52 protein-coding genes and 1 pseudogene (2 of these 53 cut by a window edge) are annotated in these 56942 nt (G+C 62.1%); 22 read left to right on the top strand and 31 right to left on the bottom strand.

Annotated elements, in window-relative coordinates; genetic code table 11:
- The 5 genes from AC1DXU_RS19180 to AC1DXU_RS19200 all read right to left on the bottom strand — a co-directional run.
- On the bottom strand, nucleotides 1-2093 hold the 5' portion of the coding sequence (locus AC1DXU_RS19180) for a glycosyltransferase (protein WP_477371490.1). Its footprint begins 37 nt before the window's first position; only the first 2093 of its 2130 coding nucleotides appear in the window; its start codon is at nucleotides 2091-2093; the stop codon falls past the left edge of the window.
- A 20-nt stretch (nucleotides 2094-2113) separates the two neighbouring features.
- Nucleotides 2114-2764: a bifunctional DNA primase/polymerase gene (locus AC1DXU_RS19185; protein WP_477311282.1), complete on the bottom strand. Its 651-nt coding sequence runs from the start codon at nucleotides 2762-2764 to the stop codon at nucleotides 2114-2116.
- 86 nt (nucleotides 2765-2850) lie between these two features.
- Complete coding sequence (locus tag AC1DXU_RS19190; RefSeq protein ID WP_477371492.1) at nucleotides 2851-4161, bottom strand: glucoamylase family protein; 1311 nt, start codon at nucleotides 4159-4161, stop codon at nucleotides 2851-2853.
- 81 nt (nucleotides 4162-4242) lie between these two features.
- The gene (locus tag AC1DXU_RS19195) at nucleotides 4243-4989 is read right to left on the bottom strand and encodes an SDR family NAD(P)-dependent oxidoreductase (protein WP_477311286.1); all 747 of its coding nucleotides are present in this window, start codon (nucleotides 4987-4989) and stop codon (nucleotides 4243-4245) included.
- Nucleotides 4990-5178: 189 nt separating this feature from the next.
- Nucleotides 5179-6102, bottom strand: a complete 924-nt coding sequence (locus tag AC1DXU_RS19200) for a TIR domain-containing protein (RefSeq protein ID WP_477311288.1) — start codon at nucleotides 6100-6102, stop codon at nucleotides 5179-5181.
- Nucleotides 6103-6449: 347 nt separating this feature from the next.
- On the opposite strand from AC1DXU_RS19200, the gene AC1DXU_RS19205 reads away from it, so the two are divergent.
- Nucleotides 6450-7715 (top strand): O-antigen ligase family protein, encoded by a 1266-nt coding sequence (locus AC1DXU_RS19205; protein ID WP_477311290.1) that lies wholly within the window; start codon nucleotides 6450-6452, stop codon nucleotides 7713-7715.
- Between the two features lie 67 nt (nucleotides 7716-7782).
- Here the strand turns inward: AC1DXU_RS19205 and AC1DXU_RS19210 are convergent, their stop codons facing one another.
- The 3 genes from AC1DXU_RS19210 to AC1DXU_RS19220 form a co-directional block, all read right to left on the bottom strand.
- On the bottom strand, nucleotides 7783-8874 hold the full coding sequence (locus AC1DXU_RS19210; RefSeq protein ID WP_477371494.1) for an acyltransferase family protein: 1092 nt from the start codon (nucleotides 8872-8874) through the stop codon (nucleotides 7783-7785).
- Between the two features lie 169 nt (nucleotides 8875-9043).
- A complete protein-coding gene (locus tag AC1DXU_RS19215) occupies nucleotides 9044-10321 on the bottom strand; it encodes a polysaccharide biosynthesis/export family protein (RefSeq protein ID WP_477371495.1) in 1278 nt (425 codons plus the stop codon).
- A gap of 95 nt (nucleotides 10322-10416) precedes the next feature.
- Nucleotides 10417-11094 (bottom strand): sugar transferase, encoded by a 678-nt coding sequence (locus AC1DXU_RS19220; protein WP_477311296.1) that lies wholly within the window; start codon nucleotides 11092-11094, stop codon nucleotides 10417-10419.
- Between the two features lie 532 nt (nucleotides 11095-11626).
- Between AC1DXU_RS19220 and AC1DXU_RS19225 the strand changes: the two genes are divergently transcribed.
- Nucleotides 11627-11974, top strand: a complete 348-nt coding sequence (locus tag AC1DXU_RS19225) for an exopolysaccharide production repressor protein (RefSeq protein WP_477241164.1) — start codon at nucleotides 11627-11629, stop codon at nucleotides 11972-11974.
- 25 nt (nucleotides 11975-11999) lie between these two features.
- Here the strand turns inward: AC1DXU_RS19225 and AC1DXU_RS19230 are convergent, their stop codons facing one another.
- The 6 genes from AC1DXU_RS19230 to AC1DXU_RS19255 all read right to left on the bottom strand — a co-directional run bounded on the left by AC1DXU_RS19230 (nucleotide 12000) and on the right by AC1DXU_RS19255 (nucleotide 17738).
- Nucleotides 12000-13844, bottom strand: coding sequence for an ABC transporter ATP-binding protein (locus AC1DXU_RS19230; RefSeq protein ID WP_477371497.1), 1845 nt, complete (start codon nucleotides 13842-13844; stop codon nucleotides 12000-12002).
- Between the two features lie 7 nt (nucleotides 13845-13851).
- On the bottom strand, nucleotides 13852-14838 hold the full coding sequence (locus AC1DXU_RS19235; RefSeq protein WP_477371499.1) for a phosphoenolpyruvate carboxykinase (ATP): 987 nt from the start codon (nucleotides 14836-14838) through the stop codon (nucleotides 13852-13854).
- Nucleotides 14835-16751, bottom strand: a complete 1917-nt coding sequence (locus AC1DXU_RS19240; RefSeq protein WP_477371501.1) for a lasso peptide isopeptide bond-forming cyclase — start codon at nucleotides 16749-16751, stop codon at nucleotides 14835-14837. Before AC1DXU_RS19240 ends, AC1DXU_RS19235 begins: the two co-directional genes overlap by 4 nt.
- A gap of 3 nt (nucleotides 16752-16754) precedes the next feature.
- The gene (locus AC1DXU_RS19245; protein WP_477371503.1) at nucleotides 16755-17171 is read right to left on the bottom strand and encodes a lasso peptide biosynthesis B2 protein; all 417 of its coding nucleotides are present in this window, start codon (nucleotides 17169-17171) and stop codon (nucleotides 16755-16757) included.
- Nucleotides 17155-17454, bottom strand: coding sequence for a PqqD family protein (locus AC1DXU_RS19250; protein WP_477371504.1), 300 nt, complete (start codon nucleotides 17452-17454; stop codon nucleotides 17155-17157). The genes AC1DXU_RS19245 and AC1DXU_RS19250 overlap by 17 nt, the downstream gene beginning before the upstream one ends.
- 131 nt (nucleotides 17455-17585) lie before the next feature.
- Nucleotides 17586-17738, bottom strand: a complete 153-nt coding sequence (locus tag AC1DXU_RS19255; RefSeq protein WP_477241176.1) for a lasso peptide — start codon at nucleotides 17736-17738, stop codon at nucleotides 17586-17588.
- A 520-nt stretch (nucleotides 17739-18258) separates the two neighbouring features.
- On the opposite strand from AC1DXU_RS19255, the gene AC1DXU_RS19260 reads away from it, so the two are divergent.
- The 9 genes from AC1DXU_RS19260 (at nucleotide 18259) to AC1DXU_RS19300 (ending at nucleotide 28868) form a co-directional block, all read left to right on the top strand.
- Entirely contained in the window at nucleotides 18259-19386 is a 1128-nt protein-coding gene (locus tag AC1DXU_RS19260; protein WP_477371506.1) for a nucleotidyltransferase family protein, read from the top strand.
- A 65-nt stretch (nucleotides 19387-19451) separates the two neighbouring features.
- Nucleotides 19452-20474, top strand: a complete 1023-nt coding sequence (locus AC1DXU_RS19265; protein ID WP_477371616.1) for a glycosyltransferase family 2 protein — start codon at nucleotides 19452-19454, stop codon at nucleotides 20472-20474.
- A 127-nt stretch (nucleotides 20475-20601) separates the two neighbouring features.
- Nucleotides 20602-21003 (top strand): hypothetical protein, encoded by a 402-nt coding sequence (locus AC1DXU_RS19270; protein WP_477371508.1) that lies wholly within the window; start codon nucleotides 20602-20604, stop codon nucleotides 21001-21003.
- Nucleotides 21004-21157: 154 nt separating this feature from the next.
- A complete protein-coding gene (gene exoK / locus AC1DXU_RS19275) occupies nucleotides 21158-22027 on the top strand; it encodes an endo-1,3-1,4-beta-glycanase ExoK (protein ID WP_477371618.1) in 870 nt (289 codons plus the stop codon).
- Nucleotides 22028-22087: 60 nt separating this feature from the next.
- Nucleotides 22088-23419, top strand: a complete 1332-nt coding sequence (locus tag AC1DXU_RS19280; RefSeq protein ID WP_477371510.1) for a UDP-glucose dehydrogenase family protein — start codon at nucleotides 22088-22090, stop codon at nucleotides 23417-23419.
- Nucleotides 23420-23452: 33 nt separating this feature from the next.
- Nucleotides 23453-24532, top strand: coding sequence for a glycosyltransferase (locus AC1DXU_RS19285; RefSeq protein ID WP_477371512.1), 1080 nt, complete (start codon nucleotides 23453-23455; stop codon nucleotides 24530-24532).
- Nucleotides 24533-24776: 244 nt separating this feature from the next.
- Nucleotides 24777-26018: a glycosyltransferase gene (locus AC1DXU_RS19290; RefSeq protein ID WP_477371514.1), complete on the top strand. Its 1242-nt coding sequence runs from the start codon at nucleotides 24777-24779 to the stop codon at nucleotides 26016-26018.
- Nucleotides 26019-26238: 220 nt separating this feature from the next.
- Complete coding sequence (locus tag AC1DXU_RS19295) at nucleotides 26239-27408, top strand: glycosyltransferase (RefSeq protein ID WP_477371516.1); 1170 nt, start codon at nucleotides 26239-26241, stop codon at nucleotides 27406-27408.
- Nucleotides 27405-28868: a lipopolysaccharide biosynthesis protein gene (locus tag AC1DXU_RS19300; protein ID WP_477371518.1), complete on the top strand. Its 1464-nt coding sequence runs from the start codon at nucleotides 27405-27407 to the stop codon at nucleotides 28866-28868. Before AC1DXU_RS19295 ends, AC1DXU_RS19300 begins: the two co-directional genes overlap by 4 nt.
- A 225-nt stretch (nucleotides 28869-29093) precedes the next feature.
- Here the strand turns inward: AC1DXU_RS19300 and AC1DXU_RS19305 are convergent.
- The 5 genes and pseudogenes from AC1DXU_RS19305 to AC1DXU_RS19325 all read right to left on the bottom strand — a co-directional run.
- Nucleotides 29094-30143: pseudogene (locus tag AC1DXU_RS19305) on the bottom strand (polysaccharide pyruvyl transferase family protein); the annotation flags it as partial.
- A gap of 322 nt (nucleotides 30144-30465) precedes the next feature.
- Nucleotides 30466-31260: a family 16 glycosylhydrolase gene (locus tag AC1DXU_RS19310; protein WP_477371520.1), complete on the bottom strand. Its 795-nt coding sequence runs from the start codon at nucleotides 31258-31260 to the stop codon at nucleotides 30466-30468.
- Nucleotides 31257-31433 (bottom strand): hypothetical protein, encoded by a 177-nt coding sequence (locus AC1DXU_RS19315; RefSeq protein ID WP_477371522.1) that lies wholly within the window; start codon nucleotides 31431-31433, stop codon nucleotides 31257-31259. Before AC1DXU_RS19315 ends, AC1DXU_RS19310 begins: the two co-directional genes overlap by 4 nt.
- Nucleotides 31434-31545: 112 nt before the next feature.
- Nucleotides 31546-32835 carry a glycosyltransferase family 4 protein gene (locus AC1DXU_RS19320; RefSeq protein ID WP_477371524.1) on the bottom strand — a complete coding sequence of 430 codons (1290 nt, stop codon included), beginning with the start codon at nucleotides 32833-32835 and terminating at the stop codon, nucleotides 31546-31548.
- Between the two features lie 164 nt (nucleotides 32836-32999).
- Nucleotides 33000-33149, bottom strand: a complete 150-nt coding sequence (locus AC1DXU_RS19325) for a hypothetical protein (RefSeq protein ID WP_477371526.1) — start codon at nucleotides 33147-33149, stop codon at nucleotides 33000-33002.
- Between the two features lie 170 nt (nucleotides 33150-33319).
- On the opposite strand from AC1DXU_RS19325, the gene AC1DXU_RS19330 reads away from it, so the two are divergent.
- The 6 genes from AC1DXU_RS19330 (at nucleotide 33320) to AC1DXU_RS19355 (ending at nucleotide 40898) form a co-directional block, all read left to right on the top strand.
- Nucleotides 33320-34492: a glycosyltransferase family protein gene (locus AC1DXU_RS19330; RefSeq protein ID WP_477371528.1), complete on the top strand. Its 1173-nt coding sequence runs from the start codon at nucleotides 33320-33322 to the stop codon at nucleotides 34490-34492.
- 13 nt (nucleotides 34493-34505) lie between these two features.
- Entirely contained in the window at nucleotides 34506-35486 is a 981-nt protein-coding gene (locus AC1DXU_RS19335; protein WP_477371530.1) for a glycosyltransferase family 2 protein, read from the top strand.
- Nucleotides 35486-36430 carry a glycosyltransferase family 2 protein gene (locus AC1DXU_RS19340; protein ID WP_477371532.1) on the top strand — a complete coding sequence of 315 codons (945 nt, stop codon included), beginning with the start codon at nucleotides 35486-35488 and terminating at the stop codon, nucleotides 36428-36430. The genes AC1DXU_RS19335 and AC1DXU_RS19340 overlap by 1 nt, the downstream gene beginning before the upstream one ends.
- Nucleotides 36420-37370 (top strand): glycosyltransferase family 2 protein, encoded by a 951-nt coding sequence (locus AC1DXU_RS19345; RefSeq protein WP_477371533.1) that lies wholly within the window; start codon nucleotides 36420-36422, stop codon nucleotides 37368-37370. The genes AC1DXU_RS19340 and AC1DXU_RS19345 overlap by 11 nt, the downstream gene beginning before the upstream one ends.
- A gap of 76 nt (nucleotides 37371-37446) precedes the next feature.
- Nucleotides 37447-38343: a UTP--glucose-1-phosphate uridylyltransferase GalU gene (gene galU / locus AC1DXU_RS19350; RefSeq protein WP_477371535.1), complete on the top strand. Its 897-nt coding sequence runs from the start codon at nucleotides 37447-37449 to the stop codon at nucleotides 38341-38343.
- A gap of 176 nt (nucleotides 38344-38519) precedes the next feature.
- The gene (locus tag AC1DXU_RS19355; protein WP_477371537.1) at nucleotides 38520-40898 is read left to right on the top strand and encodes a polysaccharide biosynthesis tyrosine autokinase; all 2379 of its coding nucleotides are present in this window, start codon (nucleotides 38520-38522) and stop codon (nucleotides 40896-40898) included.
- A gap of 57 nt (nucleotides 40899-40955) precedes the next feature.
- On the opposite strand, the gene AC1DXU_RS19360 is transcribed toward AC1DXU_RS19355, so the two are convergent.
- Together AC1DXU_RS19360 and AC1DXU_RS19365 are read right to left on the bottom strand one after the other, a co-directional pair.
- A complete protein-coding gene (locus tag AC1DXU_RS19360; RefSeq protein ID WP_477371539.1) occupies nucleotides 40956-41657 on the bottom strand; it encodes a metallophosphoesterase family protein in 702 nt (233 codons plus the stop codon).
- Between the two features lie 219 nt (nucleotides 41658-41876).
- On the bottom strand, nucleotides 41877-43784 hold the full coding sequence (locus AC1DXU_RS19365; protein WP_477371540.1) for a propionyl-CoA synthetase: 1908 nt from the start codon (nucleotides 43782-43784) through the stop codon (nucleotides 41877-41879).
- A 143-nt stretch (nucleotides 43785-43927) separates the two neighbouring features.
- On the opposite strand from AC1DXU_RS19365, the gene AC1DXU_RS19370 reads away from it, so the two are divergent.
- The 5 genes from AC1DXU_RS19370 (at nucleotide 43928) to AC1DXU_RS19390 (ending at nucleotide 47921) form a co-directional block, all read left to right on the top strand.
- Nucleotides 43928-44749 (top strand): DUF2259 domain-containing protein, encoded by an 822-nt coding sequence (locus tag AC1DXU_RS19370; RefSeq protein ID WP_477371542.1) that lies wholly within the window; start codon nucleotides 43928-43930, stop codon nucleotides 44747-44749.
- A 14-nt stretch (nucleotides 44750-44763) separates the two neighbouring features.
- Nucleotides 44764-45591: a DUF2259 domain-containing protein gene (locus tag AC1DXU_RS19375; protein ID WP_477371544.1), complete on the top strand. Its 828-nt coding sequence runs from the start codon at nucleotides 44764-44766 to the stop codon at nucleotides 45589-45591.
- A gap of 619 nt (nucleotides 45592-46210) precedes the next feature.
- The gene (locus AC1DXU_RS19380) at nucleotides 46211-46498 is read left to right on the top strand and encodes a PqqD family protein (protein WP_477371546.1); all 288 of its coding nucleotides are present in this window, start codon (nucleotides 46211-46213) and stop codon (nucleotides 46496-46498) included.
- On the top strand, nucleotides 46498-46932 hold the full coding sequence (locus AC1DXU_RS19385) for a lasso peptide biosynthesis B2 protein (RefSeq protein ID WP_477371548.1): 435 nt from the start codon (nucleotides 46498-46500) through the stop codon (nucleotides 46930-46932). The genes AC1DXU_RS19380 and AC1DXU_RS19385 overlap by 1 nt, the downstream gene beginning before the upstream one ends.
- Entirely contained in the window at nucleotides 46929-47921 is a 993-nt protein-coding gene (locus tag AC1DXU_RS19390; RefSeq protein ID WP_477371550.1) for a serine kinase, read from the top strand. Before AC1DXU_RS19385 ends, AC1DXU_RS19390 begins: the two co-directional genes overlap by 4 nt.
- Before the next feature lie 38 nt (nucleotides 47922-47959).
- Here the strand turns inward: AC1DXU_RS19390 and AC1DXU_RS19395 are convergent, their stop codons facing one another.
- From AC1DXU_RS19395 to AC1DXU_RS19440, 10 genes are all read right to left on the bottom strand, one after another.
- Nucleotides 47960-48913 carry a formyltransferase family protein gene (locus AC1DXU_RS19395; protein WP_477371551.1) on the bottom strand — a complete coding sequence of 318 codons (954 nt, stop codon included), beginning with the start codon at nucleotides 48911-48913 and terminating at the stop codon, nucleotides 47960-47962.
- Nucleotides 48910-49932: a nucleotidyltransferase family protein gene (locus tag AC1DXU_RS19400; protein ID WP_477371553.1), complete on the bottom strand. Its 1023-nt coding sequence runs from the start codon at nucleotides 49930-49932 to the stop codon at nucleotides 48910-48912. The genes AC1DXU_RS19395 and AC1DXU_RS19400 overlap by 4 nt, the downstream gene beginning before the upstream one ends.
- A gap of 267 nt (nucleotides 49933-50199) precedes the next feature.
- Nucleotides 50200-51186 carry a dihydroxyacetone kinase subunit DhaK gene (gene dhaK / locus AC1DXU_RS19405; RefSeq protein WP_477371555.1) on the bottom strand — a complete coding sequence of 329 codons (987 nt, stop codon included), beginning with the start codon at nucleotides 51184-51186 and terminating at the stop codon, nucleotides 50200-50202.
- A gap of 33 nt (nucleotides 51187-51219) precedes the next feature.
- Complete coding sequence (locus tag AC1DXU_RS19410; RefSeq protein WP_477371556.1) at nucleotides 51220-51645, bottom strand: hypothetical protein; 426 nt, start codon at nucleotides 51643-51645, stop codon at nucleotides 51220-51222.
- Between the two features lie 8 nt (nucleotides 51646-51653).
- Entirely contained in the window at nucleotides 51654-53240 is a 1587-nt protein-coding gene (gene ptsP / locus AC1DXU_RS19415; RefSeq protein ID WP_477371558.1) for a phosphoenolpyruvate--protein phosphotransferase, read from the bottom strand.
- Nucleotides 53224-53526 carry an HPr family phosphocarrier protein gene (locus AC1DXU_RS19420; RefSeq protein WP_477311362.1) on the bottom strand — a complete coding sequence of 101 codons (303 nt, stop codon included), beginning with the start codon at nucleotides 53524-53526 and terminating at the stop codon, nucleotides 53224-53226. Before AC1DXU_RS19420 ends, ptsP begins: the two co-directional genes overlap by 17 nt.
- A 22-nt stretch (nucleotides 53527-53548) precedes the next feature.
- Entirely contained in the window at nucleotides 53549-53938 is a 390-nt protein-coding gene (gene dhaM, locus AC1DXU_RS19425; RefSeq protein WP_023738108.1) for a dihydroxyacetone kinase phosphoryl donor subunit DhaM, read from the bottom strand.
- The gene (gene dhaL, locus AC1DXU_RS19430; protein WP_477371560.1) at nucleotides 53935-54534 is read right to left on the bottom strand and encodes a dihydroxyacetone kinase subunit DhaL; all 600 of its coding nucleotides are present in this window, start codon (nucleotides 54532-54534) and stop codon (nucleotides 53935-53937) included. Before dhaL ends, dhaM begins: the two co-directional genes overlap by 4 nt.
- Nucleotides 54535-54613: 79 nt before the next feature.
- A complete protein-coding gene (locus AC1DXU_RS19435; protein ID WP_477371562.1) occupies nucleotides 54614-56257 on the bottom strand; it encodes a dihydroxyacetone kinase subunit DhaK in 1644 nt (547 codons plus the stop codon).
- Nucleotides 56258-56328: 71 nt separating this feature from the next.
- On the bottom strand, nucleotides 56329-56942 hold the 3' portion of the coding sequence (locus AC1DXU_RS19440) for an ABC transporter ATP-binding protein (protein WP_477371564.1). 400 nt of this gene lie beyond the right edge of the window; the window shows 614 of its 1014 coding nt (coding positions 401-1014); the start codon falls outside the window, past its right edge — the gene reads right to left on this strand; the stop codon is at nucleotides 56329-56331.

The following is a 56942-nucleotide window of genomic DNA, read 5'->3' on the forward strand; positions in this document are numbered from 1 at the left end:
ACGGCATTGCGGATGGCTTGCGGGCCGAACCTCGACCAAACGGCTTCATGAGTGCGGCTACGCTGCCTTGCCATGCGCGTGCGATCAAGACAAAGCGCGATCGCCATTTCGGCAAGCCTTTCATCCGAATCCGCAAGAAGGATCTCGTCATTTTCGGCCAGATCCAGGCCTTCGGCGGCCAATGGCGTGGCGATCACCGGAATGCCCCACGCCATCGCTTCGAGAATCTTGATGCGCGTACCACCGCCCGCCGAAAGCGGGATGATGCTGAGATGCGCGCGCGCCAGCAGCGGCCCGACATCGTCGGGGTTCTCGATCAGCTCCACCCCTTCCAGTCTTGTCAGGGCCTTCACCGCAGGTTTGGGGTATCGGCCGGCAAGAACCAGTCTGGCGTCTGGCAGGCTTTGCCGGATGCGCGGCAGGATGGCGCCGGCCAGCCGTTCGGCGCCGTCGATGTTCGGCTGGTAGCCGAGATGGCCGATGAACAGAATGACCGGAAAGCCATCGGACGGGCTGGCCTGCGCCGGCAATTCCACGGGAATGGTTTCGAAACGGGGGATGCCGTTCGGAACAATATCGATCGGCACCGTGCGCCGGGACAGCGCGGTCAGTCTTTCCCGGTCCTGCGTCGAGCAAACCCAGACCCTGTCGACGATGGCGAGCGCTCTTCTTTCGAGGCGCCTGACGCCAGTGGCGGCGGCGGCAATGGCAGCTGTCGAGCTGATGCCCCCGGCGCGATCGAGTTGCCCCGCCAGATCGGATTCAACATTGTGCATGTCGAGAATGAGCTGGCCTGCCAGCGGCCGCAAAGGCCGCAGCAACTTGAACAACCCGATACCCTCGACCACGATCGTGTCGGGGCGAAATGTGCGCACAAGCGTCTCGAGCCGCACCAGCGCGGTCCGCGGAATTCGGTTCTCGCCTTTGCGCCGCCACCAGCCGATCGAAGCCGTGCGGACATCGCCCTCGGTCGTCAGGGCAACTGTGCGGATATGAGGGTCAAGCGCTGCCGGCTGGTCCGACTGCGGTCGGATCGAGACCAGACAGACCGGTCCGAGCTGAGCCGCGGCCACCGCATTGCCGAAATTCCGGAGATCCGCGCCAGAGGTCGGAGGCGAGGCCGGATCGTAAGACAGCACCAGAGTGCGGTGCTCCCCGGCGGAGCCTCGCGCCGTATGCGATACGCCCGCTCGATGGAGCAGGCGCCCCAACCGGATCCGGGCGTCATACTGCAAAGCTTTCCAGCTCCGGCCGGTCAATTTGTGGGCGCCAACGGCCCGCATCATGCTCGCTGCATCGGCGTATTTTCGGTGCTTGATGAGCTGGCGTGCAATCCGCTGCGCTATCCAGGCCTTTCGCCATTGAAGCGCATCCCGGGCAACGCCCAGCGCAGCCAACCTGTCGAGTTCGAGTGCAATGGCGAGAAACGTCCTGCGTGGTGCCTGAATGAAACGCCGCGCCATCCTTGCTTCGTCGTGATGGTAGAGCAGCACTGGCGCCGAGACGGTGACAGCGTCGACGCGCGCCAGCAGGGCGACCCAGTAGCACGTGTCCTCGTCGAGGCCGATCGCCTCCGGAAAGCGAACGCTAGCCGTTGCCCATGCCGCCACCAATGCGCTGCCCATGGCGATCGGCCACAGCTCATTGAGCAGATATCGCCTGGTGTTCTCGGTCCTGTCGCTTGTGTAGCCATGCGGCGCCTTGAGCTTGTCCGGCCGTCCGTCCGTGCGACGAATGCTGGCGCCGATCGACAGGCCAGCCTCGGGCCTGCGCAGGAGCGCCTCGTGCAGCAACGACAAGCCGCCCTCGATCAGTTCGTCATCGGCATCGAGGAAGAAGATGGCGTTGCCGCTCGCCCGCGCGATGCCGATGTTGCGCGCCGCACCGGCGCTGCCCAGGCGGACACTCACGACCTCGAGCGGCAGGCCATGTCGCTGCGCGCTGTCCAGCGCGATCGAGGCGGTTTGATCGTCGGACCCATCGTCGACCAGCAGGATCTCACGGATCAGCCTGCTGTCGGGCATCAGGCTGCGCAGTGCGGCATCAATCGTCGCGGCGGCATTGCGTGCCGGAATGACGACCGTGATGTTCAACCGCGTCTCCCCGGATTTGCTCACTGCCCCTCGAAGAAGCCGCGGTTGCGCATGCGGTCATAATAATGCTTGAGCGGCGAGACCGGCCGCAGCGAAAGGCTGGCGAGGCTGTCGATCGGTTGTGGCTCGATATCGAACGGCGATTGGTTCTCCAGCCAGCTGTAGGAGGAACCATCCCTGAGCACCGACGGACTGCCCACCACATAGCCGCCAAGCGCCTTGACGTGGCCGACGCGGCGCATGCCGAAATGCAGGCTCGATGACACGGTCGGCTCACGTGTCCTCAGATAGACATGAAACCCGTTTGGCGACCTTGCCATCGGTGTGCGGCCGGCAATGGCACCGTGGCGGCGCACCCAACTCCGATATGCAGCGGCGTCGTCGAAGTCCAGGACCAGCAGGTTGGAAAATCCTCCCAGGATGCCGACGTTTCCGGAAAAATTACGAAACCAGCGCTCAATGTCATCGCTGGTTGGTGGTTTCTGCGACAACTGAAACGCGATGGAACAGAAGGCGAGTTCCTTCAAATCCTTGCGTTGGTTTCGCAAATGCAGAGGATCGTACTCCATGGCCGCAAGATCGAGATGCTTGCCGCCGGCACGAAGCGGCAGGCATATGTAGCCCTTCGCCAGCAGCCGGACGGCATAGTCGATCTCTATCGGGGGCTGCATTCACCTGTGTTCCGCGGTCGTGAAAGTCTCATCTCAATCTTCTTTAGCTGAACCACGCCGCCGTCAAGCGCCGACATGGTGATCGGCTACCCCTGAGGCGCGCGCGCCGGCTGCGACAGCCAGCCGCCTGTGAAACCCGCCTTGCTGAGGCCGAGACGAATGGGCGGACTTGATCGCATCAGCTCCCAGATCAGGCGCGAGCGGTGGTTTTCGATCATCAACACGACGATTCCCTGGTCCAGGCCGTAGTGCCCTTGCGATATCCAGCCGCTCGGCCCGAAATTTCGCCGGTTCGCCAGCGTCGGGTTGAAGCCGCTCGGCATCCTGAAATTGTTGATCATTTGGGGGTGGCGCTCTTGCAGGTGACGCAGCGCCGGCAGGCAGATTTCCGGGGCGAACGGCAGCGATGCCAGACAAGACCACGGCGCGATCGTCCCATCGTCGGGACCGAAGGGGGCGCCACGCGCCGCATAACTCAAAAACTTAAGCGGCCGCCGCGCGATACCAGCGCGAAAATTGCCGGGTCCGTCACCGGCTGAAAGGCCCCACAGCTCGTCGCTGTAACCGTCATAGCCAAGCAGGTTTTGCTGCGCATAGTCGCGGTGGATATAGGTCGAACGGCGGCTGTTTTCGAAATAGTCGGAGTTCTTGTCGCGCATAAATGCATCCCGGATGCCGGCAAAGTCGATCCAGGCATGCGAGAACTGATGCATGAACAGTGGTCCGCCATAGAGCACGTCGTAGCCGTAGATGGTTTCCCACTGATAGGTCGACGTCCACGCGGCATAGCTGTCGTCCGAGGCTGGCTTGTCCGGCGAAGCCATCGCCAGCACATAGAGGATCATCGCTTCGTTGTAGCCTTCCCAGTCTGAATAGAGAAAGCCGCTCTTCGGCTTCCAACCCTGCCGCAAGGTCGGGCGGCGGCCTTGCGCCCAGCGCCAGTCGACGCGCCGGTAGAGCACGTCCGCCAGCTGGCGGATTTCGGCCTCGTCTTCGCTGTCGCATGAGAAATAGGCGCCGGCCACCAACGCGCCGGCCATCAGCAGCGCCGTATCGACCATCGACAATTCGCAGCGCCATGTGCGCAGGCCGGTCCGCATGTCGAGGAAATGGTAGTAGAACCCCTTGTGGCCGGTGACGTCGTCGCCAGTGCCTTGCCGGCTGTCCCGAAAGAAGCGCAGGGCGGCAAGTGTCAGCTTTATCGCAGCTTCGCGTGTCATCCAGCCGCGTTCGACCCCGACCGGGTAGCAGGACAGCGCAAAGCCGACGACGGCGATGCTTGCCGGCCAGTCCGGCCGCGACGTGTCGGCGACCAGCCCGTTTTCAGGGTTCACGGTCTCCAGGAAATAGCCGAAGGCCGCGTGCTGGAAGCGGTCGAGCAGCTCTTCGTCGGACAAGGGAGATTCAACGCCAGGCAAAGGAAGCAAACTCCGGGCGGACGGCCACAGCTCTCGGTGGCAAATCGCGCCTCACTTGCTTCAATAGGTAGCCCGGCCGCCGGAAACGTCAAACACGGCAGCGGTGGTGAACGAGCATTCCTCGGAAGCGATCCATGAGATCAGCGCCGCCACCTCCTCGACCTCGCCGAACCGCGCCATCGGTATTTTCGACAGCATGAAGTCGATGTGCTGCTGGCTCATCTGGTTGAAGATCGCCGTGCGCACCGCGGCGGGGGTGACACAGTTCACCGTCACCCTGGTCTTGGCCAACTCCTTGCCCAGCGATTTTGTCATGCCGATCACCGCCGCTTTCGACGTGCTGTAGGCCGACGCGTTGGGATTGCCTTCCTTGCCGGCAATCGAAGCGATGTTGACGATCCGGCCGTAATTGCGTTCGAGCATGTGCGGCACCAGCGCCTTGTTGCAGAAGAAGACGCCGTTGATGTTGATGTCGATGACCCGGCGCCAGTCCTCCACCGAGTACTCCCAGGTCGTCATGTTCGGTCCGGTGATGGCGGCACTGGTGACCAGGATATCGACCGCGCCAAGGGCCTTGATCGTGTGTTTCGCGGCGTCTTCAACCGCCAATGCATCGGCAACGTCGATGGTCATGCCATGCAGGCCGGCAACGGTGGCCTGGGCCCGCTCGATCTGGTCGGGGTCGCGGTCCCAGACGCAAACCCGTCCGCCCTCTTCGACAATTCTCTTGGCTACGGCCAGGCCGATGCCGGAGGCGCCGCCGGTGATCACCGCCGAGCGTCCGGCAAACCGTCCAGCAAAACGCATGCGATCACCCTCCCGATCGGCGGCGACTGTGAAGTCACCGGCGGACAAGTTCAAGCCGGGGATTGGAGCCGCCAAACGGGATACTGGTGGGCCAGCGATCGAGAGGCGCGCTCCTGGCGACACCTCTCTCCATACGGCGCTGGATCCGGGCTCAGCCCAAGCGCCAGGGCTCCCAAACGCACTGAATTTTCAGGCGATCGATTTCCAATCGCTCAGCCGCTCGGCGATCAACTCCACCCGCCGCTGATTGTCGCGCCCGTCCAGAATAGCCAGATCTTCCGGTTCGGCGCGCAGATAGACACCGGAGGTGCGCGCATTCAGCTCCGGGTTTGTGTCGGCTCGCGTGGTGAAGTAGCCGGACGCGCGCTCGGCGGACTCAAGCAGGATCTCCCCGGTCCCGTGCAACTGCGTCGCATTCGCGTCCATCGGCCGCTCTCCGTTCCAGTAGTAGAAGATGCCGGGAGTCTGCTTTCTCTCCTTCGTCGCTTCGCTCCAGTATCTGGCGGACAGACTGCCATTCTCTTGCCATGAGCGACCGGTGAGCTCCAGCGCACCGTCGCGGTCTCGCGAGATCCGCAAAAGGCTCACAGCGGATGGCTCCTTGGCAGTGCGCTCCGACAGGGAAAACTGCCACCAAAGGCCCTCGATTCGAGCGAGGCGGCTCTCGTTCTCGATTGCCTTGCGCAGCTTCTGGTTGACCACCCTCATCTCCGCGGCAGTCGTCGCGTCGCCATACCGGACAGAGGTCAGGCCGAGGAGATCGCTTGGCAGCTTGGAGCCGTTCGCATGCAGGATAAACGTTCGGCGCATTCCGAGGACTCCGCCGAAGAGACCGGCTTCGAAGACCACATTGTCGCGTGGGGACGCTTGAGCAGAGACCGGCGCCGCCGATGCCGGCACGCTCGCGCTCGTCCAGTCGTCCTGGGCGAACAGGAAAGCGGCAAAGTCGACTTCACGCGTGAGCTCGAGGAGGCGATCCAGGGTGGAGGTCCCGGGATTGAAAGACGTCGTCCAGGGTTCCACATGCGCGACGTCTTCAAGCCCGCGTGTCAGCGCCTGTAGCAGCTTCTGCTGCTTTCCTGACGAACCAAGGAAGATTCGAGGTTTGTCCATCAGTTCTCTCCAGCGGGCTGCACATGCGGATCACTTTTCGCCCATTGTATTCATCTCATTGGTGACAGCAAACACCATGATCGCGGACGGGGTTGGTTCAGGCATCGGTCGGCGAGGCGGCACCGACCGATCTTTGCACCAGGCGGGCCGCATTCGCGCCATTTCCATGGTTCATGGTCTCCGCGCATTGCCCGTGACACTTTTGTCATTGAGTGACAGGCGATACGGCGGTAGGTTATATTGCACTGCACAATGGATGCCTGTCGAACCGGCATCTCGCGGATAAATAGCCGATCGGCGCTTGCGCCCGACTGAAAGGCTGCGTGGATGAGAAATCCGATACAGATATGAAGATTCCAAAATCCCTGCTGGTGGAACCGGAAAAGAATGCTGTCTATGGCAGCTTCGCTGTGGCCGTTTCGGTCATCGCCTTTGCCTACTCCTCCAATTTCGGTCAGATACTGATCCTGGCCTACTATGCGGTCTGGCTTCCCCTCGTCCTCGTCGACTACCGGCGCCTGTTGAAAGGCCTTTCCAGCGCCTGGCTGCCACTGGTGTTTGCCGCCTATGTCTGTTTCTCGGTCTTCTGGTCGGATGCATCCGGCATCACCGCAAGAGCGGCAGTCCAGTACTTTTCGCACCTCGTCTGCGCCTACATCGCCGCGCGCACGGTTAGCGTCCGCACCCTGGTGCTTGGCTCCCTGATCGGGATTTTTCTCGTCCTGCTCTATTCGCTCAAGGTCGGGGCTTACGCCGAGGACGTTCTCGACGGAACCTACAATTTCGTCGGTGCCTTCGGCTCCAAGAACCAGGTCGGGTTCTTCTCGTCGCTTGGCATCTATTTCTGCTTTGTCTTCGTCATCTTTTTCAGGCGCGACCGGCTAAGCCTGGTCTGGACGGCTGTCATCGGCCTGTTGTCGGTCTACATGCTGGCCATCGCCCATTCCGCCACCTCGGTCGCCTCCTTGCCGGTAGCTCTGGCGATCGTGACCCTGCTTGCGATGAGCAAGGTCGTGTCGCGCCGCTATCGTAGGGTGCTTTTCGTAGTCGGCGCGTGCACGCTGGTTGTAGCGGTCTTTGCCGCCTTGAACCTCGGCGTTCTGGATTTCGTGCTTGGCATCTTCGGCAAGGATTCGACCCTCACCGGGCGAACCTATCTGTGGGAGCAAGGTTGGGAGGCCGCGCAGAAATCGCCAATCCTTGGCGTCGGCTATGCCGGCTATTGGGTGCAGGGCTTTGCCGAGGCGGAACGGCTGTGGGCCGAGTTCTACATCTCGACCCGCACCGGCTTCCATTTCCACAACACCTATATCGAGACCCTGGTCGAACTCGGCTTTGTCGGGGTGGCGATGATTTCGATGATCATCCTGCGCGCTCTCTACGGACACATATCGGCGGTGATCTTCCGCGATTGGCAGGCCGACTCGGTCGTGCTTGCCGGCGTGGTCGGCCTGATGTTCATCCGCTCCTTCTTCGAAGTCGAAATCCTGGGCCCGTATTTCATGGCCTCATTCGTCGTCTATTACAGCCTGTTCAAGTTGCGACGTGTGCCCGAGGTCCAGCCGCAACGAACCCGGATTGCCATCCAGGAAGCGAAAGCCGCAAGCGGCTGAAGGCTTGTTGCTGTTGATCGAGGCGGGTTCGGTCTGGCGCTATCAGGCCTGAAAGAAGCCCGGCGTTCTACGCAATGGCGCTGGCGCGCCGCAGCATCTGCCGCTGCAGAAACCGGCGTACCGGTTCGTCGAAGATGCGGGTTGCGATGTCGCCGATGACGATCACGGCGAGGGCCATGACGATGCCGAACCAGGGGTGGTTTGCGAACGGATCGATGGACACGGCCTTGCCGGCTCCGGCGATGATCATCAGCAGTGGCGTGTGGATGATATAGATCGGATAGGAGATCCGCCCGAGCCAGCTGTAGAGCCTGGAGACGCGCTGATGGGTTGGCGCCAGGGCTCCAACCACGACCATCATCGGAAACAAAAACACGATGCAGGCCAGATCATAGATCGGGCGCAAGGCGCCATGCGGTGCGATGGCAAAAACCACCAGCGTCAGCACAAGCGCGATCTCGGCCCAGTAGCCGGTTTGCAGAAAACCCAGCCTGCCCTGGTAGCGTCCGATCGAGCGGCACAAGAGCACGCCGAGAAAGAACGAGAAACACACGCGCGGCAGGCCGCTGATGATGGTTTGTCCGGTCATGCCGAAGTCGAGCGTGCCGGCCACGGCCGCCGCCACGACCAGCAGCGCGAGGCTGCCGGCGATGAGTGCTGTCAGCAGCCTTTTCGGCAGCACGAAGAACAGCAGGAAATAGGCGATGTTGACGATGAGCTCGAAGAACAACGACCAGGAGGCGGGGTTGAGCGGGAAGATCGTGTGATAGGCGCTGCCGACCAGCGGAATGAAAAACATGCCCGTCGTCAGCATGACGGCGATGTCCGAAAGCGGCAGGTACTCCGCGGGAATAAGCCGGTTCTTGATCAGCAGATAGAAAAAGCCCAGCAGCGTACCGGCAAGGTAAAGCGGATAGAGACGGATCAGCCGGATCAAGAGGAAAGTGCCGAACCCCATCCCGGTTTCGATCTTCCTGTCATAGGCGTGGGCGATGACAAACCCGCTCAGCAAAAAGAACAGGTCGACCGCGAGATAGCTCGAGGGCAGCACCTTGCCGTCGGTGATGAACGGCGAGAAATGATAGAGCATTACGCTGATCGCCGCCACGCCGCGCAGGGCGTCGAGATTGAGGTATACGTGGGGGGGTGCCGGCTGCATTCTATGCCTTCATCAGCGGATCGCTGCGCGAGGTCGACAGCTGGTTTCCTGCGCCCGGCTGGGCGGCACTCGATGCTGCCTTCTCAATTCCTGCCGCCCGGCGTCGATGACGCCGGGCGTTGCCTACAGGCTGACAATCGTCATGCCTACAGGCTGACCATTGTCTTGCTTACTGGCTGGCCATCGGCGCCAGCTTGACCTTGATCAGGTCCCCCGGCAGCACTGGCGTGTCTTCCTTGGCGGCGATCTCACTCGTCTTGCCGTCGACAACGCGTACCAGCGAATAGAGGAAGGTCGGTTCTCCGCCGCTGGTGATGGCAGCCGTCGTTGCCGGATCCGATGCCGCGGCCATCAGGCCTTTTTGCATGCCCACCCTCAGCGTTGCTTCGTTCAGATCCGTCTCGGTTTGCTGGCGGTCGGCGGCGAGGCTAGAACTTTGGGTGTTTTGGGCATCGATGGCATCCTGCGTCGCCTTGCTGATCGACTGCTTGGCGGTCAGGATCGCCGTTTCATAGTCCAGGACCTGGCCCTGCAGATTGGCGATCGATTGCTCCGAAGTGAGCACGCGCGTGTTGACGATCAAGCCCTTCTGCGCCAGCGGACCGATGCTGTCGAGTTGTTGCTTGGCCAGGTCGACCTGTCGCTGCTGGTTGACGATCTTCTTCTGCAGCGATTCGATTTCGGACTGCAAAACGCCCTTCAGCTCATCGAGCGCCTGCAACTTCAGCTTCAGCTTGTTCTGGTCGGACTTCAGAATCGCCATTTCATCTGCGACGATAGCCGGCAGGCGCGGATCGTCCGCGATCTCCTTCGGCACATCGAAGCTCAATTTGCCGGCAATGTCGGCATCGATACGGGCCCGCCGGACAAGCAGGCGAACCTGCTGGTCCTCGTAAATGTCGTAATTGCCCTTGGCGGTGACCAGGTCTTTGCCGATCTGGGGGCCGTAATCGGCATTGCGCCTTATGCCGCCGGCAACGCTGATTGCCTTGAGTACGGTCAGCTCGGGCACGTAAGGAAACTGGCCGGGTGTCTGCACCTCGCCTGAAATGTAGAACGGCCGGAACTGCACCATTTCCACTGACGCTTCCGGCTTGTCTGCAAGCGCCAGCTTACGCTGCAATGCCTGGCCGATGGCGGCGGCTATCTCCGAGGTGGTCTTGCCGGCTGCCGGCAGTTCGCCCACGAACGGCACCGACAAGGTTCCGGCGGGGCCGACCGAATATTCTCCGTTTACAGCCGCCCAGTCGCGGAACGTGCCCTCGACGGTCTGCCATTCGGCGACGCGGATATTGAGCTTGTCCTGCGAGCCGAGACGATACTCGTCTGCTGCGGCCATGTGCGGGAAGGCGAGGGACAGTGCGAGGCAGGCGGCTGTGAGGCGGGCCGGCACCAAACGACCGGCAGTCCTGCCGGAGCGAAAAAGGTCGAAGGTATCTTTTTTCAACTGAACGTTCCGATCCGCTTTGGCCCCATCGCCCGATGAGCTTGCTGTCGGCATCGCCGCGCCGGAATGGGCGGCTCAGGGCGGCTGCCGCCCGGTCAGTAGGATCCGCGTGACATCCAGACGGCAGGTACGGTCTTGATGATGATGCGAACATCTTCGAACAACGACCAGTTCTCGACATAGTGGCGGTCGAACGCGACCCGGCTGTCATAGGAAACGTCGTTGCGTCCACTGACCTGCCAAAGCCCGGTCAGGCCGGGGCGTGACTTCAGGTAGTAGACCGCTGCACTGCCATAGATCTCAAGCTCGTCGCGCACAACGGGACGAGGCCCGACAAGGCTCATATCGCCCTGCAGGATGTTGATGATCTGCGGCAATTCATCGAGGCTGAGCTTGCGCAGCACGGCTCCGACACGGGTGACGCGCGGATCATTCTTCAGCTTGCGGGTCGCCGTCCATTCCGCGTTGGCGTCCGGATTGGCCGCAAGATAGGCGGCCAGCACCCGATCGCCGTCCGGGACCATGGTGCGGAACTTGAGGCACGGGAAGATACGCCCGCCACGACCGATCCGCTTGTGACCGTAGAAAATCGAGCCGCCATCTGACAGCTTGACGAGAAGTGCGACCATTACAAACAGCGGGCTGAGCGCCAGCAGGCCGACCAGTGAACCAAAAATATCAAAACTGCGCTTGAGTAGACCGCCGATTGGTGGCGGAAAATCAATGCCGACCTGCGAAAAGCCCGCATTGGCCGACTTAGCGATATCCCTCATGCCGAAACTCCATACGTTCAACGAATGGTTTACGGCAAGATATCAAAAAAATGCTGCAGCGCAACACACAATTTCCCATGCCGTTGAAATAGTCACGTCATGAATTGACTAAATAATAAACGCGCTGTGCACAAAATTTCGCCTTTGCGGCACGTTTGTGACAATATGTGAGCAAAATCAGGAAATCTAGTGTCTTTTCAAGGCCATTTTTGGGCGAATCGCTCCTCGACGCTGGCCGAGAAACATAAAGTCGCTCTAATGTGGTGCAAAGTGCCAGGCAATTCGCATAAAATACTAGTAAATATTGGGGCTTTTACTAGTGCGAGATCGATATCCGGAGGTTGGCCATGATGCCTGTGTGTGCGTCGCAGCATGGCAGAGTCCAACCCGGAAACCGATTCAAAATTAGTTGCGTGTGGCCTTGCCGTCAGTTTCCCGTCTTAATAGAGTCGCAAATTATTTCTGTTAGAGTCTCGATAGGTTGGAAAGGCCGGAAGCAACCGGCCGACAGCGGGCAAACTGATAAGCCCGCATGGCGAATGGGGAGATACTCGGGTGGGTAAGTCGTCGTTTTTGCATGCTCGGGCTGGTTGACGGACCGCCGGTCATGTCACTGCCAAAATTCATCGTCGGAATGCTGTTCGCCCTCGCGATCGTGGTGGCATGGTCCTATGCCGACGGCGCGTCGCTTGCCACAACATTGATTCGCGTTGTCATCTGCGCGGTCATCATCCAGGTCGGCTACTTCCTGATGGTCTACGTCATGGTTGCCAGGAGCGCGCCGACGTCGGCCGACAAGGCCCGCGAAGCCGAAAGAAACCTGAGCGCGGACAAAGCCACCGAAGGCGAGAAATTCACCGCCCGGCGAAGCCTTCACTGATTTTGCTTCAGCCTGTGCATTGACCTCAGGTCGCGTCGGCCGGCTCCCGCTCGGATTGCTCGCCTGACAGCATCTGGGACAATCGGCTTCCGGTTTTTTCCTTCAGCCGCTGATACTGCCCGACTTCGACGATCCGGCCGTTTTCCATGGCCACGACCCAGTCGGCGAAAGCGATCATCGATGGCCGGTGCGCAATGGTCAGGATCGTCATTGAACCGCGCAGCCCGTCGATCGACTTGGCGATCAACGACTGGTTCTGCCAGTCGAGCGCGCTGGTGGCTTCATCCAGGATGAGCAGAGACGGCTTGCGAAGCAGTGCCCGCGCCAGCGCTATACGCTGGCGTTCACCGCCCGAGAGCCGGACGCCGCGGTCGCCGACCACTGTGTCCAGTTGGTGTTCAAGCCGTTCGATAAACTCCGCGGCATGCGCCGATCGAAGTGCTTTCCAAAGATCGTCATTGCTGGCTTGTGGCGCGGCAAGGCGCAGATTTGCGGCGATCGTTTCGTGCAGCAGGAACACATCCTGCGGCACATACGCCACCTGATCGCGCCAGCGCCGGTGATTGGCGGCATTGATCTCGACGCCGTCTGCGAGAATTCTGCCTTGCGTCGGCTCGAGCAGGCCAAGCAGCATATCGGCGATCGTGCTCTTGCCCGAGCCTGAAGGGCCGATAAGCGCCGTCACCTTGCCGGCGGGAAGACCGAAGGTGATGTCGCTGACCACCGGCTTGCCGGTGCCGTCACCATAGGCAAACGAAACATTGCGTATGTTCAGACCCTTATCGAGCGACAGTTTTCCATTCGCCTGCGGCTCGGCATTCGCCGGTTCCCGCTCGGCGTCGAAACGCGTCTGCAAGTCACGCATCGAGGTATAGGCCGGCAAATTGATCAAAACCTGCTGGGCCTGCGTCTGCATGTCCATGAAACGCGGCGCAATGCGCATGAAAACCAGCAGCAGGACGACGATCTCGGCAAGCGAGAGGTGGAAGCGAACCAACGCGATGTAGACGAACAGGCTTAAGCCGACGACGCTGGCCACCTGGAACAGCGCGGTGCCGATGGAGCTGTTGCGCACATAGTTGATATTGTCGGTCTTCATCCTTTCCAGCGTCGACTGGAGCTGCGCGTAGTAAGTCGCCTCGACGTTCAGGCTCTTGGCCACCTTAATGCCGCCGATAAACTCCGAGACCGTGCGGTATTGATCCTGACGATTGGCCGTCAGCACCCGGCCGAATGCGGTAGCCCGGGCTCGAAACGGTCGCAGCGCCACGAACGTCAGCACGCCGATCACGATGGCGACCGATGTCATTGTCGGCGAAATGAACAGCGAGACCACGAGGTAGCCGGCCAGCAGCACGGCGATCTGCACCAGCATCATCAGCGAGAAGGCCGCCGCCTGCACGCGGTCGATGTCGCCGGTCAGGGCATGGTCGAGGTCGGAACTTCGCATGCGGGCGAATATTCCCCACCGCGCCCTGCCGATGCTCTCGAACAGGTTCATCCGCAGGCGGTTGATGAAATCGAGCAGAAGGCTGGCCATGTAGACGGATTTGAAGCGGTTGAAAGCCGCTTGCAGCACGACAAGCCCGACGAGCATGCAAAGCACCGTCGTCAATTGCAGCGTCCCGTCCGGCACCAGCCAGCGCACCAAGTCGTTGTCGGGCAGCTTGATCGCGAAATTCTCGTCGGGCCGCCCCACCAGATGCAGCAAGGGAACGAGAAGCAGGATCGAGATGCCTTCGGTCAGGCTTCCCAGGATCAGGAAGATCAACGCCGTCCAGGCTCTCCGCCCGCCGATGCGGGCGACGACGGCGCCGAACCCGGCGACGTCCCGCAACAGCGACAGGCGAAGGCGTGATGATCCAGCCATGCTTTGCTCACCGCCGCCGATCGTCGGCCGCCAGATCCTTCTCGATCAGCTCGACGGCTTCGCCGATACGATCGAGGCCGGTCGGCACTTCAAGGCGACACACGCCGACATGGTCGGCCAGCCGGGCGCATTGGCGAAGGTGCGTCGCGGCAAAGTCGCCGACCAGGGCCGGGCGGCCGAAGCGTGTCACGTAGGAAAATTTGATGATTGCCGGCAAGGCACCGAGGCCCGGCAGTGGCGATATTGCTGCCTTCTCGCCGCGCTCGAGGATGTAGATTCTCGTCACCGGTACCGTGTCGCTCGAAAATCCGCCATGCAGGCGATGCTGGGTCTTGTCGATCGCGGGATGCACCTGCGGGCGCACTTCCGCCTGTCTGATCGGGATCGCGGCGGCGGCGTCGGCGGCCAGCTTCAGCTGCGGAAAGCCCGGAACGATCATCGGCTCGGCCGCCAGATCGAGCGCCACGACATCGTCTGTAAGCAATCCATGCCCGGCCCGGATCATCGCGCCCGCCGTGGTTGATTTGCCGGCGCCCTTGTCGCCCATGAAGATCGCGCTTTTGCCGCCGACGGCAATGGCGCTGGCGTGAAGGACGAGCAGACCGCGCTGATGCAACAGCAGCGCCAGCACCGGTCCCAGCAGCGGAAACGCGATCAATTGGTCGTCGATCCCTGGCGCCGGGTCCACGTCGATCCGGCAGGCATCGCTGATCAGAAACGCGCCGACCGCCGGCCATGCCAGATATTGCCAATCTGGCTCGAACCGAAAAGCGGTGCCGGCCTCGAGCAAAGGCGCCGGCAAGTCGATCGGACCGACCGCGATCACGATATCGGCCGTCGCCGGCTCGGCCGGCTCCAGTTCGGGCAACGCCACGTCCGAACTGATCGTCAGGCCGTAGGCCTTGTAGAAGCGGCGTTGTCGCACTGCCTGGCCTTGCAAATGGACCTGGTCATGTCGCAGGTCAGCGGCAAGCGATGTGTTGCGAGGCATCATGCGGGACTCCCACCGTGCTGGAGCTGCCGCAGCCAGAGAGACAGCGAGGCCGAGCGCCAGACATATTGGACATCCAGCGGCGCAGCCTGGTCCGGCTGGCGCAACAGCCGTGCATACGCAGCAGTCACCGCTGGCAGGTTGACATAGGGCGCGATGCGCCTGGCATCCGAGACGAGCACCTGCTCCAGGAGATCGCGGTGGTTGCCGAGCATGCCGTTGACGAGATTGGCGGTGAAATCGATCTTGTCGCGCCGCCACTGAACCGCCGCGGGCAAGACGCCTTCCATGGCGCGGCGCAGTACATAGCGGCCAAAGCCGCGGTTCAGTTTTTCCTCACCCGGCAGTGCCAGGCAGAACTCGACCAGCGGCTTGTCCCAGAACGGATAGCGTGGCTCGACGCCGAAATTGGCCCCGGCCTTGTCGAGAACCTCGAAGGCATGCGGCACATAGCCGTTTGAAAGGATCCAGCGATGCGTCAGGGACTCGCTGGCGCTGACGCTTGGCGGCATATAGCCCGCTCGGTGAAATCTTTCGACAAGATCGGTTCGCCTGGCCAGGTCCGGATTGATCAGGTCGCGCCAGCTTCCGCCGCGTGGCGCCGGCGTGCGTATCCGGTTCAGGATGCGGTTTGCCGCATGTCTGAGCTTGGCAATGCGCCATGCCGGCCCGTAAATGGTCAGGAACTGGAAATACAGGCCGAGCATGCCGTCGCCATAGGTGTCGGCGGCGCCACGCATCTCCCGCCACAGCTCCATCCATTTGCCGGCATTGGCAAGTTCGTGCAGATGACCATGGCCTTGCGAAACGACTTCGTCGCCGCCATGGCCGTCCAGCAGCACCTTGATGCCCTTCGCCCCCGCGGTCCTGTAAATGCTGCGGGTCAGCGACAGGCCGGGCGCCAGGAAGGTCCCTTCCTGCTCTTCAAGGATGCGGTCGAACTCCGCGAATGGCGCGTAGTTGCCGACGGCGATCAGCGTCCCGTCGACCTTCTTCTGCTCCAGCACGGCATCGATGAAGGGGCGTTCATCCATCGAGGAGCCCTTCTCGAAAATCAATGAGAAGGTGGGCAGTCTCGGCTTTCGCTCAGTGGCGTTCTGCAGGCCTGCCACACAGGCGATCGAGGAGGAGTCGAGGCCGCCGCTCAGCATCGCACCAACCGCCGAGGTTCCCCGCATCCGGTTGCGGACCGATTGTGAAAACAGATGGCGAAATTCGTCGGCGGCATCCGATCGCATCGGCCTTTGCGACGGCTCGATCTGCCAGTACCGGCGCAGCACCACCTGGCTGCCGGTAACTGTAAGGCTGTGGCGGGCCGGCAAGCGGAAGATTTCGCTGTAGTGGGTGGACTGCGGATCGTCCGGAAGCCCGGCCAGAAATCCGGAAATCTGATGGTCGCTGACGCGCGCGCTGACACCGTCGACGCCGAGGATCGGCCCGATCTCCGAGGCAAAGACGAAACGCCGGTCAGTCGAATGGTAGTAGAAGGGTTTGACCCCGAAATGATCGCGGGCGCAAAACAGCGTCTGGCGTTCGCCGTCCCAGATGGCGAAGGCGAAGTCGCCCTGCAGATGCACCGGGCAGGCCTCGCCCCACCGCAGATAGGCACGCATCAGCAATGTGGCATCGGCAACCGAGCTGTCCCTGATGCCCAGCCTCGCCAGCAATTCGTCGCGATTGTCCAGCCGGCAGTCGGCGGTGATCGCCAGTTTGCCGTCGCCCATGGTCAGCGGGCCGGGGCCCGCTTCGTCCGTTGTGTTGAGCCATGCGTGGCCAAGAGCGACGCTTGGGTCGGTCCACCACGAACTGCCGTCACGAGCCCGGTGATGCATGCGTGCAAGCATCTGCTGGATGTCGGCCGCGGCTGCAGTGGGCGCTTGCCCTTGCCTGAGCAGAATTCCGGCGACGCCGCTCATCGGCTACTGACCGTGGTCGACGAGATGGGCGAACCGGTCGATGGAACCGCCGAGCACAATCTGGTCGCCGCTCATCAGCCAGGCATGCGCTTTCAGTTGCGTGCCGGTATCACGCTCGATGCCGATGCGTATTTTGGAAGCGTTGCCCTGGCGGGCAAGAAGATATTGCCCGGAAAGCGCCTGGGTAAGGCAGCTGGCATAGGGGACGAGACGGGCCGCTGCCGCCACGCCCCAGGCGACGCGCCGCAGATCGCCGATGCCGGCCGGCTGCTGCGCATCCAGCCGCGTCACCATGCGGCGAACATGATTGTAGGAGAGCAGCGTCAGCCCCAGCCGTACCGCAGCGACCACCAGAAGGCAGCGGGCGAGAAACAGCATTTCCGAACCACTCAGGGAGAGAACCCTAGGCAAGTTCCTCATGGTGGAGCCTCGCAAGTCCTGAATCGGCCAGACCCTTCAGCAATCCGTCGACATCGGCCTTGCAGCGCGCGGGGTCGACATTGTAGCGCGCAAGCACGGCGCTACGGATTTCAGAAATAGGCCTTGGCTCCTGGATCAGCTCCCAGATATAGGCTCCGACGCTGTTCAGGCTGTAGTAGATGTTGGATCTCAGATCGAGGATCGCCAGCCCGGTGCCGAATTCGCAGGCTACGGCATCTTCGGTCGCACGGACGCGATCGTCGTCTGATGGGTTCCAGCTCATCCTAAAATCTCGTTTACGCTACGCTTCGGGAGTTCCAGGGGAGGTAGAGGGCCGGGTGATCTTGTCCCCCGGCCCTCCATTATCACTTGCGCCCAGAGCCCCAACGTCGTCACTCTGAGACGAAAGTAAGTTCAAGAGAACGTAAGTTGGCTGATCGGCGTGTGCGCGGGGAATGCCGCGTCAATCGCCGTATTGCCGCCGCCGCCCTGGGTGATGGTTTCGATAGAACCGTGAACCGTCAGGCTTGGCGTTTCGTACTCTTGCTTTTCAACATTCTGTTCCATGTTACTCTCCAATAAGGACTGGAAACGGCCTGTCGAGTGCCGGCAGCGCATTCTATGCTGCATTGCAATAGCTGCATGTGCGTTGTGTATGAGTCAAGCCTGATTTACCAACGGTTAATCAATTGTTGGTTGCGCTTGCCTCCAACGGTGATCAAACCGTTGGCAGTCACATCCTAGCCACGCCTCACAAACGAATTCAACGGCGCATCCGTGCTATCTAAATAAGCATCTGATTTAATTACGATAAATGTTTCCTCTAAAAGTGATTACTTTTTAAGCAACTCGAAATATGCGCCAAAATAGTGCAAATGCCGGTCGATTTGCGGTTGCATCCCCCACAGCGGTCGGGATTTTGGCCACGCTTTCCGCCCGTCTACGGGGTTGTGCCTGTAAACGCTCTGGTTGCAAGGAAATGCGCGCTGAAGGAAAGGCTGGACGCCGGGGACGATTTTGGCGATGCTTTCCTTCGCACTTGCAATATAACACGGCGTGCTAATTTTTTCCGGAGACTTTGCGCAGAATGGCCTTGCAGGAAGGTTCCTACGAAAGACTGCGTGCGGCTGACTGCGCCGATGAAGTCGCCTATGTGCAGGCGTGCCTGAGGCTTTATTTCGCCTCGGGGTCGGGTGCCGGCACAACGTCTGTGCCGGCTATCTCCGCTGCCAGCGTCGCCGACATCGCCAGGCTCAACAAGGTTGCGACCTTCGTTCTGAAGGCATTGTCACGCACGCCGGCAAGCCAGGCGCCGCCCGGATTGCTTGAATGGCTCGACACCTATCGCCGGCGCACGGTTTCGATGAACTCGTCCTGCATCATGGACTCGATGGCGATCGACAAGGTGCTACGCGACAAGCATATCGATTTCGTCTTCCTGAAGGGTCCGTTTCAGCAGCATTTGCTCTATGGCGATCATTTCATGAAGCCTTCGGGAGACGTTGACATCCTGGTGTCGCCGGCCGGCTTCTACAAAGCCCGTGAAGCGCTCCGCTCGATTGGCTACGAGGTCGCCGGCAAGTCCCGTTCCGTCTGGTGGGTTCGCTTTCTGGGCGAGCAGCATATGGTGCGCGACAGCGGGCCAAAGCCGTCCACCGTCGACCTCCACTACCGGCTCCAGCAGCCCGGTTCGCCGAGCCCGCGCGATACCGATGGCTTTCTGCGGCGCAAGCGCTCGGTCGCCATCGCCGGCGCCAGCATGCCTTTCATCTCGGCTTCTGACACCTTGCTGCTTTCCTGCATCAGCGTCGCCAAGGCGCTTTTCAATCGCGAACCCTGTGCAGGCTATGTCTGCGATATCAGGGCCAGCGCCAGCCGCCTGAGCGAAGCCGAGCAGCAAAATGTGCTCGACTACGCTGCGGAGCAGGGACTGGCCGACACGTTGCTACTCGGTCTGCGCGCTGCCGACGTGCTTCTTGGCGGCACCGGTACGCTTCTGTCGGAGCGGGCCACCCGCATTCTGTCGCGCATCGGCAATGAAGACCTGTTCCACATGGTCATTGCGCCCTGGCTGTCGTCCTTGCGATGGCCGCAGCGGCGCACGGTGCTGTGGGAACTGTGTGGTCGCGAACCTGTTCGCTATCTTACCGAGGCCGGCTGGGCTGCGTCCGCTGATCTCAGCCGGCGTCTTTTCGAGCGGCCGGAGCGTCTATGAGCATGGGCATCAAGCCGGGCTCGGCTATGGGGGTACGGAACGACTTGCAATCGAAAGGTGAATCCATGTCCCCGACAGAACCCCAGGTCTGCGTGATCATCGCCGCCCGCAATGCGGCCCGGACAATTCCGGCCGCCATCGCCTCGGCGTTGCGTGAGCCGGAGGTGGCGGAAGTCGTCGTCGTCGACGACGCCTCCACCGATGACACCGCCAAAGTGGCCGGCGCCGCCGACGATGGCAGCGGCAGGCTTTCGGTCATGCGTCTCGACGTCAATCGAGGCCCCTCCTTTGCACGCAACGCCGCGATTGCCGGGTCGAAATCGCCGTTCATCAGCGTTCTGGACGCCGATGATTTCTTCCTCGAGGGCAGGTTTCGCACCCTGTTTGCCAGCGCCGACTGGGATTTCGCCGCCGACAACATCATGCTCATCAGGGACGATGCGGCCACCGATGTTTCGAAGATCGTCGCCCCATCTTTTTCAGCCGATCCGGAGTTCCTCGACTTCGAACAGTTTATCGAAGGCAACATCTCCAGTCGGCGTGTTCAGCGCGGTGAGTTGGGCTTCCTCAAGCCGGTGATATCAAGGGCCTTCCTGGACCGGCACGGGCTGCGTTACGACGAAAACCTGCGTCTGGGCGAAGACTACGAGCTCTATGCGCGCGCGGTCGCCCGCGGCGCGCGTTTCAAGGTCATCCGGTCCTGCGGTTACGGCGCCATCGTGCGCGCTGATTCGCTGAGCGGCCGGCACAAGACGCAGGATCTGAAGCGTCTGGCCGATGCGGATCTGGCGCTGCTTCAGATCGGCAGTTTGCCGGAAGGCTCGAAGGCTGTGCTGAGACGCCACGAACGGCATGTGCGCGACAAATACCGGCTGCGCAACTTCCTCGACGTCAAGGCCGAGCGCGGTCTGGCGTCGGCCGCGGCCTATGCCTTCGCCAGTCAATCAAACCTCATTCCCATCGTTCGCGGCGTGGCCTCCGACAAGCTGGACGCGCTGTTTCGTCGCGCCGGTTTTGCCACGGTCCAAAAACAGGTGCAGCCCTTGCGCTTCCTTATGGCCGGGACCCGCGCGCCGGCGGAAAAGTAGCCTCACTCCTGCCCGCGGCAATGGCCGCAACGCCGAAAAGACGGTCTTTCCGGAACTGGGAGGTTGCCTACTCGTTCTAGGGATGGCACTGTATGTTGCGTTGCAGCAATTTTGAAAGGCCAACCCGATGGCTTCGATATTTGGCTTCAGGTCCAGGGACCCGGCTCGGGACCGGCAGACCGATCTCTCGCGCTTCGATCGCCTGGCAAGGCTGTTCGATCAGATTGCCGCCGAGATCGCGGCGGAGAAGACCGGGCTTGAGAATCGCTATCGCTCGAAGGCCACCAACGCGGCCTTTCTGGTCGAGGCGATGGAGAATGGCTCGGCGTCCTCCTCAAGGTCGTCCGAAGTCAACGAGCTGACGAACTCGATCCTGAATTGCGAACGGCGCATCGCGGCGCTGGCGCATCAGAACAGCTTGATGAGGGAGCTGCGCCATTCGCTGGATGCGATGGTCGTCGACAACGGACCGCAAGGTTCAACGGCGGAAGCCGAATTCGGCAAGCGTACCGGTGCCGGCGCGGCTTGACGGTGTAGGTCCTGTGTCGGCGTCCGCTCCGGACGCCAAAATCTGGCACGGAAACACAAGGAGTTTGGGGACGGAGGATCAAGGCGGCCCGCTTTGCAAGCGGGTCAACTGGAGACTTTGGGTTGGGGGCACACAACGCAAAGGTGAGTTTGGTATGAACGCAGATCCGAAGAAGACCTCGATCACTATGACCGACGGTATGCCGTTCTGGCACCGGATCCAGCAGGGTCCCCTGCGGCGACTGTGCTCGGGTGCAGCTTTTCTGCTGGTCGCTCTCGCAAGCCTGGTTGCAGGCCCCATCCCGTCTCACGCTCAGGATATGCCGAGCTCGCCATCATTCGTCGATGATTTCAGCAGTTTCGATCATGCGCGCTGGTATGTTTCCGACGGCTGGACGAACGGCGCTCATCAGAACTGCATCTGGTCGAAAAGCCTGGTCGGCCTATCCGACGGCATGCTGGCGCTTGGTTTCGAGAAGCGGAAACTGAAGGATCGCGAGTTTGCCTGCGCTGAGATCCAGACCAAGATGCGCTTCGGCTACGGGGTCTATGAAGCCAGGATGAAGACCGACACCGGCTCCGGCCTCAATGCCGCGTTCTTCTCCTACATCGGCCCCGCCGACAAGCAGCCCTGGGATGAGATCGACTTCGAGGTCCTGACCAAAGACACGTCCAAGGTTCAGGTGAACAGCTACATTCTGGGCAAGCCGAAAAACGAGAAGCTTGCCGAGGTCGAAGGCGGCGCCGACAAGGCCTTCAACGACTACGGCTTCGTCTGGGAAAAGGACCGGCTGCGCTGGTACGTCAACGGCAAGCTCGTCCAGGAAGTGACGAACCCCGCCGAACTGCCGACCCATCCGCAAAAGATTTTCTTTAGCCTCTGGGGCAGCGATACGCTAACCAGTTGGATGGGTCCCTTTTCGGATCCGGGCCGCAAGGTCACGATGCAAGTCGATCGCGTCGCGTTCACGGCATTGGGTGAGCCGTGCCAGTTCCCGGAATCGCTGGCATGCAGCATAAAGTAAAAGAGCATCTGAACCGGTCGACCAGACACGGTTCAAGGTCATGAACAGGAACCAAACCGAATGAATTTGACCGTCTTTGGAATAGGCTATGTCGGCCTCGTGCAGGCCGCGGTGCTGGCGGAAGTCGGGCACCAGGTGGTGTGTGTCGATATCGATGCGGACAAGGTCGAGCGGCTCAACCAGGGCCTCGTGCCGATTTTCGAGCCCGGGCTCGAAACTCTGGTCAAGGAGAACCACGCCGCCGGTCGCATCAAGTTCACCACCGATGCCGCGGCCGCGGTCAAGCATGGCGAGATCCAGATGATCGCGGTCGGCACGCCGCCCGGCGAGGATGGCTCGGCCGACCTCAAATATGTGCTGGCGGTCGCCGAGACCATCGGCCGGGAGATGGACAAACCCAAGATCATCGTCGGCAAGTCGACCGTGCCGGTCGGCACCTGCGAAAAGGTCAAGGCCAGGATCGCCCAGACGCTGAAGGCGCGCGGGCGCGAGGATCTGGCTTTCGACGTGGCTTCCAATCCGGAGTTCCTCAAGGAAGGTTCCGCGGTGGCCGACTGCATGAAGCCCGACCGCATCATCGTCGGCACCGACAGCGAGGACACCGAGGCGGTCATGCGCGAGCTCTACGCGCCGTTCAACCGCAACCACGAGAAGATGATCGTGATGGATGTGCGCAGCGCCGAGTTCACCAAATACGCGGCCAATTGCATGCTGGCGACCAAGATCAGTTTCATGAACGAGATGGCCAATCTGGCCGAGGAACTGGGCGCCGACATCGAGGAGGTCCGCAAGGGCATCGGCTCAGATCCGCGCATCGGCTACCACTTCATCTACCCCGGGCTTGGCTATGGCGGCTCGTGTTTTCCGAAGGATGTGCGCGCCCTGATCAAGACCGCCGAAGGCGTCAAGTTCGATGCCAAGCTGCTACGCGCGGTCGAGGAGCGCAACAACGAGCAGAAGTCGGTGCTGTTCGACAAGGTGAACCGCTATTTCAAAGGCAATCTCAAAGGCAAGACCTTCGCGTTGTGGGGCCTCGCCTTCAAGCCAAACACCGACGACATGCGCGAGGCGCCGGCGCGCGTCTTGATGGAAGCGCTGTGGAAGGCCGGCGCCCATGTACAGGCCTTTGACCCCGAGGCGATGCAGGAATGCCAGGCCATCTACGGGCTGCGCGACGACCTGCTTTTGTGCGGGACCAAGGAGGCGGCACTGCGCGGCGCCGATGCGCTGCTGATTGCCACCGAATGGAAGAGCTTCCGCGCGCCGTCCTTCGACGCGCTGAAGGATGCGCTGACCACGCCGATCATCTTCGACGGCCGCAATTTGTACGACCCCAAGGTCATCGCCCGCCACGGCATCGAGTACCATTCGATCGGCAGGGTGGCGGCCTGACGGCAGGGGCGGCACAACAAGGAGCCCAAGTCCATGAAAGTTCTGTTTGCAGGCGGCACCGGCTACACGCCCCAATTCAGCGGCGGCGTCCAGTCGAGCACCCACCATCTGGTCGAACAATTGCGCGAGAACGGTCACGAGGCTTCCGTTCTGGCAGCTTTGTTCGGCGAAGGCATGTTCGGCTTCCGGGCGCGCGCCAAGATGAAGCTGCTTCGTCAGCGCGCGGTCATCGACAATTTTCCGGGCTATCCGGTGGTGCGGGCGTGGTTTCCCTGGGAAGCGGCCGGCTTCGCGGTCGAAAAGCTGGGGCCGGATGTCGCCGTGGTGCAATGCCACAACTCGGTTCCGATCGGCAAGGCGCTGCAGGCCGAAGGCGTACCTGTCGTCGTCTATCTGAGGAATGTCGAATTCCACGAACTGGCCGGTGACCTGCGCGAACTGCATTCGGCGCTCTATATCGCCAATTCCGAGTTCACCGCGCGTACCTACAAGGAAAAGTTCGACATCGATTCGACGGTCATTCCGCCGACCATCAATCCCGCGTTCTACAGCACGCCGACGACCGGTGAGTTCGTCACGCTCATCAACCCCTATGAGGAAAAAGGCTTCGACCTTGCAGTGCGCATTGCCGCCGCCTGTCCCGAGATTCCATTCCTGTTCGTCGAAAGCTGGAAGCTCGACGACGATCATCGGGCCCGGATCGAGCAAACAATCGCTCCCCTCCAAAACGTCAAGCTGGAAGGCCGCACCAGCGACATGAAGACGGTCTACGGCCGCACGAAGATCCTGCTTGCGCCCAGCAAATGGGAAGAGGCCTGGGGCAGGGTGGCCTCGGAAGCGCATTGCAGCGGCATTCCCGTGGTTGGCTCGCGGCGCGGCGGTCTGCCGGAAGCGATCGGCTCCGGCGGCGTGATCCTGGACTACGACGCCCCGCTCGCCGACTGGGTCGCAGCGGTCAGGCAACTGTGGAGCGACGAGGCCGAGTACAAGCAGCTGTCGGCGGCGGCGCTTCAGTTTTCGCAGCGGTCGCAAATGAACCCAGATCGCCAGTTTGCAACGTTCATGGACGTGCTCGACAGCGCAAGGCGTGTCGGCCTGGAGCGTGCCGCCTAAAACGCGCCGTACTAAGCGATTCGGCTGACGCGCTACGTCGCCCGCAGGCGACGGCAGATGCGCATTGCTCCATGAGCCAGTTCCAGGCATCGCCTGGCTATCCGCCCAGATCACTTTTGATTGCTGCGGTGCAACATTTTTGTGGCAACGCAGCAATCAACGTGTATTCTATCCGTCTACATTAGGGCTTGTGCGACGCGGACCGCTTGGGGGTCTGGGCAAGCCCCAACCTTATGGGCGGGTCATGCGCGTGGGCTTTGTCGTGGGCGAATTCCCACTCCTTTCGGAAACCTTCGTTGTCGACCAGATGGCCGGGCTGCTGGCCCGGGGTTTTCAAATTGAGGTCGTGTGCGACAAGACCAAAGGTGACGACCGGATAGACCGGCAGAGCGAGCCGATGGCGACGCTGGTCGCCAGAACTCAGCATTGGTGGCGATGGGCCGGTGGTGTCAGCGCATTTGTATGCCGGTTGTCGCCGCGCCTGCGATACAAGGCTTCGACCGTTCTTGATATGGTTTTTGCACGCCGCCTGAACCGCTGCGACGTGATTGTCGCTCACTTCGGACAGAACGGCGAGAGAGCAGCGGCGCTGAAGAAATGGAAGTCCCTGAAGCCGCCGATCATAACCATCTTTCACGGCGCAGACGTCGCAATCCCGTCGCGTCAGGCCGTGCTGGCAACGCAATATGCCGGGCTCATCAAGCATGGCAGCTTGAATCTGCCGGTCAACGATTTCTTCCGCAAGATGCTGCTGGAAGCAGGTGCGTCCCAGGCGAACACCACGGTCCACCACATGGGAATTGATTCCCGCGAAATCAGCTATCGCTGGGAATCGTGGGAAGGCAGCCAGCTGATCGTGACGACGGTTTGCCGCCTGGTGGAGAAGAAAGGCGTCGAGTTCGCCTTGCGCGCCCTGGCCTCCCTGACGGCGTCCCATCCTGAGCTGAACTGGCGCTACGACATTGTCGGCGACGGTCCATTGCGGACGGATCTGGAGAAGCTGGCCGCAGAGCTGGGCTTGACCGGTCGCGTAACATTCCTTGGCAGCCTCCCCCACACGGAGGTGAAACGACGGCTTCGCATGGCGCATCTCTTTTTGCTGCCAAGTGTCACTGCCAGCGACGGCGACATGGAAGGCATTCCGGTCGCGCTCATGGAGGCCATGGCCGCCGGATTGATTGCGGTAAGCACGCATCACTCGGGAATCCCCGAGCTCATCGAGGATGGGGAGACGGGGTTGCTTGCACCCGAGCGAGACGTTTCAGTGCTTGCCGGCAAGCTTGCCTGGGCCGCCGAACATCCGCAGGAATGCGAGCGCATAGCGCTTGCCGCACGCCGCAAGGTCGAGGACGACTTCAACGCAGATGTTCTGAATGAACGTTTTGCGCAGATCGTTACCCAACTGGCCGCACCAAGCCTTGCACCTCAGCCTGCCAGGCCTCTAGGCGTTGCCGAGGGCCTGGTGGATCCTTCATCTGCCGGCTGACACTGCTCCTCGGGGCTGATCGGTATCCTCGCCGCGTCGAGGGAAATCTTGCTACGCTGCAGCAAAAATGTTGCAGTGCAGCAAGGCCTGTACTAATGTCCTCCTGGGTGGGCCAACAGCGGTAGAGTTTCATGCTGCATGTCTTGTGCCTCGGGCACCACGTTTTCCGCCCGGCGTTTGTCAGGGGCGAATCGACTCGCCGCACGAGCGCATCCTGCTGATGAAGATTTGCTTCGTAGTCGACAAATTTCCCTCATTGTCCGAGACTTTCGTTCTTGACCAGATAGCCGGCTGCCTTGAGCGCGGCATGGAGGTCGGCGTCGTCTGCAATGAGACCTCCTTTGGCAAAGACAGCAATATCGACGATGCGCGCTGGCAGGCGCTGCCTGGAAAGGTCGTGTGCTGGTGGGGTGGCCTGGGTCGCTATCGCCCGCTGCTCAGGAAGTGGTCCGGCAGGTTCTGGGATAAACTCTCGACCGCCATCGACATCGCTTATGCCAGCAAATTGCAGAACGCCGACGTGATCGTCGCCCATTTTGGCAACAACGGCATGCGCGTCGCCCGCGCCATCAAGCGCGGCAGGATTTCCGCCCCCCTGGTGACGATATTTCACGGCCGCGATGTCGGCGAGCCGCTGCATGACAACACGCTCGCGCGCTACAAGATTGTGTTCGAAAAGGGCGCTCTTCAGCTGCCGGTGAACGCATTTTTCCGCGATGCCTTGATCGAGGTTGGGGCACCGCCGGCGGAAATTGTGGTTCACCATATGGGCGTGCGGCCGAGTGAGATCGACTATCGGTGGCGGTCGTGGGAGCAGGCCACGCTGTCTTTGATCTCGGTCTGCCGCCTGACCGAAAAGAAAGGCATCGAATATGCGCTGCGCGCGCTCGCCGGCCTGCCGCGGCGCGACTGGGTCTATTCGGTGATCGGCGGCGGGGAACTGCTGGAGGAGCTGAAGGGAATCGCCGCAAATCTCGGCATTGCCGACAGGGTGACTTTTCTCGGGCCCCGTCCGCACAGCGAAGTCAAGCAGCGTCTGCGCGATGCCCATGTGTTCCTGCTGCCCAGCGTCGGCGCGCGCGATGGCGATCTGGAGGGTATTCCGGTTTCGCTGATGGAGGCGATGGCCACCGGCCTGACAGTGGTCAGCACCTATCACTCGGGGATTCCCGAACTGATCGAGGATCACAAGACAGGTTTTCTCGCGCCCGAGCGGGATAGTGCAGCGCTGGCCAGCAAACTTTCCTGGATCGCCGAGAATCCTGCGGCCTGCGAGCAGATCACCCTCGCCGCGCGCATGAAGATCGAGGCGGATTTCAACGCAGATGTGCTGAACGAACGTTTCGCACAGATCGCCATCAAGCTTGGCGAAACGAGGTTCAGTTCATGAATGCCAATCCGCCCCCCCAGTTCGGTCGTGTCGCCCTGCGCGGCGGACTGGTCACCATCGGCGCGCAAGGCTTCAAGATGGTGATCCAGTTTCTCTCCGTCATCTTGCTCGCCCGCCTGCTCGTTCCCGAGGATTTCGGCCTGGTGGCTTCCGTCGGGCCGATCGTGGCCTTTGTCGGCTTGCTTCAGAACCTCGGCCTCCAGCAGGCCGTGGTTCAGCGCAAGGACATCAGCGAGCAGCAGCTCAACCAGGTGTTCTGGATCAGTGCGCTGGTCGGGCTGGGCAGTGCCGTGGTGGTGGCCTGCCTGGCGCCCGCCATCGCCGCGTTCTACGGCGATCAGCGCATGTCCGGCATCACCCTTGGCTCCGCCTTGCCGCTGCTGTTCGGCAGTCTTGCCGCGGTGCCGCTGGCGTTGATGAACCGCCACCTGCAATTCGGCCAGCTGGCAATGAACGATGTGATAAGTGCTGCCGCCGGACTTCTGGCAGCCACGATCGCTGCCTATGCCGGTCTTGGCTACTGGTCGCTGGTTATCGGCCCGGCTGTTTCGGCGGTTGTCGCGCTTGCCGCCGCCTGGCAGGTGGCGCGGTGGACGCCGCAACGGCCGGATCTGAAAGTCGATGCCGACATATTGTCGTTCGGCGCCAATCTGACCGGCTTCAATCTCGCCAACTTCTTCTCGCGCAATCTCGACAACATTCTCATCGGAAAATATTCCGGCGCGATCGAGCTCGGCTATTACGACCGTGCGTATAAGCTCCTGCTGTTCCCGCTGCAGAACATCAACCAGCCGCTGACACGCGTGATGGTGCCGCTGCTCAGCCGCATCCATGAGGACAAGGCTCGGTTTCGTGACATCTATGTGCGGACCAACTGGATGCTGGCGGCCGTTACCATGCCCGGTATCGCGGCGCTGACGCTGACATCCGATCAGGTGGTGGGGCTTCTCTTCGGCCCGGGCTGGGCGCCGGTGGCGCCGATTTTCGCCTGGCTGGGCATCGCCAGCCTGATCCAGTCCGTCTCAAGCACCACAGGCTGGATATTCATCTGTCAGGGCAAGACCAAGACCATGTTCCACTGGGGCATCTATTCGTCACTGACGACGGTCGCCGCCTTCATCGTCGGCTTGCACTGGGGTGCCGTTGGCGTGGCCGCGGCCTATGCCATCAGCGGCTACGTGCTGCGCGTTCCCGTGCTTGCCGTACTGGTCCATCGCGTCGGCCCGGTGACGGCCGCCGACTTCCTGGTCATGCAGGGGCTTTTCATTGCCTCGTCCCTGCTCGCCTGGTTCGCTTACCACTGGCTGCCGGCGTCGCTGACCGGCCAGTCAGACCTGCTCGCGGTCTTTCTGGCGGTTGGCCTCAATTACGGGATCGGTCTCATTCTCATGCTTGCTCTCCCCCAGTCGCGCCGCGCGTTGTCCACCACCCTGTCCAACGCCGCGCGCAACATCCGCTGAGCGGCCGTCGATCAGCGGCGCCAGCAGGCTTGTGGCTGACATTGCCGAAGCATGCTCTTCGAGCACGGCCTGCAGGCTGGTCTTGCGATAGCGGTTGAGATTTCCCACAAATCTGCCGAGCTTTTCGCTCGCTTCCGCAACCGTCACCGTGTCGATGTCGAGCAGCACGTCGGCGACACCGATCCGCTTGGCCACTTCCTTGGTCTTGAACTCGTAGGCGATCGGCAGCACCGGCGTGCCGACACAAAGCGACATGATCATCATGTGCATGCGCGTGGCGACCACGAAGTCGAAGCCTTTGACCAGTGCCATCAACTGGTCCGGCGTGTGAAACGCAGCGTCCACGCTCACATGTGCGGCGATCTCCGGAGGGAGTTCGGCGACGATCGCCCGCGCGGTCTTGGAATCGTCATGGGCGTATTCCGGCACGCCCTGGCACGTGGAGACGAAGGTCACCTCCTTGCCATGGTCCCTGACCAGAATCGTCGCGATCTCGCGGATCGAATCGAGGTAGCGGCGCATGCCACCCTCACCGTCGCTGACATAGTTCCAGTGGCGGACGGAAATGGCGACGCGGCCGGTCGGCGCCGGCGGCTGGCTGGCGGCCAGGATTTTTCCGATCCTGTCGGTGTCGGCCAGGGCAAAGACGGCATCGGCCACCACGTGGCACTTGCCAAGGTCCTTCACCAGATCCTGGATATGGTTTTTGGACCGTTCGTCGCGCAGCAGGATGAGCGGGCTGCGGTCAAAGATCGGGCCCAATTCCTGGCGGTTGTAACTTTTGTTGAACGGGCCGAGGGATTGCGTGAAGAAGACCGGATCCTTGCCGAGCACGGCATCGAGTCGGAATTGATTGAGGCGTCTTTCGAGATTGTAGTTCTCGACGAGATAGGTCCCGCCAGTCGTGACCACGAGATCGGCGCCCGTGTAGATGTCGAGGCTGCGGCGGTCGCTCGCGCTGAAAAAAGTGCCAAGCGCGCTGCTGCCAAACCAGCGCAGAGCCCGAAGAACGAGCCGATTGTAGATCGGCTTGATCCGGTTCTTCAGCCCATCGCCATTCTTGTACTTGAACAGCGACTCCGACAGCAGCTTGTGAAATTCGAGGTCCGGATACGTCTTCTCAGGATAGAGCCTCGCCGCGACCTCGGGCTGGCTGTCGAAGATGAAGAACTGCAGGTCGTTGCCGGCGACTGCCTTGAGGATGTGTCGGATCGCCAGGAAAATCGCTGCGTCCCCGGTGTTCAGGCAGACTGTGTTTTCGACGACGATCTTCATGGAATTACCTCGTTTCGTCAGCAGGTCCGCGGCCAGGCCGGCGGTGCTCAGGACGGGAATAGTGACCGAAAATGCTGCACGCCAGGACGATCCCGATGCGGTCCGCGTCACGATTTAGGGCGTTGCACCGGGCTGGTGGCCAACGCACGGCCCGAGCGGCACTCAAGCAAGGCCGAGATTAACGCATCAATTTTGCAGCGCAACAAAAAAGGTACCACGTCGCGCCAAAAATGTTGCGATGCAGCATGGAATTGCACCGGCACGGCCGACCATCTGCTCGATATTCGATGATCAGCGGCTTTCGCTTCCTGGTTTTTTACCCTTACTGGCCGATATCGCTTCGCCTGTAACCGTGAACTGTCATGACCAATCTGTCCGAGGCAGCCATCGGCTCCCATTTGCCGGCCCAGCGTGTGTCCATGACAGCGCCTGCCGCAACCCATAGATCGAAATACGGCTTCATGGGCTGGCTTGGAAAAGCACCGTCTGCGGTGTCAGCCGGCGTAACCACAGCAGCCTCTTTGCCATCGATGAAGAAGGCAACACGTTTCCCGGCCTCATACTCTATGCCAAGGCGGTATCTCTTGCCCGACAGATCGCCAAGCAGGATCCATTTTACCCAAACGCTCTTGTGCTGGTTGTTGACATTCGCCCAGACGGTGAGCTGCAACCCTTTCGTACCCACGATCTCAAAATCGATTTCCTCATGGGCTTTGTCGTTAAATGTCCAAAGCGGGGCTGCGATAAGCCCTGGCTTCATCGTTGGGAGGGTTACGTCCACTTCCCACTTTGCCGATGAAAAATCGGATTTGCCGCCGGATATCACCTCAGCGGACGCTTTCTCGCTAACAGTAAGCTGAAGTGCGCCGTCGACGATTTTGACGTTCGCGGCCTTCCAGTCATAGCCTCCGAGCTTGGGCTCGCCCCACTGCGACGGCACGAAGGGATTGTTGTATTTCCAGAGCTGGAGCTTGACTGCCGACCAGTCGGGAAGCTTGTCGAGGGCAGCGTCCCCAGCTCCTGCCACGGCGCTCTCAGCCAGCACCTGTCCAGCAACCGATTGCACTGCCGTGGAGGCAGCCAGAAGCGCCAGGAGTTTTCTGCGTGTGCAATTCATGCTTGGCCTCCGTTGGCCGCCTTTAACCTTTCGGCGGCGACGATACTCAAGCCGGCCGTTCGATGCGGCTCTTCGGCATGTAGCAGCTTACGCGCCACCTTGATGGTTGAGCTGTGCATCAAGGATATGGCAATTTTTCGCCGCACTGCATCAAAAATGTTGCGAAGCAGCAATGCGCTCTCCTTGCCGTACCGTCCAGGAACAAACCGACCCCTTCCGATCGGCGGCCAATGCGCAATGATAAAGGAACCGCGGTCGCAACTTTCGGAGCGGTGCCCCGGGCGCTCAAGCCGCGGAGGCTCTCCGGATGCGGCGGGCCCGCCCCGGTGCATTCTGCCGGTTCGGCACAAACGGCGATGATACGGACGGCAAGGATTCAGCTGGCAAGGATTGGGGAGAGGAAACGTCAAGAGTCGGATCGAGTTGCGCCGGATCCGTGGCGCGCTCCAGCGCCACACGATCGTAAAGCGCATCGAGAAATGCGCCTGCGGGCCCGGCCGCAAACATGGTTTCCGCAGTCCTGCGGGCTTGGCGCCGCAGCGGGGCCATCAGTTCAGGGTGGCCGATATAGGTCTTCAACCGTTCAATGGCCAGGCAGGCAAGGCGCTCGACTTCATCGCGGAAATATTGGGCAAAATTCTCGTTGCCCCGGAAGTCGTATCCCGGGTTCCACCAATCGCCGACCTTGTTCAGTTTCACCGGCAATGAAATCCCGTTGACGCCGTCCTCGAGGAATTCCGGCAGAGCGCAGACCCTCGTTCCAAGAACCGGAGTGTGCTCGGACATCGATTCCAGCGCCGAATATCCGAACGTGTCGCCGAACGTGGCGAGGATGCCGAAATGCGAATTGCGCAGCAATTTCCGCACCTCCTGGTTTGGCAGCGCCCCGTGATGCTGGACGTTCTTCAGTTCGAGTAGCTTGAGATAGGGATCGAAGAACCCCGTAGTTGTCGGATCTGTCCATATGGGGCCGCCAACCTGGAGACTGGAGACGATGTTCACCCGGATTGGCAAATTCTGCTCCAACGCCTTTTCCGCGATCCTGACCGCAACACATCCGCCCTTGCGGCCGAAATGGGCGCCGACGAATGTCAGCACCAGTTCAGCTGCAGTGTCTTGGGACATCGCATCTTCCACCGCGGGCACGACGATGTTCGGGTGGCGGACCATCAGCTTTGCGGTCAGGAGGTCTAGCTGCGGATTTTCGGCATGCTGGGCCAGAAAACATCTGCGGGCAAAATGCGATAAGGCGATAACGCGGCGGCAGCCGGGGTTCGTGATCCGCGAGACCAGGTAACGCGCCACCAGTCCGCGTTTGCGAAGCGCGAACTGCCGCGGCAAATGGGATTCGAATGACATGATGTACTTCGAGGAATTGAGAGGTATCCGGTTGAACGCATGCACCATGTCAACGGACAGAGCAGGTTCGATCAGCGTCACGCCTTCCAGCTTCGACGAGACCAGGTTGAACGGCAGAAATCGCTGTCGCAGGATCGTATGTCGGGACGCTCGCGGCGTGACGAAACTGGTCGGATACTTGTCGTCATAGACGGCAATACGAAGAGACTTGCCCATACAGCACCCACCCGTATTCAAACAGTTGGCATCAGGGGTCTTCGCAAGCTATTCCAAAGGTGCAGCAGAGCTGCCATGCACTCGCCATCCCGCACTGCAACAGAATGCAAGCACGGATCCCCAAGCCAATTCAAAAGCCCAACTTCCCTAGGGTGAAGTCAACATCATTTTTTGTTGCGGTGCAACACAATATTAGCAATTGGTTTACCATGATCGCCGGTATAGGAATTTTGATGGCCGGCGTGATCGGATCGTGATTTTGCCGCGCGCGGGGCAAAATTGCCCGAAATTGCTGGCTCCGCATGTCGTGCCATTTCGTGCGGCTCCACCTGCGCAGCCACTTTTGCGCGTTACCGACTTCCGGCGATATGTTTGTGCGGCGCGGTAGAGGTGGCTAATTTTGCTACGCTGCACCAAAAATGTTGCGATGCAGCAAGAGCTGTACTACCATTCAAGTGGGTGGGCCAACAGCGATCGAGTTTTAATGCTGCATGTCTTGTACCTTGTGCACGATGTCTCCGACCCGGCGGTACGCCGACGGATCATAATGCTCAGGGCAGGCGGCGCCCGGGTCACACTGGCCGGCTTCCGCCGAACCGCGAATCCGATTGCCGATGTCGAGGGGCTGCAGCCGATCGACCTTGGCGCGACGCGTGATGGCCGATTCGGTCAGCGTCTGGCGGCGGTCGCCAAGGCGGCGGTCGCGATCGGCGCGAAACTCGCAACAATGCAAAGGCCGGACCTGATCATCGCCCGCAACCTGGAAATGCTGGCGCTTGCCCGGCGCGCCAAGTCGGCGTTCCAGGCAACCGTGCCGATCGTCTACGAATGTCTCGATATTCATCGCCTGGTGCTGCGCAACGATATCATGGGCAAGGCGATGCGCGGCGCGGAGCGCTACCTGGCCCGCGATGTGAAGCTTCTCGTCACCAGCTCTCCAGCCTTCATCGCCAACTATTTCAAGCCCTTTGGCCAGGTAGCAGCCCCTGTGGAGCTGATCGAGAACAAATATTTCGAAGCCGCACCCGCCTTGGTGGACGATAGGTTCAAGGCAGAAAATCCTGTCGCCCCGCCCTGGCGGATCGGCTGGTTCGGTGCGTTGCGCTGCCGCCGCTCGCTGGAGCTGCTGGCCGAATTCACCCGTCGGCTCGATGGACGTTTCGAGATCGTCCTCCGGGGGCGCCCGGCCCTGTCGGAATTTCCGGATTTTCACGCTTTCGTCGAGGCCGAACCCTGGCTCTCGTTTCGCGGCCCTTACCGCAATCCGGAGGATATGGCGGCGATCTACAACGAGGTGCATTTTTCCTGGGCGATCGACTTCTTCGAGGAAGGCCAGAACTCCGAATGGCTGCTTCCCAACCGGCTTTATGAGGGCTGCCGCTTCGGCGCCGTGCCGATCTCAATGGGCAACACCGAAACCGGGCGGTTCCTCAACCGGCAGGACATCGGCATCCTTTTGCCGCAGGCGACGCCCGAAGCGCTCGTGACAGCGCTTGGCAAGATGGAAGAGGAGCGGTTCGGCAAATTGAAGGCGCGCGTGCTTGACCGCAACCCGCGGACATGGAGCTACGATCGCAGCGATTGCCGGGCCTTCGTCGACAAGCTCCGCGGACTGGCTGCCGTGCCGAACTCTTTTGCTACCGAGGCGTTGGCATAGGATGGCGAAGAATATGCTCCCCTCAAACCTGATCGTCATACCGTGCCTGAACGAGGCTGCGCATATCGGTGCGCTGCTCGGCCAGCTCCGGCCTGCGGCCGAAAGGCTCGGCGCCCGCATCGTCGTCGCCGATGGTGGCAGCACCGACGGCACCTTGGCCATCGTCGAGGCAGTTGCCGCGCAAGATCCGCAGGTCGTCCTTCTCCACAACCCAAAGCGCATCCAGAGCGCCGCGATCAACCTCGCCGTCGCCGCCTTCGGCGATGGTGCGGATTATCTCATCCGCATCGATGCGCATGGCGGCTATCCCCAGGATTTCTGCGACCTGCTGGTCGAGGAGGCGCTGGCAACAGGTGCGGATTCGGTCGTCGTCTCGATGCTGACCAGCGGCAGCGGCGCGGTGCAGAAAGCGGTTGCCGCGGCGCAGAACTCCAAGCTCGGCACCGGCGGCTCCAAGCACCGGCATTTGTCGGCGGGAGAATGGGTCGACCACGGCCACCACGCGCTGATCCGGATCTCGGCCTTCACCGCCGTGGGCGGCTATGACGAGACGTTCAGCCACAATGAGGACGCTGAGCTCGACTATCGGCTGCGCCAGGCTGGCCACCGCATCTGGATGAGCGGCAAGACGCAGATGATCTACTATCCGCGCTCATCGCTGAAGGGCCTCTATTTCCAGTATCTCGGCTATGGCCGCGGCCGCGCCAAGAATGTGCTCAAGCACCGCATGGTCCCGAAAGTCCGGCAGATGATTCCGCTGCTGGTGTTCCCCGTCGTCCTGCTTGCGGCCTTGTCCTTCATCCACTGGCTGGCGGCGGTGCCGTTTCTGCTTTGGGCGGCGGTCTGCCTCGGCTATGGCGCTGTTACGGCCATCCGCCAGCGCAATCCTGGCCTCGCTTTGGTCGGCGTCTCGGCGATGGTCATGCATTTCGGCTGGTCGGTCGGCTTCTGGCTGCAGCTTCTCCGCGCCAGATTGCAACGCGGGGTGGCATGATGGCCGCGAAGAACCGCTCGATCGACATCTGCGTCTGCACGTTCCGGCGGCCGGAGCTTGCCGCCACGCTTCGTTCGATCGCTGCCATGGACATGCCTTCGGGGTTCGATGTCGGCGTCATTGTCGCCGACAATGACGATACGCCGACGGCGCAGGTGCTGGTGACGACGCTGGCTGCGGAATTGAAGCTGCCGATCCGTTATCGGCATGCCCCGGCGCGCAACATCTCGATCGCACGCAACGCCTGCCTTGACGCCAGCGCTTCGGATTTCGTCGCCTTCATCGACGACGACGAAACCGCATCGTCCGGATGGCTTGCCGGACTGGTCGCAACGGCCGAAGTGGACGACGCTACCGCCGTGCTCGGCCCGGTGCGGGCGCTTTATGGGCCCGACGCGCCGGACTGGATGCGCAACGGTGATTTTCATTCGACACTGCCGGTCTGGGTGCAAGGCGAGATCCGCACCGGCTACACCTGCAATGTCCTGCTCAGGATGGGTGATGACAGCCTTGCCGGCCGGCGCTTCAGCCTGGCGCGTGGCCAGACCGGCGGCGAGGACACCGAGTTTTTCGATCACATGGTCAAGGCCGGCGGCACGATCGCCTTTGCGCGGGAGGCCTGGGTCGAAGAGGTGGTGCCGCGCGCCAGGGCCGCCTTCGACTGGCTCAGCCGCCGCCGCTTCCGTTTCGGGCAGACGCATGGCCATTTGTTGGGAAGCAATGCGCACGGCGTCCGGCGGGTCAAAGAGGTCGGCCTTGCATCGGCGAAGGCGGCTTTCTGTTTCGCCGCCGCAATCGTGACCGCCGTCAGTCCGGTGCGCCGGAACCGCAGCGTGCTGCGCGGCATCATGCATGTCGGTGTCGTCAGCGGTCTCGTCGGTGTCCGCGAAATTCGCCAGTACGGCCTGTCCTCGCCGCAGCAAAGGGGCAAGCGTGCAGCCTGACGTCAGCTTTGTCATCGCCGCCTACAACGCCGAGGCAACACTCGGCCGGGCAATCGACAGCGCCATCGCCCAGAAGGATGTCTCCGTCGAGATCATCGTCGTCGACGACCAGTCGCGCGACAGAACGCTCGATGTGGCGCGGTCCTATCCGCAAGATGTCGTGCGGGTCGTGGCGCTTCGCGCAAATCGCGGTCCCGGCGGCGCCAGGAATGCCGGCCTCGAGCTTGCCAGCGGCAGGTGGGTCGCGGTTCTCGATTCCGACGATGCCGTCTATCCCCAGCGGATTTCCGCCATGATCGCGCGCGCGGAAAAGACGGGTGCTGAGATCGCTGTCGACAACCTCCAGGTCGTGCGCGAGGACGGTGTGGCCGAAGACACCATGTTTCCGGCCGACTATCTGGAAGGTTTGCGGGAAATCTCGCTGGCCGACTTCATCGGCGGCAATGTGGTTTTCGAATCGAAATTCAATTTCGGCTATCTCAAGCCGATCTTTCAGCGCCGGTTTCTGAACGAAAACGGGCTTCGTTATGATGAAAATTTGATCATCGGCGAAGATTACATCCTGCTGGCCAACGCTCTGGCCAAGGGCGGCACATGCGTGGTCGAGCCGACGACCGGCTATGTCTACCATATCCGCACCGGCTCCATTTCGCGCGTGCTCGAGCTTCATCACGTCGAGGCGATGCGCAAGGCCGATGCCGTCTTTGCTCAAACTCATTCGATGGACCCGGAGGCGCAAGCCGCCTTCGCCAGGCGCAGCCGCAGCCTGCGCAAGGCGGCATCGTTTCTGTCGCTGGTCCAGCACATCAAGGCGCGGTCGCCGCTCAAAGCGATCCGGACCGCGCTTAGTGATCCGGCAGCGGTCCGGCATATGAGCATGCCGATCGCTGTCCGGTTGAAGAGGGTAGCGGCACAGTTCGCCGTGGGCATGGGGAGGTGAAGAATGTGGGCAGGTGAAGAAATGGTTTTTCGTAGCCAGCGATAGTTGAAGTCGATCCTCTCAAAAGGAATATGCGATGCAGAAAGTCAGGAAGGCAGTCATACCGGTGGCGGGGCTTGGAACACGGTTCCTGCCGGCGACCAAATCGATGCCGAAGGAGATGCTGCCGGTCGTCGACAGGCCTGTGGTCCAGTATGCGGTGGACGAAGCGTTCGAAGCCGGCATCGAGCACATCGTGTTCGTCACCGGCCGCAACAAGGCTGTCATCGAAGACTATTTCGATCTGCACCCCGAACTGATCGGGACGCTGGAACAGACCGGCAAGAAAGCACAGCTGCAGTCGCTTGAAAGCCTGCTTCCGGTGGCCGGCGCCACCAGCTTCATCCGGCAACAGTCGCCGCAAGGTCTCGGCCATGCCGTGTGGTGCGCGCGCGAGGTCATCGGCAATGAGCCCTTCGCCTTGCTGCTCCCGGACATGGTGTCCTTTGGCGGCCGCGGCTGCCTCGCCGAAACTGTCGATCTCTACCAGCAGACCGGCGGCAACGTCATCGCCGTCGAGCGTTGCGAACCGAGCGAGACCAGCAAATATGGCATCGTTGGGCGTGGCGCCGAGGTCGGCACAGGCTTCGAGGTGACGGCCATGGTCGAGAAGCCGGCGCCCGCCAATGCGCCGTCGAACTACTACATCAATGGCCGCTACATCCTGCAGCCCGAGATTTTCTCGCTGCTGAGTAACCAGCAGCGCGGCGCCGGCAATGAAATCCAGCTCACCGACGCCATGGTTCGCCTGGCGCAGAGCCAGGCCTTCTTTGCCCAGCCTTTCAACGGCCGCATGTTCGACTGCGGTTCGAAGGAAGGCTTCATCGAGGCCAACATCGCCTTCGCGCTGGCGCGCAACGACATGAAGGGCCCGATCTTCGAAATGCTGCAGCAGTTCGTGCGGTCGCATGAGCGCCAGGAAGAAGCCGCATAATGCCCATCTTTTGGGAGCATAGCGTGTCGACGCAACACATGCTGCCGCGCTTGGCTGGCACTCTATCTGGCATGAAGTTTGCGTCGCATGCTTTGCCCCCGATCTTCGAGGCCTCGGAGCAGATGGGGCCCGACCCCATCTTGCTCTAGCGCCTGCAACCTAGAATTGGACCGAAGATGAACTATGCCAACTTTCCTCTCGACAAGAGGATGCCATTGCCGAATTCAGATACGGGAAACGGTGAGGACTTCATCGACATCGAGCGTCTGCTTGGCATGGCTATGCGGCAGGCCAAGGTGGTGGCGGTGTGTGCGGTCATCGGTCTTTTTCTAGGCGTGCTCTATCTGCAGACGACGCCCAAAACCTACGTGTCGGTTGCCAGCGTTCTGATCGATGAGGGATTGAACAAGGTCGTTGATGAAGTCTCTGCCGCGTCTGTCAGCATGCAGACCGACGCCGCCCTGCTCAGCCAGATCGAGATCATCAGCTCGGCAAGGCTGGCGGCGGTGGTCGTCGACAAGCTGAAGCTTGACCAGAACGACGCGTTCATGAACCCTCCAGTGTCGGCCCTGGCGAAGGGCATCGGCTTTGCGCGCGGGCTGGTTGGCTATTTCCGAAGCAGTTCTGGCCCGGATATCCCCGGTCTCGAAAATGTCGACGCGGCGACGCGTGAGGCCATGATGGTCACCGCACGCCGCGACTACGCGACCCTCAAGCTGCAGAGCGAGATAGTGGCGCAGCGCAACGGCCGCAGCTACGTGATTGACCTTGGCTATCAGTCGACGGACCCGGCGCTCGCGACCGCAATCACCAAGGCCTATTCCGAGGCTTATCTCGCCGACCAGCTCAATGCGAGCTTCGACGCCACCGAACGGGCAGCAGTCTGGCTGCAGGGCAGGTTGACCGAACTCCGGGAAAGTTCGCAGGCGGCATCGCTGGCGGTAGAGAAGTTCAGGGCCGAGCATGGCCTGGCCGCCGGCAGCGATGGCCAGCTGATCAGCGACAAGCAAATTGCCGAACTCAACGCCCAGCTGATTGTTGCGCAGGCCGATACGGCTCGTGCCGGCGCCCGCTACCAGCAGTACAAGACCATCGTCGAGAGCGGCTCCGACAACGCGTTCAACGATTCCGCAATATCAAGCGATCAGCCGGCGAGTTCGGTAATTGCGACGCTCAAGGCCCGCTACCTGACCGTCACCAAGCGGCTGCAGGACGTCACGGCCAATTTCGGCGCCGAACATCCCCAGGCGGTCGCTTTGACCAAGGAAAAGGCCGATCTGTCGGCGCAGATCTTCGGTGAGCTGAAGCAGCTGACCGAAAGCTACCGCAACGAATACGAAGTCGCGCTGGCTCGCGAGACCGCGCTCAGGGCCAATGTCGCGGCGGCTCAAGGCAAGAGCTCCGTCGACAACCAGTCGCAGGTCAAACTGCGTGAGCTGGACCAGCAGGCAACCGCGCTCACCACGCTCTACCAGACCTTCCTCGGCCGCTATGAGGAAGCCTCGCAGCAGCAGTCCTTCCCGGTAGGCAAGGTCCGCATCATCTCCGATGCGACAACGCCGATGTCGGCGTCGGGCCCGCGCACTTCCAAGGTGCTGGCGCTCACACTCGTGCTTGGCCTCCTGCTCGGCGCCGGCTTCGGCGGCCTGAACGAATTCAACGAACGCTTCTTCAGAACCGGCGAGGATGTTCGCGACCGCGTCGGCCTCAAATTCCTCGGCTACCTGCCAACGATCGGCGGCAAGCTCGGCAAGGAGACTGACGACGCTGAGACGGGTGTCAAAGGCGCCAACACGCTGTCGGCTGCCGAGAGGCGGGCGCGCATGCGGGTGAGTGTCGACGCTCCGGCATCGATGTTCTCCGAAACGCTCCGCAACGCCAAGATCGCCTTCGATGTGGTGATGGAAGGGCAAGGCAGCCGGGTCATCGGCGTCATCTCGCTGCTGCCTGGCGAAGGCAAGTCGACGATCGCGGCAAATCTGGCCGGATTGCTTGCCGCCAATGGCGCGAAAACCTTGCTGATCGACGGCGATTTGCGCAATCCCGGCCTCAGCCGCAACCTTGGCATGGAAGCTGAGCAGGGACTGATGGAAGCGGTGGTCAACGGCCAGACCTGGCAATCGGTTGGCAAGATCGACCGGCAGACAAAGCTGGCCATCATCCCGGCCGTCCTGCGTGGTCAATTCTCGCATACGAGCGAACTTCTCTCGTCGGCGGGAATGCGGCGTTTCATCGAGAACGCCAAGGAGACGTTCGAGTATATCGTTGTCGATCTGCCGCCGCTGGGTCCCGTGGTCGATGCCAAGGCCTTCGCGCCTCTGGCCGACGGTTTCGTGCTGGTGACCGAATGGGGGCGCACGCCGCGTGCCATGGTGCGGTCGATGCTGGAGCAGGAACCGTACGTTGCCAACAAGATCGTCGGCGTCGTCCTCAACAAGGTCGATCTGAAGAAGCTGGCAAAATACGGATCGCTCGGCGGCTCGGAGAAATTCTTCGACAAATATTCGAGCTATTATCTGGAGAAATCGGACGTGCGGACGAGGGCCGCCGCCTAGCCCTGCGCGAGCTGAAAAATGCCTTGCAGCGCCCCCGCGGCGCTGCAAGCGGGACGCCTAGGAAAAGATGAGCTTGCCATGCTTGCCGGCGATCCTGACGGCGGTCAGCCTTCCGCTTTGGAAGGCGCCGGTGTCGATGTCGAGCCGACGCCCTTCGAGCCTTGGAGTGTCGACCACCGTGTGCCCATGCACCACCCAGCGGTCGAGAAGATGCGCGGCCTCAAAGAACTCGGAGCGGATGGTGAGCAGGTCGTCCTCGTCCTGCTCGGCGAGATCGATGCCGGGCCTGATCCCGGCGTGAACGAAGACGAATTTCTGCGAGCAGATCAGGACCGGCAGCGTGCGCATGAAGCTGACATGGCCGGCGGGAATAGCCTCCCGTATGCGTTGGTCAACCTCTTCGCTCGACTCATAGAGGTTGCTGAGGCGCGCCGGGTCGACACCGTAGGAGAACAGGGTTTCAAGTCCACCTGCCGCCAGCCACGGCTCTCTTGAAAGATAGCCGTCGAGATAGTTCAGCATCGCGACTTCATGGTTCCCCGCCAGGCAGACGCGCAAGAATCCCTTCGGCGGCGGCGCGATCAGATGGTCGAGCACGCGCGCCGACTGAACGCCGCGGTCGATGTAGTCGCCAAGCATGATGATGATCTTGCGTCCGCGGAAGGGCAACGCATCGAGCAGGATCTTCTGCTCCAGCGCCAGCAGCTCCTTGTAGCAGCCATGCACGTCGCCGATCGCGTAGACGACCGTATTCTGCATGTCCATTTCCAGGCGCTCGCGCGCCGCGGTTCGGGGTTTTCGCTGAAACAAGGCCACGGATTGAGGGCTCGATACCTGCTGAAATGGATCTCGGTGTTGAAGCGCGCTGCTAACCCGCGCTTGCGAAACGTCGATACCATGCCGGGTGTTGGAAATTCCATAACAGCGACAGGCCGCCATCGAAAGCCGGCGTGTCATGCATGGCGGCCGGGCGGTTTCCTAAATCCCTATCCCACGTCCCTTCAACGCCGCGCTGATCTCGTCGAGGATGACCGGATCGTCGATGGTCGCCGGCATGGTCCATGCCTCCTTGTCGGCGATCTTCTGCATGGTGCCGCGCAGGATCTTGCCGGAGCGCGTTTTGGGCAGGCGCTTGATCGTCACCACCGTCTTGAACGCGGCGACCGGCCCGATCCGTTCGCGCACCAGGGCGACTACTTCGCTCTCGATAGCGCCGACATCGCGGTCGACGCCGGCATTCAGCACGACGAAGCCGAGCGGGACCTGCCCCTTCATCGCATCAGCGATGCCGATGACGGCGCATTCGGCAACGTCGGGATGCGCGGAGAGCACCTCTTCCATGGCGCCGGTCGACAGCCGGTGGCCGGCGACATTGATGATGTCGTCGGTGCGCGCCATGACATAGAGATAGCCGTCCGCATCCACCATGCCGGCATCGGCCGTCTTGTAGAAGCCGGGGAACTCGTCGAGATAGGCTTGGCGAAACCGGCCATCGGCATTCCATAGTGTCGGCAGGCAGCCAGCCGGCAGCGGCAGCTTCACCACCACATTGCCGAGCGTGCCGCGCGGCACCTCATGGCCGGCATCGTCGAGCACGCGAATGTCATAGCCGGGCATCGGCACGCCGGGTGAGCCGTATTTCACGGGCAGCAGGCCAAGGCCGGCAGGGTTGATGGTCATTGGCGAACCGGTCTCGGTCTGCCACCAATGGTCGATCACTGGCACGTTCAGTTTCTGCTCCGCCCATTTGATGGTTTCCGGGTCGGCACGCTCGCCGGCAAGAAACAGGGTACGGAATTTCGACAGGTCGTATTTCGGCACGAATTCGCCCTTGGGGTCCTGCCCCTTGATGGCGCGGAAGGCGGTCGGCGCGGTGAACAGAGCCACCACGCCGTGCTCGGCGATCACCCGCCAGTAGGTGCCTGCATCGGGCGTGCCTATGGGCTTGCCCTCGAACAGGATGCTTGTCGCGCCATGCAGCAGCGGCCCGTAGACGATGTAGGAATGGCCGACCACCCAGCCGACGTCGGACGCCGCCCAGAACACCTCGCCCGGCTTGACGCCGAACTCGTTTTCCATCGTCCATTTCAGCGCGACCATGTGGCCGCCGTTGTCGCGCACGATGCCCTTCGGCTGGCCGGTCGTGCCGGATGTGTAGATGATGTAGAGCGGATCGGTGGCCAGCACCGGAACGCAGTCGACATTGGCGCCGGCAGCCCGCTCGCGGGCAACGGCGTCGGCGAAATCGATGTCGTAGTGTTCCTTCAGCTCGCAGCGCAGCTGGTCGCGCTGCAGGATCAGGCAACCGTCGGGCTTGTGCCGCGACAGCTCGATGGCAGTGTCGAGCAGCGGCTTGTAGGCAACGACGCGTCCCGGCTCCAGACCGCAGGAGGCGGAGATGATCAGCTTCGGCCTGGCGTCGTCGATGCGGGTGGCAAGCTCGTGCGAGGCAAAGCCGCCGAAGACCACCGAATGTACGGCGCCGATGCGGGCGCAGGCCAGCATGGCGAAGGCCGCTTCCGCCACCATCGGCATGTAGATGATGACGCGGTCGCCCTTGCGGATGCCGCGGTTCTTCAGCACCGAGGTCAGCGCCACCACCTCGCGCTTCAGCTCGGCGTAGGTGAACTTCTTGACCGTCCCGGTGATGGCGCTGTCATATATCAGCGCGACCTGGTCGGCGCGGCCGCCGGCCACATGACGGTCGATGGCGTTGTAGCAGGTGTTGCAGGTGGCGCCGTTGAACCAGCGGCCATAGACGCCCGCGCTGGCGTCGAACACGCTGTCGGGGGGCGAATACCAATCGATGGCTTTGGCGGCCTCGGCCCAGAACTTTTCCGGGTCGCTTTGCCAGCTCTCATAGACCTCGTGATAGCGTGACGCCATCCAACTTCCTTCCGCGAACGATTTGCCGTCTTTGGAAAGAGCCTAGCTGTTTTTCCCGGTCCTGTGCAATTTCGTCTTTCGCCGACCTCGCCTTGGCCGCAAATGCAAGGCAGCATGTCCAGGGCTGGAATTGGGGCTGGCACATGATGATTTTGCGCTGCGGGGTCAGGCGGGCTGCATTCGCGGCGCTGTTTTCGGCAATGGCGTCCTCCGCTCAAGCGGGCGATGGCGCCGCCGTCCATCTGCTCGGCTTTTCCAGCGACGGTCGTTACTTCGCCTTCGAGCAATATGGCACCGAAAGCGTCGCCGGCATGGATTACTCGGAAACCTATGTGATCGAAGTCGCGACGAGCAGGCCTGCCGGCGGCACGCCGCTGGTCATCGACACCACCACGGTCGACGACAGTCTTTTGCAGGATCCCAACCGGGATCCGCTCGCCATCGTCCGGCTTGAAGCGAGGAAACAGGCGGCGCCCTTGCTCGCCCGGTTCGGCATCGGCTCCGCCGGCATCGAGCTTGGCATCGTCGCCGCCAGCCGCTCGCGCGAGACCACGCTTTCCATCGCCGACGAGACCGACGGGCGGCAATCGCCGGTGGTCAAGGCATTGCAGCAAGCGGCGGTCGCGACAACGCCGCTCGATGCCTCGATGTTCGGGGCTGGCGCGCATATCGACCTGCACGAATTTGCCGTGGATTTGGCCGCCGGCACGTGCGCCGACTATGGCTACAGCGCCAAAGGTTTCACGCTAACTCTGGAGCGCGTTGGCAAGCAGTCGCTTGCGCTTGGTGCCAGCCCGTCTCCGCAGGCAGGTGACGGCTGCCCGCTCGGCTTCGGTCTGGCGGAGGTGCATGCCTTGCAGCTCGCCGACAATTCGATCGCGCTTGCGGTGCTCGTGCAACGCTTCGAATATGTCATGGAAGATCCTGACCGCCGCTTCATGGCGGTGACCGCTCTGGTGAAATGAAGGAGGGGGAGCTCATGCTTCGTCGGCGAATCATCACATCGCCGCTGTTTGTGGCGGTTCTCGGCGCAGGTCTGGCATTGTCTGCCGGAACCGCTCAGGCCGGCGATGCCGCGGCACGGCGCATCGTCGGCTTTTCGCCCGACGGCAACTACTTCGCCTTCGAGCAATACGGCACGCTCGACGCCGGAGCCTCGGATTCAGGCTATTCGGAGATCGACATCATCGACACCCGCACCGATCAGTTCGTCGGCGGGAAACCCATTCTCGTCGTCGACGAGTCGGAAGAGTCGACACTGACCCTGGAGCAGGCGCGGGCGCAGGCCGCGGCGCAGGCGGCGCCGATCCTCGCCAAATACGCCATCGCGGCGCGCGGCGAACGCACGGCTTCCGACAAGTTCACCTTTCCCGACGACATGGTCGACTACAACGACATTTCCCGCCTCGAGCAGGTTTCGCAGAAATGGCTCTCGCCGCTTTTTGATGAAACCGGCATTTCGACCATTCAGCTCGAGCAGATCCTGGCCGACAGCAAGACGGATTGCTCGGCAAGTTTCGACGAGGCCCAGCAAGGCGACTCAGCGCTTCAAGCCGACAAAACCGGCAAGGCGCTTGGTTTCCGCCTGACGCTGCAAGGGCAGGATGGCAAGCCGTTCAAGCTGCTGCACGAGGACAAGACTGTGCCGGGGTCGCGCAATTGCCCGACCTCCTACAGCCTGTCGGAATCCTATGAATTCACCCCGGAAGGCAAGCCGGCTGTGATTGCCGTGCTGGTGCAGCGTTTCAGCCAGGGATTCGAGGGGCGCGACCGCCGATTCATCGCCGTCACCGGGCAAACGCGCTGAAAAAGCGCTGCTTGTGACCAGGCATCCGGGCAATCTCAGGCCGCCCCTGAACGGAGCGGCACCCGGGCGGTCAATGGTTCTTGATCGTCCTAGAGCGGCAATGCCGCGAGCATGAGGCCAACACCGCCAGCGATCAGTATGGCCGCAGCCAAGGCTTTCCTGTGCCGTTCGAACCCGGTCGGGGCCCGATCCCAATTGTAACGCATACTCTAGTCCCCCAAACACTCGGCCGACTCCATAGCTTACTCTGGGTAAGAAAAGCAACACCGCGCCTCAATCCGCTTCGCCGACTTGACAATGCGCAGTGCCGGCTGTCTCGTGAAATCGTGAACTATTTTCAGGGGGATCTTGTGAAGAAGACTTATGAAAAGCCTGCGCTGAACAAGCGCGAGAAGCTGTCCCAGACGGTAGCGTCTCCCAGTTCAGCACGCTGAGATCAAATCCCCATTCCAAAAGCCCGCTTCGTTGAACGAGGCGGGCTTTTGCTTTGCTGGATCAAGTGGATCCGATTCTGACTGAAACTGCCGCTGCTCGTGCCGCGATGCCGCTGGACAATGGACAGCGCAGCATTGCCGCGCTAATTGCTCTCCAGCAAAACTTGCCTATCTGGAGCGGGTCCGTGGTCGAAATTGCATCTGAGACGGTTCTGCGGCTGGTGGACGACGCCTCGGTCCAGCATGTCGGCGACGGCGCCGTCGTGCTTCTGGCGCGCAGCGGCCAGCTTTACACCTGCAACAGCACCACCGAGGCCTTCCTCGACAAGGTGGATGGCGCCCGCAGCCTCGACCAGATTGTCGCCCTGCTTTCCGACGAATTCGAGATCGACAAGGGCACGCTCGATCAGGACATGGCAGAACTGGCGGCCGAGCTTGTCTCCGAAGGTATCCTTGCCGACCCGGGCGCATGATGGCAGACGGTCCTTTGTTGCGAGCGCTGTTTCGCGGTCATTTGTGGGCAAGCGCCCGGCTGATGCCGGTCCTGATAGGCCATCGCAATTTTGAGGCCGTGCTCAAATGGGCGCCGCTCAGTTCATCGACCCCTTACCGGGGTCTGCCGTCTTCCTACATCGTCGCCCGTGTCAACCGCACGGTCCGGCATCCATGGCTGATGCGTGATCGCCGATGCCTGCGGGAAGGACTGCTGGCGCATCGCTTCCTGCGCTTTGCCGGCTTCGATCCGGATCTGCGCTTCGGCGTCGACCCGAAGTCGATGCATGCGCCGCGCATCGCGGCGCATTGCTGGGTTTGTCTCGACGGCCGGCCGGTGGTCAGCGACAGCCTTCCCGGCATGGTGGAAATCTATCGTCACCATGCCGACGCCGGAAAGGCGCACGTCGCTTGACCAGACCCGCCGCCTCCGGCCGCTATGCCCTCAACGGACAGGTCATCGGCATCACCGCCGAAAGCTCGGATCTTTGGCGGGATTTTGACAGAATGGTTGCCAGCCTGCGCGTCAGCGAATCGGCCGAGCCGGGCTTTCGCATCGATATCGTCGAGACAAAATCCTTGCCGGAATCGCCGGACGGCTCGCTTGCTTTCGATGGCGAGGTGCCCGAGGACGGCCATTGCCGGATGATCGACAATGGCGCCGTCATCCATCTGATTTTCCCCGGCAGCCAGACCTGCTCGATCCATGCCGGCGAAGGCTGGGCCAGGATCTACGTCCGCCCGGATACGAAGATCGTCTGGACGCTGTGGATGCTGGTGCTCGACGCGGCACTCGATGCTGGCGGCCAGCATATGCTGCACACCGCCGGGCTGACGCTGCCGGGCAGCGATGCCCTCGTGCTGATCCATGCGCCGAGCGGCACCGGCAAAAGCACGACATCGCTGGCGCTGGCCTCGCAAGGGTTCGGCCTCTGTTCGGACGATGCCATGGTCCTCAGCCTCGTTTCGGGCAAGGCTCTCGCCTGGGGCCTGCCGCGGGCTGCCAAGATCCATCGCAAAACCGCCGAGATGATCCCGCTCGTCCAGCCATGTCTCGGTCCCTCGTGGGATCGCAATGGCGAGCAGGCCGTCTCGCTCGAACGCCTGCGCGAGATCATACGCGTCGAGGACACAGGCCCCAGGCCGGTCGCGGCGCTCTTCCACCTAGCGCGCTCGGCCGATCGCCAGAACCGGCTGGTCGCCATGGCCAAAACCGACGCGATGGTGGCGCTGACGGCCGATAATGTCAGAACCGGCATGACCGGTCTGCTGCCGCTGCAGAAGCGCCGGATGGCGACGATCACCAAATTGGTTCTGGCCGTTCCAACCTTTACGCTGCAAGTCGGGGCGATGCCGGCCGACGCCGCGCCGCTGATCCGCGCCGCGTTGGCGGTACAGGGCTGAGCGCTCTCCATCTTCTCTGCGCCGGCGCTTTCGAAGGGTCAGCGTAGGGTGCGAAGCCGGCTCACTATGCGCTGCAATTGCACCAGCAATTTGGAGAAGCCATTGTAGACGAGGTGGGCAAAGCGGCCGTCGGCGCAATCGAATTCGACCCATCCCCAGCGTCTGACCGGCGCCTTGCCTGTCGCCGGCCCAAGCCGGCGGATCGGCTGCGCCAGCCGCACCAGCCTGCCATTCACCAGGACGTGGATGGCAACGTTGCGTCCGGCAACACGCCACACGCGCGCAACATCGCCGCTCGACCAGTTGTTGTCGATGACGAGCGGTGCCCGGGCGAGTTGTGCCCAGGTGAAATCCCCCGTCGGCTGTGGCTTGCCGAGAAGCGCGCCTGTGCAATGTTCAGGCGCGAACTCCGTCACCAGCGTCCTCATTCCGCTCGCCAGCGCCCGCGAAACAGTTGCCGCTGAACTCCAATCCTCGCCGGAAAAAGCAATCTGGGCCAGGATATCGCCTTCGTCGAAGCCGGACGTCATCTTGTGCAGCGTCACGCCGCCATGGATTTCATGCTGCCGGTCGATGATCAGCCGCTGGATTGGATGCGGCCCCTTGTAGTGCGGCAGCAGCGCCGGATGCAGGTTCAGCCCGCCCCTTGGAAACAGCTTCAGCACAGCGTCCGGGATGAGGGCGTTGAAGCCAAAGCAGACAAGAACGTCGGCGCCGAGACCGGCAAGACGCCGTGCGAGCGCGTCCCAGTCATGCGGCCGGCCGAACTCGATCAGCTGGACTAGTGTGCCGCCGAGATTGCTCTTGAGCGCAAGCTTGCGCCTCAGGCGCCGCCGCCAGGTGCCAACGCTGAAGCGCTTGTTGCGGCGTGGCGCAGGCACAATGATGGCGGCGATGCGATGGCCCTTCTCCACCCAGCCGGCGAGCATCGGCCCGGTAACGGCTGAGATTTCGAGAATGAAAACCGCCGTAATCGGCTTGTCCGGGCTCATGCAAAGTGCGGCTTGGCTTTGGCCAGTCTCTGGATCCAGCGAAAGGCGTCGCGGCGCAGGCGCGAGCGCATCTTGTCCCTGGAGTTGACGCCGAGCAGTGTATCGCGGGTGATCAGCCGCCTGGCGAGCCGGATACCGAGGTCGGGTTTGATCCGATCGGCAATATCGAGCGCGCGCCTTTCATCGAACAGCCGGCCGGTGACGTTGAGCACGGTTGCCAGTTCGAGCTCGATACCGGTCATCCGCGCAGCCTCGAGCAGGCGCGCTTCCGCGTCCGGCGATCGCAGGGCACGCACGCCCTGCAGCACGTCGACGCACAGTTGCAGCCGGTGGAACTTGTGCCCGCCGGCGGCATGGACAATGGCGATGGTCAGCATGGCGGCCGGCGTGTCGGTCGCGTCGCCGTCGATCGTGCGCAATTCCCTAAAGCCCAGCGACAGCCGCCGCCGCATGCCCGAATCATGCACCAGATTGCCGTGCAGTTCGATCATCAGGCTCGAATTCTCCTTCTCGAGCCATTTGAACTCCTGCAGCTCATTGGATTCTGCTTCGTTGCTGCCGAGCTCGAAACCGCAGGCAGCGATCACCCGGTTGGCGTCGGCCAGATGCGCCGGGTCGACGAGGATGTCGATGTCGGTGAAGGGCCTGTCGGCGAGATGGCGATAGAGCGTCCGTGCAAAGACCGGGCCCTTGACGATGCGTGCTGGAATGCCGCCTGCGGCCAGCGCCTTCATGATGCGGTCGCCATGGTATTGCAGCAGCATCGACTGGCCGATGACCAGCGTCGACTTCTGGCGCAGGTCGGACAGCGTCTCCATCAATCCGACGTCCTGAGGCAGATGCGCGTCGCCACGCTCTTGCAACTTGCGCAGCATGATCGGCAGGATGCCGTGGAATTCGGCATTGGCCAGCAGGGCCGACAGGGTTTTTGCCGCGGGAGCGCCGCCGGCCAACGGCGCCTCGGGGTCCGCATAGTTCAGCAGCAGCTTTTCTTCGGCAGGTGTAAGTGGTGGCAGCATGAACCCGGGGAGCGGTACGAATTAAAGGGATTATCGAAAGATGGTCGCAGAAAAGCACGGCGGAAGCCAGTGCGGCTAAGTTGACTTTGACAGGTCCATTCTTACACTCCCCGTTGCAAAACAAGGGGCATTGATATGAGCAAGAAGAAATATGAGGCGCCCGTCCTGCGCAAAGCCGGAAAATTGTCCGGCGTTACAGCGGGTGGCGCTCCGTCAGGCCCCGCGGGCTGATAGGTCCGAACGGGCGTCTCGGCGCAGGCATTCCGGTTACATGCCCCAGCGCAGCGCTGCCGTGTGCACCGGCGCATCCCATAGTGCGGTCGTTTGCGCGTCGAGCACGGTCAGCGTGATCGAGCAGCCGGCCATGTCGAGCGACGTCACATACGACCCGACCAGTGAGCGGGTGACCTGAACACCGTGCGTCTCGAAGATTTTGCGGGCGCTGTTGTACATCAGGTAAAGTTCCATCAGCGGTGTGCCGCCGAAGCCGTTGACGAACAGCAGCGCCGGGCCTTTCGCGGCGTTGCCGAGATCACCGACGATCGCGGCGCAAATCTCCTCGGCAATGGCATCGGCGCTCTTCAATGTGTCGCGCCGGCGGCCCGGTTCGCCATGGATGCCGACGCCGAATTCCATCTCACCGTCGCCAATGGCGAAAGTCGGTTTGCCGGCCGCCGGCACCGTGCAACTGGTCAGCGCCACGCCCATCGAGCGTGTAGCCGCGTTTACGCGCTCGCCCAGCGTCTTCAAAGGCTCCAGCGCCAGGCCTTGCTCGGCCGCGGCGCCGACGATCTTCTCGACCACCAGCGTGCCGGCGACGCCGCGCCGGCCGGTGGTGTAGGACGAATTCTCCACCGCGACATCGTCATTGGTGACGATCTGCAGGATGCCTTCCGACATTTCGGCGGCCATCTCGAAATTCATCACGTCGCCTTCGTAGTTCTTGACGATGAACAGGCAGCCGGCGCCGGTGTTGACGGCCTCCGCCGCCGCCAGCATCTGGTCCGGCGTCGGCGAGGTAAACACCTGGCCGGGGCAGGCGGCGTCCAGCATGCCGTGCCCGACCAGGCCGCCATGCAGCGGCTCGTGACCCGAGCCGCCGCCCGAGATCAGCGCCACCTTGCCCGGCTTCAAGTCCCTGCGGCGGACGAATTTGTGCTCGTCGCCGAGCACGAGAATATCGGCATGGGCGGCGACGAAGCCATCGAGGCTTTCGGTCAGCACCGTGTCCACCGAATTCAGGAATTTCTTCATGGTGTCCTCCCGACACAAACGCGCACGAGACGATCAGCCGCCACCTTTGCCGGTGATGCTGGTGATCTTCTGGATGAAATCATTGACCGCCCTGTCGAGCGCGGCATTCTGCTTGTCGTCGCCGAAGTCGGGAACGATCAGCGAGACATGCCGCGTCTTGCGCAAGCCTGATGCCACCGACATCTTTCCCGGATGCGCCTGATGGTAGGCGGCGAGGAAATGATCACGCTCGGCCGGGCTGAAATGGCAGACCGAAAAAATAGCCGGCAAATGTTTTGACGGTATCGGCACCGAATAGGTCGGGCTGGAAATTTGCGTGACGAAGCTGCGGTGTTTTCCCAGCGCGTCGGCAAGGCGCTGGCGCATGCCGGACGGGCGTTGGTCGATGACCTGCGACAGGATCGTCTTGTAGGCGCGGATCGCCGCTTCGGAACCGGGTTCGGGAATTGTCTCGGCCATGCCGGCGCCTAGATCGCGGCGTCCGCGATGGCCGCCTTGGCCATGGCGAGCTGGGCGGGCACAACGGAGAGGTCGCGCAGGCCGGCGTCGAGCAGCGCCGGGATCGAGACCGGATCACCGCCGGCATCGCCGCACAGGCTGACCGCAATTCCGTGCGCTTGGCCGAACGCGGCGACCGAAGCGATCAGCCGCAGCACAGCCGGATGCCGGACCGAATTCAGATGCGCGACCGCGGCATTGTCGCGGGCAGCCGCCATCACATATTGGGTGAGGTCGTTGGAACCGATCGAGAAGAAGGCGACATCGGCGAACGCCTCCGGCGCGATCGCCACCGACGGCACTTCCACCATGATGCCGAGCGGCGGCATCTTTTGCGCGATACCGCGCGCGGCGAGCCCGGCCTGCTCTTCCGCAAACAGGGCGGCGGCACGGGCATATTCGTCAGCAATGGTGATCATCGGGAACATCACCTTCAGATTGCCGTGGACGGCGGCGCGCAGCAAGGCTCGGATCTGCACCCGAAAGATCTCGGGTCGCGCCAGCGACAGCCTGATGCCGCGCAGGCCGAGGAACGGATTGGTCTCCTCCACCGTGAAACCGGGCACAGGCTTGTCGCCGCCGGCGTCCACGGTGCGGATGGTCGCCGGCTTGTCGCCGGCCCATTCCAGCACCTTGCGATAGGCGCGATATTGCCTGTCCTCGTCGGGCAGCGTCTTGCCGAACAGGAATTCGGTGCGCATCAGCCCGACGCCGTCGCAGGTCGAAATGTCGATGCCGTCGACATCGGACGGATCGGCGATGTTGAGCTGTACCCGTATCGCCGTCCCGGCTTTCGTCACCGCCGGCTTCGCCAGATAGGTTTCCGCTTTGTCGCGGCGCGCGGCGAAGGACGACGACGATCGGCGGAACGCTTCGATCTCGGCCTTGGACGGCGAAAGCATGATGCCGCCATGCTCGGCATCGAGCAACGCTATCCCGGCAAGATGAGCCGGTGAAGCACCGAGCCCCACCACCATCGGCACGCCGCGCGAGCGCGCCAGCATGGCGACATGGCTGGCCGTGCTGCCGGCCTTCAGCGCGATGCCGCCGCCGGAACTCCAGTCGGTTTCGAGAAAGCGCGTTGGTGCGATGTCGTCGCCGTAGAAGATGGCGCCGGCCGGCACGGCAATGTCGCCGTCCTCGGTCAGTGCGCGCAGCACCTGGTCCCTGATGTCGCGCATGTCGGCCGCGCGGGCTCGGAAATAGTCCTGGTCTGACGTTTCATAGCCGGCAATCTCGGCGTCGAGCGCCTGCCGCCACGCCATATCCGCTGGCATACCGGACGGGATCGCGGCAAAGGCCGGGCCGGTCAGCGCGTCGTCCTCCAGCATGGCGAGCTGGAATTCGAGAATGTCGGCGGCATCGCCTTCGCTGGCTTCGATCAGCGCGGCAAGCCGGCCAGTCGCAGCGTCGATCGCTGTCTCGAGCGCGGCCTTTTCTTCTGCCGAGGTCGCTTTGCCGGCGTAGGGCGCGGTGGCTCGGTCGAGATCGAACAAAGGCCCTTCGGCATAGCCGGCCGAGGCCGAAATGCCCTGCAGCCTAAGCGGTTCGGGCATGGTCCGCGCCCTCGTCGAAATCGCGCCGCACCAGCTCGACCAACGCACCGACCGCTTCTCCGGCGCCGTCGCCCTTGGCCCTGATATGCAGCATTGTGCCCTTGGGCGCCTTGGCCGCCATCACCTTGACGATGCTCTTGGCGTCGAACCACGGTCCATTGGCGGCGAGCGCCACTTCGACCTCGGCCGCAAACGTCTTGGCGAGCTTGGTGAACTTCACCGAAGGGCGCGCGTGCAGACCCACCTCGTGGGTGATCAGAACGGTGGCTTCGGCAGATGCGGACATGCTGTGAAAAATTCCTGTTACTTCACGACGGCGACAATTCGTGCGCCGTCGCCACCACTTCCTTGAGTGAGGCGCCTCCGGACGCCTCCGTCGCCGCCATCACTGCCCCTTCGACGATCGGCGCGTTGCAGACGATGATCTTTTGCGCGCGCGGCTCACCGATCATCTCGACCGCCATCTCCGAGTTGGTCTCGGCGCCGCCGAGATCGACGAGGATGGCCACACCCGCTTCCGACCAGGCCTTGTCGATGGCGCCCATGATCGCCTCGACACTGGTTCCCAGCCCGCCATGGCCGTTTCCGCCGCACCATGCAAGCGGCACTTCGTCGCCGACCATCTGGCGCACCATGTCCGCCGTGCCTTCGGCGACCAGCGGTGAATGCGATACGATGACGATGCCGACATTGCTCATGCTTGCCCCTCGATGCTTTCCGCGACAGCCCGCACCAGCAGCGCTGTCGAGCGCCCGCCGGCGTCCATATGACCGATCGAGCGGTCGCCGAGGAACGAGGCGCGCCCGCGCAATGCCTTCATCGGCACGGTGGCCTCGGCGGCTCCGTCGGCGACATCGACGATCTCCGCCGCCGTCTTTCCCTGCAGCAGGGCGTCATGCACCGGCTGCAGCACGTCGAGCATGGTCTTCTGCCCGACCTGCGATTTGCCCCTGGCTGCCACCGCTTCGATTGCCTTGCCGAAGGCAGCCGTCAAATTGGCGCGGTCCGGTTCCGCCGAAATCTCCTTGCCGAGCGCTATGAACAGCGTGCCGAACAAGGGTCCGGAAGCCCCGCCGACGGTCATCACCAGCTTGGTGCCGATCGCCTTCAGCGCTTCCGGCAATGGCTTTGCCGCGAACGCGTCGGCCTCGGCCCGCAGTGCCTCGAAGCCGCGCTTCATGTTCAGCCCATGGTCGCCGTCGCCGATCGCCTGGTCGAGCGCGGTCAGTTCGTCGGCATGCGCCGCGATCGTGTCCGCCGCGGCCACAACCAGCCTGGAAAGGTCCAATGTCATGTCACCTGTGCTCTTGGTTCCTGCTCTTTCGGCAGCGTGGGAAGGTGCCCTTTCCGACGATCCAAGCATAGTCCCCCCGTCAGGCCGCTTCGTGCAACGCGGCCACCGCCGCGAAGACTTCGGCCACGGCACAAGCGCCGGGGTCAACAACACCGTAAAGCTGGCTGCCGATATAGGCGGACCGCCCGGCCTTTGCCTTGCGCATGGCGGCGGTCGCCTCGGCGCCCTGGCGAGCCGCCGCGGCAGCGCCTTCCAGGTCACCGGCGTCGAGCGCGTTCAGGGCTGGCTCCAGGGCATCGATCATGGTGCGGTCACCAAGCTTTGCGCCACCGTAGAAGGTCATCCGCTCAAGCCCCACAAGCAGCGCCCTAGGCAGCGTCGAGCCGTCATTGAGCGCCTGCGCCGCCGCCGTGAAGAAGATCGACAACAGCACCCCGCTGGAGCCGCCCATGGACGCGCTCAATATGTCGCCCAGCGCGGCAAGCGTGGCGGCAGGGTCGGCAAGCGGCAGCGTGTCGAGCCGGTCGAGAACGCTGCGCGCGCCGGTCGCCATTGTCGAGCCGGTGTCGCCGTCGCCCGCTTTGGCGTCCAACGCGTTCAACGTCTCTTCGAGCGCGATCAGCCTTTCGCAGATCGTGGCGACGAGGCGCCTGGTGCGAGCATCCGCGCTGGCTTTTTTTGCCCCGCCTTGAGAGACCGGCTTCGCCGCCGGCACCACGATCAGCGGAAGAACAGGCTTTGCCGGCATCCAGGCATGCGGACCGACAGGCGCGCGCAAGGCTGCCTCGCGCGCCGCATCCAGCCGGATCAGCGACAAAGAGAAGCCGTTCATGTTGAGCGCCGTCATCAGCGGCCCGGGTCCGATCGTCAGCGTCACGGTCCTGGCCAGCGGCGACACCAGCACCGCGTTGGCGAGCAGCGACATTTCCAGCGGCGGCACAGAACCGAGATTGTTGATCAGCAAGGCGTAGTCGCTGGCCGGATCGAGGCGCGCGGCAAGGCGCTCCAGCATGATGGCCACCAGCCTGTCGGCGCTTTGCACGGCGATCCGCTCCACACCCGGCTCGCCATGAATGCCGAGGCCGAGCTCGCCGTCATTGTCGCCAAATCTTTCTTCATGCGGCTGGCCGGGGATCGAGCAGGACGACAGCGAGAGGCCGAGGGAAACGATGTCTGTCGCCGCAGCGCGTGCCGCCGCGGCTATGGCCGCCAGGTCTTGGCCGGTTTCCGAGAGATAACCGGCGATCTTGTGCACGAACAAGGTACCGGCGACGCCGCGCGGCTGCGTAATGTCGGGCAGGGCGATGTCGTCGGCGACGATCACCATCTCGACCAGAAGGCCTTCGGCGCGCGCTTTCTCGGCCGCCAGTCCGAAGTTGAGGCGATCTCCCGTATAGTTCTTGACGATCAGCAGGCAACCGGCAGGGCCGGTGACCGCGCGAATGGCCGCCAACACCGCTGCAACGCTCGGCGAGGCAAAGATCTCTCCGGAAACCGCGGCCGTCAGCATGCCCTTGCCAACGAAGCCGGCATGCGATGGCTCGTGTCCGGCGCCGCCGCCGGAAACGATGCTGACTTTCGACTTGTCCCAGTCAGCGCGCAGCACGACCTTTATCTCGGGATAGCCATCCAGGCGGGCAAGGTCACCGGCGCCGATCGTGCCGAGAAAGCCACCCAGCGCCTCGGTGACGATCGTTTCCTTGCGATTGAAAAAATGCTTCATCGAATTCGTCCAGTCCCGCAATCGTCAGTCAGAAATCGGCATTACCCCCAAGGGCAATGCCCGCTAGCCATTCACATCAGCCTTTGCCCATCCGCACCGAAATACAGCGGCGATCGGTAGCGGATCATCACCTTGTCGCCTTGCGCCAGATCCGTATCGGGATCGGTCAGCGTCACCAGCTTCTTGCTCCCCACCGTCACATGCAGGTGGTTCTGGTCGCCCAGATGTTCGACCCAGTCGACGACGCCATCAGAATGGCCATTCGCCGCCTTCTCGATCGACAGATGTTCGGTGCGGGCGCCGATCATCTTGGTTCCCGCCGGCGTGCCACCATCGGGCAGCAGTCCGGTCGGCAGCAGGTTGATCGCCGGCTGGCCGAGCCGTGCCGCGACATGAAGGTTTGCCGGCTCCGAATAGATATTTCGCGGCGTGCCGATCTGCACCAGCACGCCCTCATTGAGGATGCCGATCCGGTCGGCCATAGTCATCGCCTCGATCTGGTCGTGCGTGACATAGAGCATGGTGGCGCCAAGCTCGGTCTGGATCCGCTTCAGTTCGAGCCTGAGATCGGCGCGCAGCTTGGCGTCGAGCGACGACAGTGGCTCGTCCATCAGATAGATCGACGGCTTGCGCACCAGCGCGCGGCCGATGGCGACGCGCTGCATCTCGCCGCCCGAGAGCTTGG

It is taken from the genome of Mesorhizobium sp. P3_A10, assembly GCF_056403175.1.

Coding starts and splice junctions, on each gene's coding strand:
- AC1DXU_RS19420 (WP_477311362.1), bottom strand. CDS start 53,526: ATGTCCGCATCTGCCGAAGCCACCGTTCTGATCACCCACGAGGTGGGT.
- AC1DXU_RS19245 (WP_477371503.1), bottom strand. CDS start 17,171: ATGAGGAACTTGCCTAGGGTTCTCTCCCTGAGTGGTTCGGAAATGCTG.
- exoK (WP_477371618.1), top strand. CDS start 21,158: ATGAACGCAGATCCGAAGAAGACCTCGATCACTATGACCGACGGTATG.
- AC1DXU_RS19375 (WP_477371544.1), top strand. CDS start 44,764: ATGCTTCGTCGGCGAATCATCACATCGCCGCTGTTTGTGGCGGTTCTC.
- AC1DXU_RS19360 (WP_477371539.1), bottom strand. CDS start 41,657: ATGCAGAATACGGTCGTCTACGCGATCGGCGACGTGCATGGCTGCTAC.
- AC1DXU_RS19280 (WP_477371510.1), top strand. CDS start 22,088: ATGAATTTGACCGTCTTTGGAATAGGCTATGTCGGCCTCGTGCAGGCC.
- AC1DXU_RS19435 (WP_477371562.1), bottom strand. CDS start 56,257: ATGAAGCATTTTTTCAATCGCAAGGAAACGATCGTCACCGAGGCGCTG.
- AC1DXU_RS19370 (WP_477371542.1), top strand. CDS start 43,928: ATGATGATTTTGCGCTGCGGGGTCAGGCGGGCTGCATTCGCGGCGCTG.
- AC1DXU_RS19385 (WP_477371548.1), top strand. CDS start 46,498: ATGGCAGACGGTCCTTTGTTGCGAGCGCTGTTTCGCGGTCATTTGTGG.
- AC1DXU_RS19330 (WP_477371528.1), top strand. CDS start 33,320: ATGCTGCATGTCTTGTACCTTGTGCACGATGTCTCCGACCCGGCGGTA.
- AC1DXU_RS19285 (WP_477371512.1), top strand. CDS start 23,453: ATGAAAGTTCTGTTTGCAGGCGGCACCGGCTACACGCCCCAATTCAGC.
- AC1DXU_RS19335 (WP_477371530.1), top strand. CDS start 34,506: ATGCTCCCCTCAAACCTGATCGTCATACCGTGCCTGAACGAGGCTGCG.
- AC1DXU_RS19290 (WP_477371514.1), top strand. CDS start 24,777: ATGCGCGTGGGCTTTGTCGTGGGCGAATTCCCACTCCTTTCGGAAACC.
- AC1DXU_RS19265 (WP_477371616.1), top strand. CDS start 19,452: ATGTCCCCGACAGAACCCCAGGTCTGCGTGATCATCGCCGCCCGCAAT.
- AC1DXU_RS19220 (WP_477311296.1), bottom strand. CDS start 11,094: ATGAGGGATATCGCTAAGTCGGCCAATGCGGGCTTTTCGCAGGTCGGC.
- AC1DXU_RS19365 (WP_477371540.1), bottom strand. CDS start 43,784: ATGGCGTCACGCTATCACGAGGTCTATGAGAGCTGGCAAAGCGACCCG.
- dhaK (WP_477371555.1), bottom strand. CDS start 51,186: ATGAAGAAATTCCTGAATTCGGTGGACACGGTGCTGACCGAAAGCCTC.
- AC1DXU_RS19255 (WP_477241176.1), bottom strand. CDS start 17,738: ATGGAACAGAATGTTGAAAAGCAAGAGTACGAAACGCCAAGCCTGACG.
- AC1DXU_RS19355 (WP_477371537.1), top strand. CDS start 38,520: ATGAACTATGCCAACTTTCCTCTCGACAAGAGGATGCCATTGCCGAAT.
- AC1DXU_RS19210 (WP_477371494.1), bottom strand. CDS start 8,874: ATGCAGCCGGCACCCCCCCACGTATACCTCAATCTCGACGCCCTGCGC.
- dhaL (WP_477371560.1), bottom strand. CDS start 54,534: ATGACATTGGACCTTTCCAGGCTGGTTGTGGCCGCGGCGGACACGATC.
- AC1DXU_RS19410 (WP_477371556.1), bottom strand. CDS start 51,645: ATGGCCGAGACAATTCCCGAACCCGGTTCCGAAGCGGCGATCCGCGCC.
- AC1DXU_RS19300 (WP_477371518.1), top strand. CDS start 27,405: ATGAATGCCAATCCGCCCCCCCAGTTCGGTCGTGTCGCCCTGCGCGGC.
- AC1DXU_RS19395 (WP_477371551.1), bottom strand. CDS start 48,913: ATGAGCCCGGACAAGCCGATTACGGCGGTTTTCATTCTCGAAATCTCA.
- AC1DXU_RS19270 (WP_477371508.1), top strand. CDS start 20,602: ATGGCTTCGATATTTGGCTTCAGGTCCAGGGACCCGGCTCGGGACCGG.
- AC1DXU_RS19260 (WP_477371506.1), top strand. CDS start 18,259: ATGGCCTTGCAGGAAGGTTCCTACGAAAGACTGCGTGCGGCTGACTGC.
- AC1DXU_RS19185 (WP_477311282.1), bottom strand. CDS start 2,764: ATGCAGCCCCCGATAGAGATCGACTATGCCGTCCGGCTGCTGGCGAAG.
- AC1DXU_RS19310 (WP_477371520.1), bottom strand. CDS start 31,260: ATGAATTGCACACGCAGAAAACTCCTGGCGCTTCTGGCTGCCTCCACG.
- AC1DXU_RS19240 (WP_477371501.1), bottom strand. CDS start 16,751: ATGAGCGGCGTCGCCGGAATTCTGCTCAGGCAAGGGCAAGCGCCCACT.
- AC1DXU_RS19250 (WP_477371504.1), bottom strand. CDS start 17,454: ATGAGCTGGAACCCATCAGACGACGATCGCGTCCGTGCGACCGAAGAT.
- AC1DXU_RS19235 (WP_477371499.1), bottom strand. CDS start 14,838: ATGATGCCTCGCAACACATCGCTTGCCGCTGACCTGCGACATGACCAG.
- ptsP (WP_477371558.1), bottom strand. CDS start 53,240: ATGCCCGAACCGCTTAGGCTGCAGGGCATTTCGGCCTCGGCCGGCTAT.
- AC1DXU_RS19340 (WP_477371532.1), top strand. CDS start 35,486: ATGGCCGCGAAGAACCGCTCGATCGACATCTGCGTCTGCACGTTCCGG.
- AC1DXU_RS19225 (WP_477241164.1), top strand. CDS start 11,627: ATGGCGAATGGGGAGATACTCGGGTGGGTAAGTCGTCGTTTTTGCATG.
- AC1DXU_RS19400 (WP_477371553.1), bottom strand. CDS start 49,932: ATGCTGCCACCACTTACACCTGCCGAAGAAAAGCTGCTGCTGAACTAT.
- AC1DXU_RS19320 (WP_477371524.1), bottom strand. CDS start 32,835: ATGGGCAAGTCTCTTCGTATTGCCGTCTATGACGACAAGTATCCGACC.
- galU (WP_477371535.1), top strand. CDS start 37,447: ATGCAGAAAGTCAGGAAGGCAGTCATACCGGTGGCGGGGCTTGGAACA.
- AC1DXU_RS19295 (WP_477371516.1), top strand. CDS start 26,239: ATGAAGATTTGCTTCGTAGTCGACAAATTTCCCTCATTGTCCGAGACT.
- AC1DXU_RS19230 (WP_477371497.1), bottom strand. CDS start 13,844: ATGGCTGGATCATCACGCCTTCGCCTGTCGCTGTTGCGGGACGTCGCC.
- AC1DXU_RS19205 (WP_477311290.1), top strand. CDS start 6,450: ATGAAGATTCCAAAATCCCTGCTGGTGGAACCGGAAAAGAATGCTGTC.
- AC1DXU_RS19195 (WP_477311286.1), bottom strand. CDS start 4,989: ATGCGTTTTGCTGGACGGTTTGCCGGACGCTCGGCGGTGATCACCGGC.
- AC1DXU_RS19200 (WP_477311288.1), bottom strand. CDS start 6,102: ATGGACAAACCTCGAATCTTCCTTGGTTCGTCAGGAAAGCAGCAGAAG.
- AC1DXU_RS19325 (WP_477371526.1), bottom strand. CDS start 33,149: ATGGCACGACATGCGGAGCCAGCAATTTCGGGCAATTTTGCCCCGCGC.
- dhaM (WP_023738108.1), bottom strand. CDS start 53,938: ATGAGCAATGTCGGCATCGTCATCGTATCGCATTCACCGCTGGTCGCC.